General features: G+C 68.7%; 49 protein-coding genes and 1 pseudogene (1 of these 50 running past the window's edge). 26 read left to right on the top strand and 24 right to left on the bottom strand.

Annotation, left to right across the window (positions count from 1 at the left end):
- On the top strand, positions 1 to 469 hold the 3' portion of the coding sequence (locus ABB55_RS05475; protein WP_152981930.1) for a hypothetical protein. 125 nt of this gene lie to the left of the window's left edge; the window shows 469 of its 594 coding nt (coding positions 126-594); its start codon lies off the left edge, out of view; it ends in the stop codon at positions 467 to 469.
- 296 nt (positions 470 to 765) lie between these two features.
- On the opposite strand, the gene ABB55_RS05470 is transcribed toward ABB55_RS05475, so the two are convergent.
- The 3 genes and pseudogenes from ABB55_RS05470 to ABB55_RS05460 form a co-directional block, all read right to left on the bottom strand.
- Entirely contained in the window at positions 766 to 1,050 is a 285-nt protein-coding gene (locus tag ABB55_RS05470; RefSeq protein ID WP_054357908.1) for a GIY-YIG nuclease family protein, read from the bottom strand.
- An 890-nt stretch (positions 1,051 to 1,940) separates the two neighbouring features.
- Positions 1,941 to 2,983 (bottom strand): annotated as a pseudogene (locus tag ABB55_RS05465) (IS110 family RNA-guided transposase).
- Positions 2,984 to 3,297: 314 nt separating this feature from the next.
- Entirely contained in the window at positions 3,298 to 4,143 is an 846-nt protein-coding gene (locus tag ABB55_RS05460; RefSeq protein WP_054357907.1) for an AAA family ATPase, read from the bottom strand.
- A gap of 295 nt (positions 4,144 to 4,438) precedes the next feature.
- On the opposite strand from ABB55_RS05460, the gene ABB55_RS05455 reads away from it, so the two are divergent.
- The 4 genes from ABB55_RS05455 to ABB55_RS05440 all read left to right on the top strand — a co-directional run bounded on the left by ABB55_RS05455 (position 4,439) and on the right by ABB55_RS05440 (position 10,617).
- Entirely contained in the window at positions 4,439 to 6,157 is a 1,719-nt protein-coding gene (locus tag ABB55_RS05455; protein ID WP_054357906.1) for a flagellar hook protein FlgE, read from the top strand.
- A gap of 29 nt (positions 6,158 to 6,186) precedes the next feature.
- Positions 6,187 to 8,055, top strand: a complete 1,869-nt coding sequence (gene flgK, locus ABB55_RS05450) for a flagellar hook-associated protein FlgK (RefSeq protein ID WP_054357905.1) — start codon at positions 6,187 to 6,189, stop codon at positions 8,053 to 8,055.
- 8 nt (positions 8,056 to 8,063) lie between these two features.
- Positions 8,064 to 9,572 (top strand): hypothetical protein, encoded by a 1,509-nt coding sequence (locus ABB55_RS05445; RefSeq protein WP_054357904.1) that lies wholly within the window; start codon positions 8,064 to 8,066, stop codon positions 9,570 to 9,572.
- 154 nt (positions 9,573 to 9,726) lie between these two features.
- Entirely contained in the window at positions 9,727 to 10,617 is an 891-nt protein-coding gene (locus tag ABB55_RS05440; RefSeq protein ID WP_054357903.1) for a LysR family transcriptional regulator, read from the top strand.
- Positions 10,618 to 10,718: 101 nt separating this feature from the next.
- Here the strand turns inward: ABB55_RS05440 and ABB55_RS05435 are convergent, their stop codons facing one another.
- The 13 genes from ABB55_RS05435 to ABB55_RS05375 form a co-directional block, all read right to left on the bottom strand.
- Positions 10,719 to 11,972 carry an aspartate aminotransferase family protein gene (locus tag ABB55_RS05435; RefSeq protein ID WP_244471973.1) on the bottom strand — a complete coding sequence of 418 codons (1,254 nt, stop codon included), beginning with the start codon at positions 11,970 to 11,972 and terminating at the stop codon, positions 10,719 to 10,721.
- Positions 11,969 to 13,258: a TRAP transporter large permease gene (locus ABB55_RS05430; protein ID WP_054361859.1), complete on the bottom strand. Its 1,290-nt coding sequence runs from the start codon at positions 13,256 to 13,258 to the stop codon at positions 11,969 to 11,971. Before ABB55_RS05430 ends, ABB55_RS05435 begins: the two co-directional genes overlap by 4 nt.
- Complete coding sequence (locus ABB55_RS05425) at positions 13,255 to 13,758, bottom strand: TRAP transporter small permease (protein WP_054357901.1); 504 nt, start codon at positions 13,756 to 13,758, stop codon at positions 13,255 to 13,257. The genes ABB55_RS05430 and ABB55_RS05425 overlap by 4 nt, the downstream gene beginning before the upstream one ends.
- 140 nt (positions 13,759 to 13,898) lie before the next feature.
- Positions 13,899 to 14,870 (bottom strand): TRAP transporter substrate-binding protein, encoded by a 972-nt coding sequence (locus ABB55_RS05420; protein ID WP_054357900.1) that lies wholly within the window; start codon positions 14,868 to 14,870, stop codon positions 13,899 to 13,901.
- 236 nt (positions 14,871 to 15,106) lie between these two features.
- Complete coding sequence (flaF, locus tag ABB55_RS05415) at positions 15,107 to 15,505, bottom strand: flagellar biosynthesis regulator FlaF (protein ID WP_054357899.1); 399 nt, start codon at positions 15,503 to 15,505, stop codon at positions 15,107 to 15,109.
- Positions 15,447 to 15,881, bottom strand: coding sequence for a flagellar biosynthesis repressor FlbT (gene flbT / locus ABB55_RS05410; RefSeq protein WP_054357898.1), 435 nt, complete (start codon positions 15,879 to 15,881; stop codon positions 15,447 to 15,449). The genes flaF and flbT overlap by 59 nt, the downstream gene beginning before the upstream one ends.
- Positions 15,882 to 16,070: 189 nt before the next feature.
- Positions 16,071 to 18,269, bottom strand: coding sequence for a flagellin N-terminal helical domain-containing protein (locus ABB55_RS05405; RefSeq protein ID WP_054357897.1), 2,199 nt, complete (start codon positions 18,267 to 18,269; stop codon positions 16,071 to 16,073).
- A 174-nt stretch (positions 18,270 to 18,443) separates the two neighbouring features.
- Positions 18,444 to 20,639, bottom strand: coding sequence for a flagellin N-terminal helical domain-containing protein (locus tag ABB55_RS05400; protein WP_054357896.1), 2,196 nt, complete (start codon positions 20,637 to 20,639; stop codon positions 18,444 to 18,446).
- 207 nt (positions 20,640 to 20,846) lie between these two features.
- Entirely contained in the window at positions 20,847 to 22,727 is a 1,881-nt protein-coding gene (locus ABB55_RS31105) for a flagellin N-terminal helical domain-containing protein (protein ID WP_054357895.1), read from the bottom strand.
- A gap of 269 nt (positions 22,728 to 22,996) precedes the next feature.
- Positions 22,997 to 23,380 carry a hypothetical protein gene (locus ABB55_RS05390; protein ID WP_054357894.1) on the bottom strand — a complete coding sequence of 128 codons (384 nt, stop codon included), beginning with the start codon at positions 23,378 to 23,380 and terminating at the stop codon, positions 22,997 to 22,999.
- Positions 23,381 to 23,640: 260 nt separating this feature from the next.
- The gene (locus ABB55_RS05385) at positions 23,641 to 24,129 is read right to left on the bottom strand and encodes a hypothetical protein (protein WP_054357893.1); all 489 of its coding nucleotides are present in this window, start codon (positions 24,127 to 24,129) and stop codon (positions 23,641 to 23,643) included.
- Positions 24,126 to 24,437 (bottom strand): rod-binding protein, encoded by a 312-nt coding sequence (locus tag ABB55_RS05380; RefSeq protein ID WP_210168249.1) that lies wholly within the window; start codon positions 24,435 to 24,437, stop codon positions 24,126 to 24,128. Before ABB55_RS05380 ends, ABB55_RS05385 begins: the two co-directional genes overlap by 4 nt.
- 5 nt (positions 24,438 to 24,442) lie before the next feature.
- The gene (locus ABB55_RS05375) at positions 24,443 to 25,570 is read right to left on the bottom strand and encodes a flagellar basal body P-ring protein FlgI (RefSeq protein ID WP_054357891.1); all 1,128 of its coding nucleotides are present in this window, start codon (positions 25,568 to 25,570) and stop codon (positions 24,443 to 24,445) included.
- A 277-nt stretch (positions 25,571 to 25,847) separates the two neighbouring features.
- Between ABB55_RS05375 and ABB55_RS05370 the strand changes: the two genes are divergently transcribed.
- The 5 genes from ABB55_RS05370 to ABB55_RS05350 all read left to right on the top strand — a co-directional run bounded on the left by ABB55_RS05370 (position 25,848) and on the right by ABB55_RS05350 (position 29,973).
- Complete coding sequence (locus tag ABB55_RS05370) at positions 25,848 to 26,261, top strand: flagellar assembly protein FliX (protein WP_054357890.1); 414 nt, start codon at positions 25,848 to 25,850, stop codon at positions 26,259 to 26,261.
- Between the two features lie 229 nt (positions 26,262 to 26,490).
- Positions 26,491 to 26,910, top strand: coding sequence for an RNA polymerase-binding protein DksA (dksA, locus tag ABB55_RS05365; RefSeq protein ID WP_276557212.1), 420 nt, complete (start codon positions 26,491 to 26,493; stop codon positions 26,908 to 26,910).
- 364 nt (positions 26,911 to 27,274) lie between these two features.
- Complete coding sequence (locus tag ABB55_RS05360) at positions 27,275 to 28,303, top strand: ABC transporter substrate-binding protein (protein WP_054357889.1); 1,029 nt, start codon at positions 27,275 to 27,277, stop codon at positions 28,301 to 28,303.
- 43 nt (positions 28,304 to 28,346) lie between these two features.
- On the top strand, positions 28,347 to 29,114 hold the full coding sequence (locus tag ABB55_RS05355; protein WP_054357888.1) for an ABC transporter ATP-binding protein: 768 nt from the start codon (positions 28,347 to 28,349) through the stop codon (positions 29,112 to 29,114).
- On the top strand, positions 29,107 to 29,973 hold the full coding sequence (locus ABB55_RS05350) for an ABC transporter permease (RefSeq protein WP_083463372.1): 867 nt from the start codon (positions 29,107 to 29,109) through the stop codon (positions 29,971 to 29,973). The genes ABB55_RS05355 and ABB55_RS05350 overlap by 8 nt, the downstream gene beginning before the upstream one ends.
- Before the next feature lie 9 nt (positions 29,974 to 29,982).
- Here the strand turns inward: ABB55_RS05350 and ABB55_RS05345 are convergent, their stop codons facing one another.
- Positions 29,983 to 30,885, bottom strand: a complete 903-nt coding sequence (locus tag ABB55_RS05345) for a LysR family transcriptional regulator (protein WP_054357887.1) — start codon at positions 30,883 to 30,885, stop codon at positions 29,983 to 29,985.
- Positions 30,886 to 31,046: 161 nt separating this feature from the next.
- Between ABB55_RS05345 and ABB55_RS05340 the strand changes: the two genes are divergently transcribed.
- Together ABB55_RS05340 and ABB55_RS05335 are read left to right on the top strand one after the other, a co-directional pair.
- Positions 31,047 to 31,262, top strand: coding sequence for a hypothetical protein (locus ABB55_RS05340; protein WP_054357886.1), 216 nt, complete (start codon positions 31,047 to 31,049; stop codon positions 31,260 to 31,262).
- Positions 31,262 to 31,648 (top strand): tautomerase family protein, encoded by a 387-nt coding sequence (locus ABB55_RS05335; protein WP_054357885.1) that lies wholly within the window; start codon positions 31,262 to 31,264, stop codon positions 31,646 to 31,648. Before ABB55_RS05340 ends, ABB55_RS05335 begins: the two co-directional genes overlap by 1 nt.
- A 219-nt stretch (positions 31,649 to 31,867) precedes the next feature.
- Here ABB55_RS05335 and flgH read toward each other — a convergent pair whose 3' ends face one another.
- The 4 genes from flgH to flgF are packed head-to-tail and all read right to left on the bottom strand — an operon-like array spanning position 31,868 to position 35,140.
- A complete protein-coding gene (flgH, locus tag ABB55_RS05330) occupies positions 31,868 to 32,611 on the bottom strand; it encodes a flagellar basal body L-ring protein FlgH (RefSeq protein WP_054357884.1) in 744 nt (247 codons plus the stop codon).
- Positions 32,608 to 33,594, bottom strand: a complete 987-nt coding sequence (gene flgA, locus ABB55_RS31100) for a flagellar basal body P-ring formation chaperone FlgA (RefSeq protein WP_054357883.1) — start codon at positions 33,592 to 33,594, stop codon at positions 32,608 to 32,610. Before flgA ends, flgH begins: the two co-directional genes overlap by 4 nt.
- Positions 33,595 to 33,605: 11 nt before the next feature.
- On the bottom strand, positions 33,606 to 34,391 hold the full coding sequence (flgG, locus tag ABB55_RS05320) for a flagellar basal-body rod protein FlgG (RefSeq protein ID WP_054357882.1): 786 nt from the start codon (positions 34,389 to 34,391) through the stop codon (positions 33,606 to 33,608).
- A gap of 14 nt (positions 34,392 to 34,405) precedes the next feature.
- Positions 34,406 to 35,140, bottom strand: a complete 735-nt coding sequence (gene flgF / locus ABB55_RS05315; protein WP_054357881.1) for a flagellar basal-body rod protein FlgF — start codon at positions 35,138 to 35,140, stop codon at positions 34,406 to 34,408.
- A gap of 431 nt (positions 35,141 to 35,571) precedes the next feature.
- Between flgF and ABB55_RS05310 the strand changes: the two genes are divergently transcribed.
- The 5 genes from ABB55_RS05310 to ABB55_RS30210 all read left to right on the top strand — a co-directional run bounded on the left by ABB55_RS05310 (position 35,572) and on the right by ABB55_RS30210 (position 42,502).
- Positions 35,572 to 36,093, top strand: coding sequence for a flagellar basal body-associated FliL family protein (locus tag ABB55_RS05310; RefSeq protein WP_054357880.1), 522 nt, complete (start codon positions 35,572 to 35,574; stop codon positions 36,091 to 36,093).
- 6 nt (positions 36,094 to 36,099) lie between these two features.
- On the top strand, positions 36,100 to 37,329 hold the full coding sequence (gene fliM / locus ABB55_RS05305; protein WP_054357879.1) for a flagellar motor switch protein FliM: 1,230 nt from the start codon (positions 36,100 to 36,102) through the stop codon (positions 37,327 to 37,329).
- Positions 37,326 to 37,853, top strand: coding sequence for a DUF6468 domain-containing protein (locus ABB55_RS30220; RefSeq protein ID WP_054357878.1), 528 nt, complete (start codon positions 37,326 to 37,328; stop codon positions 37,851 to 37,853). The genes fliM and ABB55_RS30220 overlap by 4 nt, the downstream gene beginning before the upstream one ends.
- Complete coding sequence (locus ABB55_RS30215) at positions 37,850 to 38,626, top strand: MotE family protein (RefSeq protein ID WP_054357877.1); 777 nt, start codon at positions 37,850 to 37,852, stop codon at positions 38,624 to 38,626. Before ABB55_RS30220 ends, ABB55_RS30215 begins: the two co-directional genes overlap by 4 nt.
- A 78-nt stretch (positions 38,627 to 38,704) precedes the next feature.
- Positions 38,705 to 42,502, top strand: coding sequence for a tetratricopeptide repeat protein (locus ABB55_RS30210; protein ID WP_054357876.1), 3,798 nt, complete (start codon positions 38,705 to 38,707; stop codon positions 42,500 to 42,502).
- A 30-nt stretch (positions 42,503 to 42,532) separates the two neighbouring features.
- On the opposite strand, the gene fliP is transcribed toward ABB55_RS30210, so the two are convergent.
- Both fliP and ABB55_RS05280 read right to left on the bottom strand, forming a co-directional pair.
- Positions 42,533 to 43,306, bottom strand: a complete 774-nt coding sequence (gene fliP / locus ABB55_RS05285; RefSeq protein ID WP_083463371.1) for a flagellar type III secretion system pore protein FliP — start codon at positions 43,304 to 43,306, stop codon at positions 42,533 to 42,535.
- A 100-nt stretch (positions 43,307 to 43,406) separates the two neighbouring features.
- A complete protein-coding gene (locus ABB55_RS05280; protein ID WP_054357875.1) occupies positions 43,407 to 44,981 on the bottom strand; it encodes a prolipoprotein diacylglyceryl transferase in 1,575 nt (524 codons plus the stop codon).
- Between the two features lie 280 nt (positions 44,982 to 45,261).
- Between ABB55_RS05280 and flgB the strand changes: the two genes are divergently transcribed.
- The 9 genes from flgB to ABB55_RS28705 all read left to right on the top strand — a co-directional run bounded on the left by flgB (position 45,262) and on the right by ABB55_RS28705 (position 53,916).
- Positions 45,262 to 45,672: a flagellar basal body rod protein FlgB gene (gene flgB / locus ABB55_RS05275; protein WP_054357874.1), complete on the top strand. Its 411-nt coding sequence runs from the start codon at positions 45,262 to 45,264 to the stop codon at positions 45,670 to 45,672.
- 9 nt (positions 45,673 to 45,681) lie between these two features.
- Entirely contained in the window at positions 45,682 to 46,092 is a 411-nt protein-coding gene (gene flgC, locus ABB55_RS05270; RefSeq protein ID WP_054361855.1) for a flagellar basal body rod protein FlgC, read from the top strand.
- A 12-nt stretch (positions 46,093 to 46,104) separates the two neighbouring features.
- Entirely contained in the window at positions 46,105 to 46,425 is a 321-nt protein-coding gene (fliE, locus tag ABB55_RS05265) for a flagellar hook-basal body complex protein FliE (protein ID WP_054361854.1), read from the top strand.
- A gap of 45 nt (positions 46,426 to 46,470) precedes the next feature.
- Positions 46,471 to 46,734: a flagellar biosynthesis protein FliQ gene (fliQ, locus tag ABB55_RS05260; protein ID WP_054357873.1), complete on the top strand. Its 264-nt coding sequence runs from the start codon at positions 46,471 to 46,473 to the stop codon at positions 46,732 to 46,734.
- Between the two features lie 6 nt (positions 46,735 to 46,740).
- Positions 46,741 to 47,511 (top strand): flagellar biosynthetic protein FliR, encoded by a 771-nt coding sequence (fliR, locus tag ABB55_RS05255; protein WP_083463369.1) that lies wholly within the window; start codon positions 46,741 to 46,743, stop codon positions 47,509 to 47,511.
- A gap of 4 nt (positions 47,512 to 47,515) precedes the next feature.
- The gene (flhB, locus tag ABB55_RS05250; protein WP_054357872.1) at positions 47,516 to 48,598 is read left to right on the top strand and encodes a flagellar biosynthesis protein FlhB; all 1,083 of its coding nucleotides are present in this window, start codon (positions 47,516 to 47,518) and stop codon (positions 48,596 to 48,598) included.
- Between the two features lie 94 nt (positions 48,599 to 48,692).
- A complete protein-coding gene (locus tag ABB55_RS05245) occupies positions 48,693 to 49,622 on the top strand; it encodes a class I SAM-dependent methyltransferase (protein ID WP_054357871.1) in 930 nt (309 codons plus the stop codon).
- On the top strand, positions 49,619 to 51,400 hold the full coding sequence (locus tag ABB55_RS05240; RefSeq protein ID WP_054357870.1) for a CgeB family protein: 1,782 nt from the start codon (positions 49,619 to 49,621) through the stop codon (positions 51,398 to 51,400). Before ABB55_RS05245 ends, ABB55_RS05240 begins: the two co-directional genes overlap by 4 nt.
- Positions 51,400 to 53,916: a TylF/MycF/NovP-related O-methyltransferase gene (locus tag ABB55_RS28705; RefSeq protein ID WP_083463368.1), complete on the top strand. Its 2,517-nt coding sequence runs from the start codon at positions 51,400 to 51,402 to the stop codon at positions 53,914 to 53,916. Before ABB55_RS05240 ends, ABB55_RS28705 begins: the two co-directional genes overlap by 1 nt.
- Before the next feature lie 28 nt (positions 53,917 to 53,944).
- On the opposite strand, the gene ABB55_RS05230 is transcribed toward ABB55_RS28705, so the two are convergent.
- Positions 53,945 to 55,186 carry an MFS transporter gene (locus ABB55_RS05230; protein ID WP_054357869.1) on the bottom strand — a complete coding sequence of 414 codons (1,242 nt, stop codon included), beginning with the start codon at positions 55,184 to 55,186 and terminating at the stop codon, positions 53,945 to 53,947.
- Between the last annotated feature and the right edge of the window lie 1,712 nt (positions 55,187 to 56,898).

The following is a 56,898-nucleotide window of genomic DNA, read 5'->3' as shown; positions in this document are numbered from 1 at the left end:
CCGCCTGCGCGCCGCCGTCGCCGCGCCGGCCGCCATCGCCCCCAAGCCCGAGGGCGTCCGCCTGGACGTGGTCCATGCCCGCATCGGCGGCGCGGACAAGATTTCCCTTTCACTCGCGCTCGAGGCGATCCCGGCAACCGCCGACGGCCTCGGCCGCACCCCGCGCGCCCGCGCCGGTTCGGCGCTGCACCTGTTCCGCCTGCCGCCCAAGGAGATCGAACGCCTGCGCGCCTTCCGCGAGACGGTGGCGACCCGCAACGGGCGTGAACCCGGCGCCTGGGCCGGCAACCTGACCATCACGGCCGCCGGCTGCCTCCTCTCCGACCGCCTGCCGGACGGCCCGCTCCTGCTCGACACCTGGATCAAGACCGAACAGACGCCGGACTACACGCCCCTGATCCAGGGCTACGACTTCCGCCCCGATCTCGCCGGCAAGCCCGCCGCCGAAGCCCTCGGCACCTGCGGATAGGGTCCGTTCTCGGATGCCGTGACGCTGGGTCTCGTCCGGCGCATTCCCGGCCGGAGCGCCAGCGGAGAGCCGGGACCTACTCTGCTTGCAACGCATTGATAGATAACACGCTTTCTGTGAACGTCGCGGCAAGTTGCGAAGTGAATAGGCCCCGGATCGGCGGCCCTTCGGGCCTTGTCCGGGGATGCGGCCGGGAGATCGAGATGGTTCTTCGTACGTTCCGGAAGCAGCGTTAATATAAGATATGCTTGTCGTTATTGTCTGATTGACTCGAGGCGGTGCAACAAGCCAGAGCGCTAAAGAAGATTGGCGGACAAATCATGCCAATCCGGATTTTCCTTTTCTATCATCTGGATTTTCCAGGCGCGGCGCCAGCGCTTGATTCTGTACTCGAATTCAAGGGCTTCCGAAATGGTGCCGAACTCGGAGACCCAAACCAATCGGGTCACGCCGTAGCGCTCGGTAAATCCCTTGTTGATGCGTTCCTGGTGTTCCCACATGCGGCCTGCGAGATCGGTTGTCGCTCCAACATAGAGCGTGCCCTGCTTCCGGCTGGCAAGGATGTAGACCCAGGCGGACATACGGAAATCCGAGATCGAAGTGAGGCACAGGAAATTGGCTGAGTTCAATTGAGATGGCGACAATTTTGATTGCGCTTGAAATCATTACAACCAAAATCAGCGTGTCCGTACGATCTTTCCGCGCATCCCCGGCCGGAGCGTCAGCGGAGAGCCGGGGCCCACTCTGCTTGCGGTTTTCCACAAGGTCCTGTTTGAGGATGGAATTCTGCGCCGTTTCGATGCGAGTAGGCCCCGGATCGGCGGCGCGTGCGGGCCTTGTCCGGGGATGCGTTGCGAGAATGAGGCAGGGAGGCCAGCGTCTAGCGCTCCTTCGCCTGGCGCCCACTCCCTACCCACCGGAACGGTGCCCCGTAAGGGCCGCATTCCCGGCCGGAGCGCGAGCGGAGAGCCGGGACCTACTCTGCTGGAGATGTGCCGCAAGGCTTTGATTCGAATTGCGATATTCAAGCCCGCTGGGATGCGAGTGGGCCCCGGATCGGCGGCCCTTCGGGCCTTGTCCGGGGATGCGACCGAGAGATCGGGGACGTCCGCGGGAGAGATCCGGGGGCGCGTGAGTGGAAGAGATCGGAGCGCGTCCGCAGATCCGGGAGTGGATGCGCCATCTCGCAGCGCATGTGTGGATGGCTGCCGTTTGGCAAGGTGTATTTTCGAGGTTTGCGCAGGTTGGTCGGGTGCAGGCATGTGTACGGCCTTGACGTTGTGGTCCTTGGGACCACGGCCCAGATGAAGTCCGCTGATCCGGTCCCGAACATTCCCATGCTCTCGAAGGAGCGATGCGTGCGGCGGGTTTTCCGGATTGCGGGTCGACCGCGTGCTTTCACCTCTTCGGTTCACCCTCGCCAATCGTTGCCGCCCCTTGCGGGTCGGGTCTGCGTGGCGGCCGGTTCGTGTCAGGCTGCCCCGGCCGCCGCCTCCAGGCGCCGGGGGTCGAAGGGCTCACCCCGCGCCATCACCACCCAGGCGATGCGCGCCAGCTTGTTGGCGAGCGCGATCGCGACCACCTTCGGCGGGCGGCGCGCCAGCAGCGCTCGGACCCAGCGCCCCAGGGCGCTGTCCGATGTCTTCAGGCTTCTGATGAGCGAGGTCGCGCCGAGCATCAGGAGCCGGCGCAGGAGCGCGTCGCCTGCCTTGGTGATCCTGCCGAGCCGGGTCCTGCCGCCGGTCGAATCCTGGCGCGGCGTCAGTCCCACCCAGGCGGCGAGGTCGCGGCCGTTGCGGAACAGGCCGGGATCGACGACCCTGACGGCCAGCGCGGTCGCAGTCATCAGCCCGATGCCGGGGATCTCCGCCAGCCGCCGGCTGACCTCGTTGCCGCGATGCCAGGCCTTCAGCTCCGCCTCCAGGCCGGCGATCTCCTCGTCCAGCCGGTGGATGCCGCCGAGCAGCGCCCGCAGGCTCGAGCGCGCGATCTCCGGCAGCGCATCGGCCGGCGTCTCCTCCACCAGCGCCGCCAGAACCGGCAGCTTCTCGATCCCCTTGGCCGCGATCAGCCCGAACTCGGCGAGATGACCGCGCAAGGCGTTGACCTGCATCGTCCGCATCTTCACCATCAGCTGGCGCGTGCCGTGCAGCATCCCGACCGCCTGGGCCTCGGCCGACTTGACCGGAACGAAGCGCATGCTCGCCCGCCCGCCCGCCTCGCAGATCGCCTCCGCGTCGATGGCGTCGTTCTTGTTGCGCTTGACGTAGGGCTCACATAGGCCGCCGGCACCAGTCGGACCTCGTGACCGAGCGCCGCGATCCGGCGTGCCCAGTGGTGAGCCGAACCGCAGGCCTCCATCACCACCAGGCATGGCGGCAGCTGCGCCAGGAACCCGATGAACTGCGCCCGCTTCACCTGCCGCCGCAGCAGCGCCCGATCCGCCGCGTCGACACCGTGCATCTGGAAAACCAGCTTGGCCAAGTCGACCCCAATTCTGATAATCTCGCTCATGGATGGCTCCTATCCATCGTGTCCGTTGCAAGACACACTCTGGCACTCAGATGCCGCAGGAGGGAGCCATCCACATCAACATTCCCGGCCGGAGCGATAGCGGAGAGCCGGGACCTACTCTGCCGGCGATGTGCGCAAGACTCTGATTTGATTTACGATCTCAACGCCCGCTGCGATGCGAGTGGCCCCCGGATCGGCGGCCCTTCGGGCCTTGTCCGGGGATGCGGCCGGGAGGCCGGGCTTTGTGTGCCGAACGGGGGGCGGCCGCGCGGTCGGTAGGGGCCTTCGCGCGGCGACCCGGAGGGCGGGGCCGGTCAGCGGCCGTCGCGGCGGGCGATGAAGGCGAGGCGTTCGAACAGGTGGACGTCCTGCTCGTTCTTGAGCAGGGCGCCGTGCAGGGGCGGGATGATCTTCTTCGGATCGCGCTCGCGCAGGGTGGTCTCGTCGATATCCTCGTTGAGCAGCAACTTGATCCAGTCGAGCAGTTCGGAGGTCGAAGGCTTCTTCTTCAGCCCGGGCACGTCGCGGATCTCGAAGAAGATGCGCAACGCCTCGTCGAGCAGGCGCTTCTTCAGGCCGGGGAAATGCACGTCGACGATCGCCTGCATGGTCTCGGCGTCGGGAAAGCGGATGTAGTGGAAGAAGCAGCGGCGCAGGAAGGCGTCCGGCAGCTCCTTTTCATTGTTGGAGGTGATGATCACCACCGGCCGCCGCCGCGCCCGGACCGTCTCGCCGGTCTCGTAGACGTAGAATTCCATCCGATCGAGTTCGAGCAGCAGGTCGTTCGGGAACTCGATGTCGGCCTTGTCGATCTCGTCGATCAGCAGGACCGGGCGGACATCGGCCTCGAACGAATCCCACAGCTTGCCGCGGCGGATGTAGTTGCGGATGTCGCGCACCCGCTCGTCGCCGAGCTGGCTGTCGCGCAGACGCGAGACGGCGTCATATTCGTAGAGACCCTGCTGGGCCTTGGTGGTCGACTTGACGTGCCATTCGATCAGCGGCAGGCCGAGGCTGCGGGCGACCTCCCGGGCGAGCACGGTCTTGCCGGTGCCCGGCTCGCCCTTGACCAGGAGCGGGCGCTCCAGGGTGATCGCCGCATTGACGGCGATCCGCAGATCCTCGGTCGCCACATAGTCGCTGGTGCCTTCGAAGCGCATGTCCGTCCTCTCGAAATTCGGCCAGGACGATAATGCATCGCCGCGCTGCGGCAAACCGGCCCTTTGGAATGGCGGCCCGGCGCGGGACCTGCCCGGCAGGTCCGGCCCGCCAGCGGCCCCCGCGCCCGGCAAAAGCTGCAGGCCCCGGCGGAAACTGCCGCCCGAAAGGATTGGTAAACGAAGGTAAAATCATTGCCTGGAATGAGGAATCCGCGTTTTTCGCGCTGGCACGCGGCGTGCTCCGAGACCTCGAGCCGGGTCGATGCCCGGATCCTCGCGTTGGAGGGGGCACCCCATGGGTATTTTCGGCGCCATGACGACCGCTGTTGCCGGTCTGCAGGCACAATCCTTTGCGCTGGAGAACATCTCCGGCAACATCTCGAACTCGCAGACCACAGCCTTCAAGCGGGTCGACACCTCCTTTGCCGACATCGTCATGAGCATGGGGCAGTCGTCCAGCCGGCAGAGCTCCGGCTCGGTGCTGGCCTCGGCGCGCGCGACCAACACGCTGCAGGGGCCGGTCTCCGCCTCCTCGATCGACACCCATATGGCGATCACCGGCGACGGCTATTTCCAGATCCAGCGCAAGGTCGGCGAAAGCGACGGGGAGGCGCAGTTCTCGGGCGCCAATCTCTATACCCGGCGCGGCGACTTCGTGATGGACAAGGAAGGCTACCTGGTCAACGGCGCCGGCGGCTACCTGATGGGCATCCCGATCGACCCGGGGACCGGCAACCCGGTCGGCGACGTGGCGCAGCTCATGAAGCTGTCCACCGGCCTGATCGAGGCCCGCGCCTCGACCAAGATCGACTATGCCGCCAACCTGCCGAAGCAACCGCGCACGGGGCTGCTGGACATCACCGACTACACCCAGAATCCGGCGCTGAATGCCGCCAGTCCGGCGACCGCGCCGAGCCTGACCGGAAGCCTCGCCTATACCGACATCGACCTTTCGGCCAGCGCCACCGACAGCTTCACCTTCGACGTCAACGGCACCACCGTGACGCTCGGTCCGAGCGACGGCACCGCCGGCGTGATCAGCATCGGCGAGGCCGTGACGGCGATTTCCGCGCAGCTCCCGGCCGGCATCTCGGTCGCCCAGGGCACCGGCGCCGATGCCGGCAAGCTGGTCTTCTCCTCGACCTCGACCGGATCGTCGGCCAGCATCACGGTCGACAACATCGTCGCGACCGGCACCAATACGGTCGCGGCCGATCTGGGCTTCGGCACCTCGGCGACGGCGAGCGGCACGGATGCGGTGCCGGCCGGCACGGGCGTCGTGATCGCGTCCGACTTCGCGACCTTCCAGTCGCAGTCGCGCGAGGGCGGCTCGACCACCGTCTACGACGCCGCCGGCACGCCGGCCGACGTGCAGTTCCGCTGGGCCAAGATGGACGACTCCCCGGCGACCTGGAACCTGTTCTACCAGTCGAATTCCGAGGCCACCGGCAGCCAGACGATGTGGACCAATGTCGGCACCGACTTCGTCTTCAATTCGACCGGCAAGCTGACCTCGCCGACCACCGGCGAAGTGACCATCCCCAACATGTCGATCAACGGCAACAGCATGGGGTCGATCACCTTCGATTTCGGGACCAACGGGCTGACCCAATACGCCTCGTCGCAGGGCGATGTCGACGTGACCCTGACCGACCAGGACGGCTATGCGTCGGGCTCGCTGATCTCGGTCGGCGTCGGCGACAACGGCCGCATTACCGCCAACTACACCAACGGCCAGCAGATCGACGTGGCCGAGGTGCCGCTCTACCAGTTCAACGGCGATTCCGCGCTGAAGCGGGAGGACGGCGGCGCCTTCTCGGTCACGCGCGAATCCGGGTCGCCGGTCAAGATGAACGAGGTCTCGATCACCGGTCAGGCGCTGGAAGGGTCGAACACCGACATCGCGGAGGAGTTCTCCAAGATGATCATCACCCAGCAGGCCTATTCGGCCAACAGCCGGATCATCACCACCGCCAACGACATGATGCAGGACGTGCTCAACATCGTCCGCTGACCGCGGACACGTGAAGCAGGAGGTGCGTCATGGCGATCAGTTCGGCCCTGTCGATCGCGGTCAGCGGTCTCGCGTCAACACAACGCGAGACCGACACCGTCGCGCTCAACATCGCCCACGCCCAGCAGCCGGGCTATGTCCGGCGCGAGATGACCGTTGCCGACTATGTCGGCACCAACGGCACGATCGGGCTCCGGGGCACCGTTCAGCGGCAGATCGACACCGAACTGCAGCGCCAGCTCAACCTGGCGACCCCGCAGACCACCTTCGCCGACGTCCAGAACCGGTTCGCCGGGCGTCTCGACCAGCTGATGGGCACGCCCGGCACGTCGAATTCCCTGTCGGGCGTCTTCGCCGCCATGAACGAGAAGCTGCAGGCGCTTTCGGCAAGCCCCGACAGCCTGACGGCGCGCATCGACGCGGTCAACGCGGCCAAGCGCGTGGCGCTCAATCTCAACCAGTATTCGGCCGACATCCAGGACATGCGCACCGAGGCCGAACAGGCGATCGCCGAGGGCGTCGGGCGCGTCAACACGCTGCTGCAGAATATCGAGACCCTGAACGAGAAGATCGTCGCCCAGAAGGCCGCCAAGCAGGACTGCGCCTCGCTGGAGGATGCGCGCGACCTCTCGGTCAAGGAACTCGCCACCTGGGTCGACGTGCAGACGCGCGAGAACGGCGCCGGCCAGATGACGGTGTTCACCCGCTCCGGCCTGACCCTGGTCGACAGTTCCGCCATCACCCTGGGTTTCGACAAGCAGGGCACGCTGTCGCCCGATACGCTGTGGAACGCCGATGCCAATCTGCGCGGCGTCGGCACCATCACGGTCGAGACCAACGGCGCGCCGAGCGTCGACCTCCTCGCCGGCGGCCTGATCCGTTCCGGCAAGCTCGCCGCCTATGTGGATGTGCGCGACCGGATGCTGGTCACCGCCCAGAACCAGATGGACGCGCTCGCCGCCTCGCTGGCCGACGCCATGCAGGGCAAGGATGTCGCCGGCACGGCGGTGACGTCCGGCGCGCAGGCCGGCTTCGATCTCGATCTGTCGGCGCTGCAGTCGGGCAATCCGATCACGCTCGAAACCCTCGACATCGCGACCGGCAAGACCAAGACCGTCACCTTCCTGCGCGTCGACAGCGCCGCGAGCCTGCCGCTGTCCGACGACGCCACCGCCAAGGCCGGCGACACGGTCCACGGCATCGACTTCTCCGGCGGCATGGCCTCCGTGGCCAGCCAGATCCAGGCCGCGCTCGGCAGCGCCTACACGGTGTCCAATCCGTCCGGCTCGACGCTTCGGATCCTGGACGACGGCGCGGCCGGCACGATCGACATCAAGTCGCTGACCGCGCGGGTGACGACGACGGCGGCGACCGACGGCGATCTCGGCTTTCCGCTGTTCACCGACGGCACGGGCGGCACGCTGTTCACCGACCGTGTCGACGGCGGCCTGCAGCGGCGCGGCTTCTCCGCCCGCATCGCCGTCAACGACGCCATCCTGCAGGATCCCTCGCGCCTGGTGCAGTGGCAGACCAGCCCGGCGACGCTCGCCGGCGATCCGGCGCGGCCGAACGAACTCCTCAGCCGGCTCGCCAATACCAGCTTCGCCTTCGGTCCCGACACCGGCGTCGTCTCCGGGCAGACGGCCTTCACGGCGACCATCGACGGCTTCGCCAATGCGGTCGTGTCGCATTGGGGCATGACGGTCTCGGACACCCAGGCCGCCAAGGACAGTCAGGACCTGATCCAGAACAATCTGGAGACCCGGATGACGGAGTCCTCCTCGGTCAATATCGACCAGGAGATGGCTCGGTTGATCCAGTTGCAGTCCGCCTACGCGGCCAATGCGCGGGTGTTGCAGGTGGCGCGCGAAATGCTCGATGCGCTGATGAGGAGCTGAGGCGAACCATGGTCAATCTCACCAGCCCTCCCGGCTATTCCGCCTCGGTCGTCGCGCAGCTGATGACCATGCGCTCGCAGATGGAGGATCTGAGCCGGCAGCTCGGCACCGGCATGAAGGCCACCACCTATGGCGGCCTCGGCACCGAGCGGTCGGTCGCGGTCTCGTTGCGCAGCAAGCTGGAGAATACCGGCGCGTTCCAGCAGACGATCGGGTTGATGGACATCCGCCTGAAGACGACATCGACCACGCTGACGCACATGCAGAACGTGATCGACGAGACCCGCAAGGCCTTCGATCCGAACCAGTTCAACCTCCTGTCCGACGGCGTCACCGGCCAGCAGAAGAACGCCTACAACGCGCTCAACGAGTTTCTCGGCCTGATGAATTCCGAGACGGCCGGGCGCTACATGTTCGGCGGCCGGCAGACCGACAAGCCGCCGGCCGAGACGATCGACCGGATCATGGACGGGTTCGGCACGCAGGCCGGCTTCAAGCAGGTCATGGCCGAGCGCCGCCTGGCCGATATCGGCACCGGCAACGGCCGGCTCAGCCTGACCGCGGCCGCCGGCGTGGTGACGCTCGCCGAGGACGGCAGCCATCCGTTCGGCTTCAAGCTGAACGCGGTCACCTCCTCGCTCGCCAATGCGACGGTCGCGGCGCCGAGCGGCAGCCCGCAGACCACCAGCGTCACCTTCACGGGCCAGCCGGCGGTCGGCCAGAGCCTTACCGTCACGCTCGACATGCCCGACGGCACGTCGACCAGCGTCACCGTCAAGGTCGGCGAGACGACCGAACCCGACAAGGGCCTGTTCGCGCTCGGCGCCACGCCGGACGACACGGCGGCCAATCTCCAGAGCGTCTTGGCCAACCGGCTCGCCTTCGCGGCCGGCACCGATCTGACCGCCGCCTCGGCCGTTGCGGCTTCGGGCAACTTCTTCGACACTTTCGGCGGCCAGGCGCCGCAGCGCGTCGACGGCCCGCCCTTCGATACCGCGACCGCGCTGGTCGATGGGACGGTCGCCAACACGATGCAATGGTACAAGGGCGAGAACGGCGCGCTCGCGCCGGGGGCCTCGCCGCGCAATCAGGTCCAGGCCCAGGTCGACACCAATGTGTCGATCTCCTACGGCATGCGCGGCAACGAGGAGGCCTTCACCTGGAACATGCGCCAGTTCGCCGTGATGGCGGCCGTCGACATGAGCGCCGGCGGCACCACCGAGAAGGCGCTGCAATCCTCGCTCGCCAGCAAGCTGAAGGCCAATCTGGCCTCGCCGCCCGGTACCCAGACGCTGACCTCGGTCGCCATGGAGATCGCGCTCGCCCAGCAGGGCAACAAGCAGGCCGGCGAACGCCACACCCAGACGGCCGGCACCGTGCAGACCTTCCTGGACGGGATCGAGCAGTCCGACAAGAACGAGGTCGGCGTGAAGATGCTGGCCCTGCAGACCAGCATGCAGGCGAGCTACCAGGCGACCTCGATCCTCTACAAGCTCAGCCTGACCAACTACATGTGAGGACCGGCCGGGGTCGGGCGGCGGCGACCCGAGCGGTCGTTTGACCGGCTGGTGACCGGGCGGTATCGTCTTGCAGTCGTCGGGACTGCCCGCATGCGGCTCCGCAGAGACCCGGCGGCCCCCTCCTTCAATCGACGGCCGCCGAAGACAGACCGTGCAGCATTTCGATCTCGACACCCTCGCTACCTTTCTTGCGATCGTCGATACCGGCAGCTTCACGCAGGCGGGCGAGCGGGTCGGCAAGAGTCAGGCGGCGGTCTCGACCGCCATGGCGCGGCTGGAGGACAGGCTCGGCGTCAGGCTTCTGAACCGGACGGCCCGGACGGTCTCTTTGACCCCGGCCGGCGATCTCCTGTGCGGGCGGGCGCGCGAGCTCCTGGAGATCGAGCGCCGCATCGTCGAGGAGCTGGGTGGACTTGGCGAGCGTCGTCAGGTCCGTCTCGGCATGCCGGACGACTATCTGGGCCTGTTCGGCACCTGCGTCATGGAGAAATTCTCCACGCGCCATCGCGACATTTCGGTCCAGGTGGTCTGCGAATTCTCCCAGGACCTGGAGCAGCTGGTCGCGCGCGGCGACATCGACCTCGCGATCGTGACCCGGCGCGACGGCGACCGGCAGGGGGAATTGCTGAAGCGGGAAAAGCAGATCTGGTGCGCGTCGGTGCATGCCCGCCCCGAGACGGCGGCGGAACTGCCGCTCGCCCTGTTCCCGGAGAATTGCCGGGCCCGGCCGCATATCCTGCGCGCGTTGGAGACGGCCCATCGGCCCTGGCGCATCGTCTGGGTGTCGTCGCACATGCAGTCGGTGCAGTCCGCCGTGATGATGGGCTTCGGCGTGACGGCGCTGCCGCAATCGGCGCTGACCTTCGAGCATCGCGTGCTGACCGAAGCCGATGGGCTGCCGCCGCTGCCGGATCTCGAACTCGCCCTGATGACGGCCCCGGGCATCAGCCTCGCCGGTCGCAAACTGGCGGCCTTCCTGCGCGCGGAATTCGGCGAAGGCGCCGTGGCTGCGCCGCGCGCCGTCGAGGCCGGCATCGGATAGCCGAAGGCGGCGTGGCGGATGCGCGCCGGCCTTCGCGGCGGACGGCCCGTTGAGCCGCCCGCGCGGCGTCGTGCGGAGGGTGGGGGCGGCCGGTCGGTCGGCTACCGATCCGGCGCCCGGTGCCCGGCGAGCGTGCGTACCGCGCGCCGGATCGCCTCCACCATGGCGTCGATCACCGCCTCGTCATGCGCGAAGCTCAGATAGATCCGGCCGAAGGCCTGCGGCATGGTCATGACGCCTTCCCGGCGCAGGGCGAAATGCCAGTCGAGCGACAGGGCCTGTCGGGCGAGGGCGGCTGCCGTCTCGTAGGTGGCGGGCGGTTCGGGCGCGAACCACGGCGTGAAGACCATGCCGAGCCCTGCGGTCGACGCCGGGATGCCCTCCGCCGCAAAGGCTGTCGAGAGAGCGGCCCGAAGCCGGTCGCCGCGCGCGGCGAGGGCCGTATAGTCGGCCTTCGACAGGATATCGAGCGTGGCCGAGACGGCGGCGGTGGCGACCGGATTGCCGCAATAGGTCCCGGCCCGGACCGCGCGGCCGTCCGCCGCCGCCGCCATCAGGTCGGGCCGGCCGACCACCGCGGCTACCGCGAAGCCGTTGCCGATCGCCTTGCCGACCGTGGCCAGGTCCGGATCCAGCCCCATGCCGTGGCTGGCCAGCCCGCAACGGGTCCGGAAGCCCATCAGGACTTCGTCCGCGATCGTCAGGATGCCGTGCCGGCGCGCCATCTGCTGCAGGGCTTCCAGATAGCCCGGAGCCGCCGCGATGCAGCCGGCATTGGCCAGGAGCGGTTCGAAGATGATGGCGGCAATGTCGTCGCGCTCGGCGAACAGCCGCTCCGCATCGCCGAGGTCGTTGAAGCGCAGCAGTGCGACGCCGTCGCGGACCGGGCGTGCGCTGTTGCCGATGCGCGCCTCCGGGGAGCCGGCATTGCCGAAGGCCATCGGATCGAACCAGCCGTCGAAGCCTGCCGCCATCTTGACGATGGTCGGCCGCCCGGTCGCGGCCCGCACGATCCGGCAGGCCAGATGCACGGCTTCGCTGCCGGAATTGAGGAAGATCGCCTGGGAGAGCGGACCGCAGGCGGCCGTCAGGGCCGCCGCGGCTGTCTCCTCGCCATGGTGGGCGAAGGCCGGCATCGAGCCGCGTGCCATGGCCTGGTGCACCGCTTCGTTGACGCCCGGATCGGCATGCCCGATCAGGACGGCGCCGAAGCCGAGCGCGGTATCGATATAGCGGCGACCGTCATCGGCCCACAGATGCGGTCCCTGGGCGCGGTCGACATAGAAGGACTGCGGGCCGAGCGGCGGGACGGCCCGCCCGGCACTCGAGATCCCACCGACAAGATGTTGCATCATCGGCTTCCATAAAGGCCCGGCAGCCATTCGGAGAGGCCGGGGAACAGAACCAGCAGGACGATCACGACGAGGCTCGCGATCCAGAACGGCACCAGCTCCCGCGTGACCGCGCCGATGCTGACCCGGCCGATATTGCAGACGACGAAGAGATTGGTGCCGACCGGCGGCGTGTAGAGCCCGACGCCCAGCGCGACGGTGAAGAGCACGCCGATCTGCAGCGGGGCGAGCCCGGCCTCTCTCAGGATCGGCGTCAGGATCGGGGCGAGCACGATCATCGCCGGACCGAGATCCAGCCACGTGCCGATGAAGAGCAGGAACAGGACGACCAGCGCCACGGTGCCGAGCGGGCCGGCATCGGCGTGGTGGATGAGGAGCGAGGCGGCCTGCGGCGCCTGTTCGACGGTCAGGATCCAGGCGAAGGGCGTTGCGACGGCCACGATCAGCATGACCGCTCCGGTGCCCGAAATGGTCTCGACCATCGCCTTGCCGATCTCGGCGAAGGTCAGTTCGCGATAGACGAGACTGCCGGCGGCCAGGGCGTAGACGACCGAGAAGGCAGCCGCCTCGGTGGTGGTCGCCAGTCCGGACAGGATCGTGCCGAGAATGAAGACGGGCATGAACAGCGCCGGCAGCGCCATGACCAGATCGCGCAGGAACTGCCCCGTCGAGGGGGGCGGCAGCGTCTCGCCATAGCCGCGTCGTTTCGCGATGAACCAGGTCGTGGCCATGAAGGCGAGGGCGATCAGCACGCCCGGAATGACGCCGGCCAGGAACAGGCCCCCGATCGACGTGTTGGTCAGCACGCCGTAGAGGATGAAGACGACGCTCGGCGGCACGATGATGCCGAGCGTGCCGGAGGCGGCCGTGATCGCGGCCGCATGGCTCGCCGGGTAGCCCCGGCTGGCCATGGCCGGGATCATCAGCTTGGCGACCGCGCTGGTATCGGCCGTGGACGACCCACTGATGCCGCCATAGACGAAGGCGGTCGCGACGTTGACGAGGCCGAGCCCGCCCGTCAGGCGGCCGAAGACGAATTCCGCGACCGCGATCAGCCGACGGGTCAGGCCGCCGCGATTCATCAACTCGCCGCTGAACAGAAACAGCGGGATCGAGGCGAGGTAGATGGAATCCGCACCGCGCAGGATCTGCTGGGCCAGCCAGGCCGGCGGCATGGAGAGCGGTCCGAACGCCAGGGCCGCGATGGTGGATATGCCCATCGCCCAGAGGATCGGAAGACCGCCCAGGAGGCAGACCGCGAAGGCCAGGAACAGGATCAGAATGGTCATCGGCGAGCGGCCCCGCGCCAATCTTGGACGATGCGGACGAGGACAGTCACCCCGATCCCGGCGGCGAACAGAATCAGCGGCAGGATCATGACCAGACGCGGCCAGCGCAGCAGCGGCGTCGGCGACAGACCGTTGCGGGACGCGAAGGCCAGGCCGCTGACCAGGAGATGGCCGGCGAAATAGAGGGTCGCGAAGGCCCCGGCGAGGCCGACCAGGCGGGCGGCCCGGCCGCTGAGGCGATCGACCAGGACGGTCATCGCGACATTCTCACGCTTGATCTCGGCCAGGACGGCGCCGAAGAAGCTCGTCCAGATGAACAGGATGGCGGTGATCTCGAAGGTCCATTCGAAGCCGGGCAGGGCCAGATAGCGGGCGGCGGCCCCCAGCAGCGTCGTCATGGTCATGCCCATGAAGGCGATGACGCCGGTCGCCGTCACCCACTGGCCGAGATGGCGGAGAACGGCCGGATCGGCCTCGGGCGAGGATGGGTTTGGTTGCATCGCGTCCGCGTGGTCGCAGGGGGACAGGGCTCGGGGGAGGCCCCCATGCGGGGCGCATGGGCATCCTCCCCGTCCCGGACGGGCTTCGTCGATGGCGCCTGGTAGTCAGCCATCATGCTGCCCAACGGTGGCCGACGGGGCTATTTCGCGCTGGCGGCCGCCCGGACCTTGGCGACGAGATCGTCGCCCCATTCCTTGCCGAACTGTGCATAGACGGGACCGACCAGGGTCCGGAACGGTGCCTGGTCGGGCGTGTTGAAGGTCACACCCTTCGATTCCAGGGTCTTCTGGACGCTGGCATAGGTGGCGGCGAGCTGACCGCGATACCAGGCGGTCGTCTCGGTCACGGCGGCATCGACGGCCGCCTTGTCTTTGGCGCTCAGGGCATCGTAGCGGCGCGCGTTGATGAACCAGTAGTTCGGCGTCCAGACATAGTTGGCGATCGACATGTATTTGGTCGATTCGTACCATTTCTGGTCGGCGAAATCGCGCATCTCCGGCTCGACGCCGTCGACGATGCCGGATTGCAGCGCCGTATAGACTTCGCCGAAGGGGATCGACTGCGGCAGGGCGCCGAGCGCCTTCATGGTCGCGAGCAGAACCGGATTGTCGGGCACGCGCACCTTGACGCCGCGCATGTCGCCCGGGCCGGCGATCGGCCCCTTCTTGAAGGCAAACTGACGGAAGCCCGAGTCGAGTGCCCCGAGCATGCGGAACCCGTTCTTGCCGCCGGTCGCGAAGACCTCCTTGCCGACCGGGCCGTCCAGGAAGGCATGCACGGCCGCCAGATCCTTGAACAGGAACGGCAGGGTGACGACGTTCAGCTTCGGGTCGATCGGATCGGCCACGCCGCCGAGCCCGATATCGATCGAGCCGCTGCCGACCCCGTCGACGATGGCGGCCTCGTCGCCGAGCTGGCCGTCCGGAAAGATCTGGATCTTGAGCGCGCCGCCGCTTTTCTCGCCGACCTTGTTGGCGAACAGCGTCACGGCTTGATGAATGAGGCTCGATGATGAGGATTCGTGAGCCAGTCTCAAGGTCTCGGCACCGGCGGGGCCGGTGATCAACAGGACGATGAGCGAGGCAGAACCGATTTCATAGCCGAACTTCATGACGAACCCCTCTTGCAGCGGCTTGATTGATATCAAGTCTGCAGAGGCGCGTCTCGAACCGGGCGATGACGGACAATTCAAAGAAATGATGGAGTCATCGGTTCCGGTTATTCATCGCCCGGCTGCCCCGTCATGCGCCCGGATCGGATAGATCGGCGACGGACCCATCCGCCGCCCGCGCGAAAGCCGGCCCGCCCGCAGCGGGCGGCCGGCGTGGCAGGCAGGCAGGCAGGATTTCAGGCGGGGATGTCGGTCCGCTCCGGCATGGCGGTCGGCACCGAGCGCAGGCCCTCGGCGATGCGGCGGTTGATGGTCACCAGGATCGGCACGGCGTTGGCGTCGGGTTCGAGTTCGACGGCGCGCGTGTGGCTGACCTGGAACAGGGCCAGATTGGCCATGTTCTGGCGGGTCTCCTGCGGCAGCGGATTGGTCGGCTCGGTCAGGGAGGCGAGCAGGATGGTCCACAGGCGACGATTGTAGCGAAGCGATTCCTGGACCTGTTCGGGATCGGTGGTCGTTCCGTCGACGATCATCTGCAACTTTGCAGCGGCCTTGAGCAGAAGCTGCGCTTCGAGCTCACGCGGGCTGGCCGTCTTCTGAGCTGTCTTCGCGTAGACCGAACTTGCGTTGTGCATGATCGAGCAGTCCTTCTTCGAATTCGATCAGTGCTTTTGCAGCCTTGATAGATTTATAGAGATTCCCGGTTAACATCTCCTTCTCGATCTCCTGAATGATCGGGAGAGCGGAGGGGGCGGCATCCAGGAATTCAGACTTCAGGATTTGGTATTCAACCCAGTATTTCTCGTGATTGCGCGCCAGGTACATAAGTTGAATGGCAAGATAGATGCGCTTGGCACCCGTCGTTGCCGTCTTTGGCGGAAGCACGTCTTTTTCGCGGAGGATCGGCGCGTCGCCTTCGATGAACAAGCGGGTCCGCTGATTGTCGTTCGTGATGACGCAATCGCCGATGATGATCCGCTCGCCCGGCTTCAGTTCGACCTTCAACGCCATGGCGGTTTCCCTTCTGGAAGAGCCTAGGTGCGGCGGGCCAAGAATTCGTAAACAATCGTTTCGCAATCCGACCGGACAAGAAAATGCGGCGGGTCATCCCCGCCGCCCATCCTGGCCCGGAGTCGTTGTGCGGATGCGAAAGCCGACGCCCGCCCGATCCGGCTGCGTCGGCTTTTACGCGAAACGATCTTAGCCGAACAGTCGCAGCACGCCCTGGTCGGCCTGATTGGCCAGCGACAGAGCCGTCTGGGACAGCTGCTGGCGCGTCTGCAGCGACAGGAGGTTGGCGGCTTCCTCGTTCATGTCGGCCAGCGTCAGGTTGTCGGCGCCGGTCTGCAGGGTATTGATCGTGCTCTTGGTGAAGTCCTGGCGGTTCTGCACGATCGACAGGTTCGAGCCGAAGGACGAGGACTGCGAGCGGATCGTATCGAGCGCGGTCTTCAGGCCGTCGAGGCGGCTGTCGAGCGCGGTGTCATCCTCGAACTCCGCATTGGTGGCGGCATCGATGCCGAGCTTGGTGTTCGAGATCTCGCGGACGTTGCCGGCCGTGTCCTTCGCCTGGACCTCGATGGTCGAGGTCGAATTCTCGTTCAGGAACAGCTTGAGCTTGTCGCCCTTCAGGAGGTTGATGCCGTTGAAGGAGGCGTCGTCGGAGAACTTGTCGAGCTGGTTGCGCAGGTCGTTGAACTGCGTCACCAGGTTCTTGCGGACATCGTTCGGACCGATCGCATCGGTGGTCGTGGTGCCGGTGCCGGTGACGGCGCCGCTGGCGATGCCGGAGATGTCGAGCGCGTCGGTCGACAGGTTCTCGATGCGCAGCTTGCCGTTGTCGGCGGAGGCGCGAACCTTGTCGGTCAGGCTGGTGTTGCTGTTGATCGCCGCGACCAGTTCGTCGACGGTCTTGACCGAGCCGCCCGTTGCGGCCGTGCCGGCCGTCGTGGTGGGGCTGGCACCGAACACGGCGGTCGCACCGGCGCCCGAGAGGGTCAGATTGTTGGTGCCCGCCACCGCACCGGAGAGCGTCAACGTGCCGGCATTGTTGGTCACCGTGCCGGTGATGCCGGCGGAGGTCAACTGGGAGTTGATGTAGCTCGCGGCGGTGGCGGCGTCGGCGGCATTGGCCGAGGTCAGCGTGATGTTGGCGGTGTTGGTGCCGTCCGAGATCGAGATGACCCGGTCGACGGCGGCGGTGCCGGCGGTGGTGGTGGCACCCGCGCCGAACACGGCAGAGGCACCGGCGCCGCCGATGGTCAGGCTGTTCGAGCCGTTCGCGGCACCGGCCAGCGACAGGGTGCCGGAGCTGTTGGTCGCCGTGCCGGTGATGCCGGCGGAGGTCAGCTGCGCGTTGATGTAGGACGCCGCGGTGGCGGCATCGCCGGCATTGGCGGCGGTCAGCGTGATGTTGGCGGTGTTGGTGCCGTCCGAGATCGTGATCACCCGGTCGACGGCGGCGACCGCAGCAGTGCCGGCGGTGCCGGTGGCGCCGGTGGTGCCGTCGAAGCCGGTCGAATTGGTCGGCGTGTCGGTGGTGCCGTCGTTGATGTTGACGCCGATGACGCTGACGTTGGACGACGTGCCGGTCGACGACGAGGTCAGGGCGAGGTCGCCGGAGCTGTTCGAGGCGGTCGCGCCGGTCAGCTTGGAATTGATGACCGTGGCGAGTTCGTCGACAGTGGCGATGGTGCCGCCGCCGCCGCCGAGCGCGGTGATGACTTCGGCCTGGGTGAAGGTCAGGTTCTGGGTCGTGCCGTCGACGGACACGTCGAACTTCAGCGTATCGGACGCGCCGAGCGAGAAGGACGCGAAGGTGCCGGGAGCGGTGACGCCGCCCGAGGTCGCGGCGACCGCTGCGGTCGGGGCCTGATAGGCGGCCGAGCCGGCGACGGTGCTCTGCACCGCTGCGGTCGGCGCCGTGTAGGCGGCCGAACCGACGATGGTGTTCTGGACGGCCGCTGCGGCGGTGGTGTTCAGCGCCACATTGACCGCGGTCGAACCGACGGCGCCGCCGGAGAACGAGATGTTCTTCAGCGCCGAGGTGCCGATCGTCGTGGTGTCGAGCGAGTAGGTCTGCGACTTGAAGGTCTTGTCCTGGCGCGCCTGACGGACCGTGGACTGAAGTGATTCGATCGTCCGCGTGATCGCCTTGAGACCGTTGTCGGCGGCTTCCAGCACCTTGATGCCGCTCGACAAGCCGTCGAGCAGGTTGGTCAGGTCCTTCGCCCGGCTGGTCAGCGACGCGGCGGTGAAGAAGTTCGTCGGATTGTCGAGTGCCGAATTGACCTTCTTGCCGGTCGACAACCGCCCCTGCGTCAGGGCGACCTTGTCCGCTGTATTCTGCAACTGGAGCAGATTGTTGCGGATGCCTTTGGAAAGGACGATATCGGACATCTTTGGCTTCCCTCGCAGGGCCTCGACGCAGAGTCGATTACTGTTCGGGGCATTAAGCACTCATTAGGGTTAATGAAGTGTTTACAAGCTGTGCCGCGATTCATCCGGACCAACGCGAAAAGGGCGGCGGGGAGAACCCCGCCGCCGATGGCGTCCGAACAGTCTTCGCAGCGATCAGAACAGTCGCAGCACGCCCTGGTCGGCCTGGTTGGCCAGCGACAGAGCCGTCTGGGACAGCTGCTGGCGGGTCTGCAGCGACAGGAGGTTGGCGGCTTCCTCGTTGGCATCGGCCAGGACGAGGTTGTCGGAACCGGTCTGCAGCGTGTTGATCATGTTCTTGGTGAAGTCCTGGCGATTCTGCACGATCGACAGGTTCGAACCGAAGGACGACGACTGCGAACGGATCGTGTCGAGCGATTCCTTCAGGCTGTTCAGGCGGTCGTCGAGCTGCGCATCGTCCTCGAACTCGGCGTTGGTCGCGCCATCGATGCCGAGCTTCGAGTTCGTGATTTCGCGGACGTTGCCGGCCGTGTCCTTCGCCTGGATCTCGAGGGTGGAGGTCGAGTTCTCGTTGAAGTTCAGCTTCAGCTTGTCGCCCTTCAGCAGGTTGATGCCGTTGAAGGAGGCGTCGTCCGACAGCTTGTCGAGCTGGTTGCGCAGGTCGTTGAACTGCGTCACCAGGTTCTTGCGGATGTCGTTCGGGCCGATCGTGTTCGACGCCGAGCCCGCGCCGGTGACCGAACCGGTCGAGCTTACGCCGCCGACGGTCAGATCCGCGGTCGACAGGTTCTCGATGCGCAGCTTGCCGTTGTCGTTGGAGGCCTTGACCTTGCCCGACAGGGTCGAGTTGGCGTTGATCGCGTCGGCGATTTCGTCGACGGTCTTGGTCGCGCCGGTGACCGCCGCAGTCGCCGCCGTGGTGGTCGGGGACGCGCCGAACACCGAGGCGGAGCCCGCGCCCGAAACGGTCAGGGTATTGGAGCCGTTCGAGGCGCCGGTCAGCGTCAGCGTGCCGGAGCTGTTGCTGACCGTGCCGGTGATACCGGCGGAGGTCAGCTGCGAGGTGATGTAGGTCGCGGCCGTGGCGGCATCGCCGGCATTGGCCGAGGTCAGCGTGATGTTGGCGGTGTTGGTGCCGTCCGAGATCGAGATCACGCGGTCGACGGCAGCCGAGCCGGCGGTCGTCGTGGCGCTCGCGCCGAACACGGCAGAGGCGCCGGCGCCGCCGACGGTCAGGCTGTTCGAACCGTTCGCGGCACCGGCCAGCGACAGGGTGCCGGAGCTGTTGGTCGCGGTGCCGGTGATGCCGGCGGAGGTCAGCTGCGAGTTGATGTAGCTCGCGGCCGTGGCGGCGTCGCCGGCATTGGCCGAGGTCAGCGTGATGTTGGCGGTGTTGGTGCCGTCCGTGATCGAGATGACCCGATCGACGGCCGCCACGGCGGCGGCGCCGGCGGTGCCGGTCTGGCCGGCGGTGCCGTCGAAGCCGGTCGAGTTGGTCGCCGTGGTGCTCGAACCGTCGTTGATGCCGACGGAGGTGACGCTGACGTTGGACGAGGTGCCGGTGCTCGACGAGGTCAGGGCGAGGTCGCCGGACGAATTCGAGGCGGTCGCGCCGGTCAGCTTGGAATTGATGACCGTGGCGAGTTCGTCGACAGTGGCGATCGTGCCGCCGCCGCCGCCGAGCGCGGAGATCACTTCAGCCTGGGAGAAGGTCAGGGCCTGGGCGGAGCCGTCAACGGTGACGTTGAACTCGAGCGAGTCGGAGGCGCCGAGCGAGAAGGACGCAAAGGTGCCCGAGGCGGTGACGCCGCCCGAGGTCGCCGCGGAACCGGCGGTCGGGGCCTGATAGGCGGCCGAGCCGGCGACGGTGCTCTGCACCGCTGCGGTCGGGGCCGTATAGGCGGCCGAGCCGGCGATCGAATTCGCGACGGCTGCGGACGAGGTGGTGTTCAGCGCGATGTTGACCGCGGTCGAACCGACGGCGCCGCCGGAGAACGAGATGTTCTTCGCCGTCGCGGTGCCGATCGTCGCGGTGTCGAGGGTGTAGGATTCGGTCTTGTTGGACTTGTCCTGGCGCGCCTGACGGACGGTCGACTGCAGCGATTCGACGGTCTTGGTGATCGCCTTGAGGCCGTTGTCGGCGGCTTCCAGCACCTTGATGCCGTTGGAGAGGCCGTCGAGCAGGTTCGACAGGTCGCTGGCGCGGCTGGAGAGCGAGGAGGAGGTGAAGAAGTTGGCCGGGTTGTCGAGGGCCGAGTTCACCTTCTTGCCGGTGGCGAGGCGACCCTGGGTCAGCGCGACGTTGGCGGCGGTATTCTGGAGCTGCATCAGGTTCGACCTGATGCCCTTCGAAAGGACGATATCACTCATAGTACTGGCTCCCATCCTGGGTGCTATTGACGCCTCTCATCCTGAGAGATGCGCCATGACACCATGGGGGTCTTGCCAGGTCGTTAATTCGATGCCGGAGATTCGGCCCTTTCTCGAAGGGGACGCGAAGGAATTTCGGGAATTCGGTGCGGCGGGACGCAAACCCCGCCGCACCGTTAACGATGCGTTACCGGAAAGCCCGAGGGCTCAGAACAGTCGCAGCACGCCCTGGTCGGCCTGGCTGGCCAGCGACAGGGCGGTCTGGGACAGCTGCTGGCGGGTCTGCAGCGACAAGAGGTTGGCGGCTTCCTCGTTGGCGTCGGCCAGGACGAGGTTGTCGGAACCGGTCTGCAGCGTGTTGATCATGTTCTTGGTGAAGTCCTGCCGGTTCTGCACGATCGACAGGTTCGAACCGAAGGACGACGACTGCGAACGGATCGTGTCGAGCGACGACCGCAGGCTCTCGACGCGGCTGTCGAGCGAGGCGTCGCTCTCGAACTCGGCATTGGTGGCGGCGGTGACGCCGAGCTTGGCGTTGGTGATCTCGCGGACGGCGCCGGCCGAGTCCTTCGCCTGGATCTCGAGGGTGGAGGTCGAGTTCTCGTTGAAGTTCAGCTTGAGCTTGTCGCCCTTGAGCAGGTTGACGCCGTTGAAGGAGGCGTCGTCGGACAGCTTGTCGAGCTGGCCGCGCAGGTCGTTGAACTGCGTCACCAGGTTCTTGCGCACCTCGTTGGCGCCGATGGTGTTGGTCACCGAGCCGGAGCCGGTGACCGAACCGGAGGAATTGGCGCCGGTGACGGTCAGATCCGACGTCGAGATGTTCTCGATGCGCAGCTTGCCGTTGTCGTTGGACGCCTTGATCTTGCCGGTCAGCGAGGAGTTGCCGTTGATCGCCGTCACCAGCTCGTCGACCGACTTGACCGCGCCGGTCACCGCGGCGGTGCCGGCCGTGGTGGTGGCACTCGCGCCGAACACCGCGGAGGCGCCGGCACCGGAGACGGTGAGGCTGTTGGTGCCGTTCGAGGCGCCGGCGAGCGTCAGCGTGCCGGAGCTGTTGCTGACCGTGCCGGTGATGCCGGCGGAGGTCAGCTGCGAGTTGATGTAGGTCGCCGCGGTGGCGGCGTCGCCGGCATTGGCCGAGGTCAGCGTGATGTTGGCGGTGTTGGTGCCGTCCGAGATCGAAATGACCCGGTCGACGGCCGCCACGGCGGCGGCGCCGGCGGTGCCGGTCTGGCCGGCGGTACCGTCGAAGCCGGTCGAGTTGGTCGCCGTGTCGGAGGAGCCGTCATTGATGGCGACGGAGGTGACGCTGACGTTGGACGAGGTGCCGGTGCTCGACGAGGTCAGGCGGAGATCGCCGGACGAATTCGAGGCGGTCGCGCCGGTCAGCTTGGAATTGATGACCGTGGCGAGGTCGTCGACCGAGCCGATCGTGCCGGTGCTGCCGCCGAGCGCGGTATCGACTTCCGCCTTGGTGAAGGTCAGGGCCTGGGCGCTGCCGTCGACCGAGACGTTGAACTTCAGCGTGTCGGAGGCGCCGAGCGTGATCGACGCGAAGGTGCCCGAAGCGGTGACGCCGCCCGAGGTCGCGGCAGATCCGGCGGTCGGGGCCTGATAGGCGGCCGAGCCGGCGACCGTGCTCTGCACGGCGGCAGACGAGGTCGCGTTCAGCGCGACGTTGACCGCGGTCGAACCGACGGCGCCGCCGGAGAACGAGATGTTCTTGACCGAGGACGTGCCGATCGCCGTGGCGTCGAGCGTGAAGGACTCCGTCTTGTTGGACTTGTCCTGGCGTGCCTGCAGCACGGTCGACTGCAGCGACTCGACGGTCTTGGTGATCGCCTTCAGGCCGTTGTCGGCGGCTTCCAGCACCTTGATGCCGTTGGACAGGCCGTCGAGCAGGTTCGACAGGTCGTTGGCGCGGCTGGACAGAGACTGCGAGGTGAAGAAGTTGGCCGGATTGTCGAGAGCCGAGTTCACCTTCTTGCCGGTGGCGAGGCGACCCTGGGTCAGCGCGACGTTGGCGGCGGTATTCTGGAGCTGCATCAGGTTCGACCTGATGCCCTTCGAGAGAACGATATCGCTCATTGATTAGATCCCGTCCTGGGGGGTTAGTCCACGTCTCCTTCTGAAGACGCCGCACCCTGGCCGGGTTTTCCTTTCTGCCAAATCAAGAATAGAAACCCGTTTTGGGTCTTTTGTTGCTTTGGCTATCAGAGTCTGAATCGTCTTTAGCCTGACTTACGGAGGATTCACGGTGAATCATCAGTTTACGGGCGTCGCCGACTGACCGCCAACGCCAAAAGCCGCCGGCCCGTGCGGGCGGCGGTGTTCAGCCGGCCGGCGACAGCGCCCTTTCAGGCGCTGTACTGCGCGGCGTGGCTCTGGTTCATGTCCGATTCGAGAAGCACGTTGAGCGCGTTCTTCATGCGCAGATAGGCATCCGCCGGCACCTGGTCGACGACCTGGCCGGAATTCTCCTCGATATACTTCATCACGATCATGCCGGTCGCGGCGTCGTTCTCGATCTCGCGGCGGCGCAGGCTGGGCAGTTGGATGCCGGCGCGAGCCGCCTGGCTCTCCGCTTGGGCATCGCGTCCGCGCGCCTCTCCGGACGCGGTCGCCTGCGTCACGGTGGCTTCGATCGGCAATTCCGTCTTGGTCGCGGCCGAGAGCTCCGGCGGTCGGGCAGGAGCCACTGGCTGCGGGCTCGCGACCGTTCTGGTCAACCCGGTGTCCATGGCTATCTCCTGGGTCCTCCTGGACCCGCACTGACTAACGGGACCACGCTAGGCCGTCGGATTGAATCGTTCGTTAATTCATCATCTCGAATTTCCAGGTATCGGCCGATTGAGCCGAGTCTTCGCGATCGAATTCGACGCTCCCGCAGGGTGTTGGGCAAAGCATCCTGTGCAATATCCGGAGAGTTTAAATCGAATGCGTGAATTCGGGGACTTCCGCCGTTAACCTTCCGCAACGGGACGGGACTCGCCGGCGGCGGTCAGAGACTCCGATCGAGCGCGATCCCGCGGGCGCCGACCTGCGCGGCGGGGCGTACGGTCGAGCCCGGCCCGTAGGTGCGCGGACCGGTCTGCCGCCCGACCGATTCCGACACGTTGCGCAGGATGTCCTCGGCCACCTCCCGGGCGGTGGCGAGCACGGCGAGATTGATCTTCAGCAGGTCCGCGAACTCGGCGTGGCGCCGGCGCAGCGCCTCGGCCGCCGCCGGGGCGTGGCGGGCCAGCGCGACCGAGTTCGCCTTGACGCGGCTGCGGATGCGCACATAGGCGGCGGCCAGCCGGGACTTCTCCGGCTCGATCTCGCTCGCCTTGATCAGCGCTCCGGCGCGGACGAGGCGCGTCTCCTCTTCGATCGCCCCGATCAGGCCCTCCATGGTGGCGGCGAGCTCCGCGAGGATCGATTCCGCCGCGGCGGGCGTCATCACCAGGATTTCGGGGTTCTCGTCGGAGGGCACGAACACGTCGTTCACGACCGGGCTCCTTCCTGGACCTTCATCAGTTCGCGATAGACGGCGTCGGCGATGCCGATGCCGCCGGCCTTGGTGATCGACTTGCCGTACTGGTCGACCAGCATGCCGCGCCAGGTCTCCTCGGCGGAGCCGCCGTGAAACGGGCTCTTGGCATCGATCTCGGGCATCATCTGCTTGAGCATGCTGGACAGGAACACGGACTCGTATTCCTGCGCGACGGCGCGCATCCGGCTGGCGCGGTCGCCGGACTTGTCGGCGGTCGGCACGCTGTGCAGGGCCGACGGCGGCATGGCGATGTCGGCGGTCATGCGCATCAGATCACCTCGATTTCGGCCTGGAGGGCGCCGGCGGCCTTGATCGCATGCAGAATCGAGATCAGGTCGCGCGGACCGACCCCGAGGGCGTTGAGCCCGTCGACCAGTTCGCGCAGCGAGACGCTTTCCCGCACGATGCCGAGCCGGCGCTTGTCGTCGGTATTGACGGTGACCTGGGTGCGCGGGGTGACCACGGTCTGGCCCTGCGAGAAGGGGTTCGGCTGGCTGACCTGGGCATCCTCGGTGACCGTGACGGTCAGGTTGCCCTGCGCGATGGCGACGGTGGAGACGCGCACGTCCTGGCCCATCACGATGATGCCGGAGGCCTCGTCGACCACCACCTTGGCCGGCAGGTCGGGCTGCACGGCGAGCTGCTCGATGTCGGTGATCAGGTCGACGATGTTGCCGTTGAACTTCTGCGGCAGCGTGATGCGCACGTTGGACGGATCGGTCGGCTCGGCGACGGGCTGGCCGAGCAGGTCGTTGACCGCCTGCGCGATGCGCCGGGCTGTGGTGAAGTCCGGATTGCGCAGCGACAGGCGGACCGAGTTCATGGTCGCGAGCTTGAATTCGATCTCGCGCTCGACGATCGCCCCGGAGGCGATCCGGGCCGTGGTCGGGACGCCGCGGGTGACGCTGGCGCCGTCGCCCTTGGCGACGAAGCCGGAGACGGCGAGGGGCCCCTGTGCGATCGCGTAGACCTCGCCGTCGGCGCCGAGCAGCGGGGTGACCAGCAGTGTGCCGCCCTGCAGGCTCTTGGCGTCGCCGAGCGCGGACACGTTCACGTCGATGCGGCTGCCCTGGGTGGCGAAGGGCTGCAGGTTGGCGGTGACCATCACGGCGGCGACATTGGCGGTACGCAGGTTGGCGCCGCGTGTGTTCATGCCCAACCGTTCCAGCATGGCCTGCAGGGATTGCCGGGTGAAGGGCGCATTGTTGAGGCTGTCACCGGTGCCGTTGAGCCCGACCACCAGGCCGTAGCCGACCAACTGGTTCTCGCGCACGCCCTCGATCGAGGCCAGATCTTTGATTCGCGATGCCGCCGCCGCGGGCGCCGCGCCGCCCGGCAGGACGACCAGGCCGCACAGCAGGACGGCGGCAAGGCGCTTCAGGACGGTTCGCGGCATCGGACGAGGTCTCCCAGAGATTTCGCCCGAACACCTTGCGAGGTCCGTGCCAGACCGGCGGGGAGACGAAAACGTCCGTCTTTTCATGGATATGTCGCGCCCGAGCCATCGATCGAGGGCTCGCGGGACCGCTTCGTCACCGGCAGGAAGCGTCGCGGCCCGGCAAGTTCTGCCGGGTCGTTAAGCCTTCGTTAACCATGCCGGCGAATCCTCCGACCGGAGACGTCCGGACCGTGCAGGAATCGGATCTGCCGGATGCCGGCGATGGGGTGAGACGATGCGGATCGAGGGGCCGAACCGGACGGGGCTTGCGGCGGGGCCGGGCGCCTCCCGGAAGACCGGGGCGGGGACCGGCTTCGTGCTGCCCGAGGCGCAGACCCAGCGCGCCACCACGACGGCAGCGGCGACTGGCATCTACGATGTCGCCGCCCTGATGGCCCTGCAGGCGGTCGAGGTGCCGAACGAACGTCGGCGCAAGGCGGTCAAGCGCGGCTTCGCCATGCTCGACATCCTGGACGACATCCGCGTCGATCTCCTGTCCGGCGACATCGCGCCGGAGCGGCTGGAACGGCTTGCCGGCGTGCTCGGCGACCGGGCCGAGGCGGGCGAGGCCGAGGTCGATGCGCTGCTCGACGAGATCGAGCTGCGCGCCCGCGTGGAACTGGCCAAGCGCGGCCGTTTCCCGGAATAGGCCCGCGCGGGGCGATCCGGATCCCTGGCGGCAACGGCTGCCGACCGCAGCGCGGACCCGGCTTCATCACCGGCCATCTCGACAAAAGCTCCTAAGTCCGTGGATCGCCTTATTTTTGGGCGGTGGCGAATGTTCATGCGCGCGTCGTCGATGCGGCGTTGTATCCGGTCCGTACCGTGTCTATATTCCGCCCGCCTCGCGAGGGGGATCAATGGGAGACGCAAGACATATGGTGTCGATCGAGCTCGATGAGGATTACCGCCCGTCGGACGACGAGGCCTTCATGAACGATCGTCAGCGCGAGTATTTCCGCAAGAAGCTTAACGCCTGGAAGGATGATATCCTGAAGGAGTCCAAAGAGACTCTGCAGCATCTGGCCGATGAAAGCCAGAATCATCCCGACCTCGCCGACCGGGCCTCTTCGGAAACCGATCGTGCCATCGAACTGCGCGCCCGCGACCGGCAGCGCAAGCTGATCGCCAAGATTGACGCCGCGCTGAAGCGGCTCGACGACGGGACCTACGGCTATTGCGAGGAGACCGGCGAGCCGATCTCCCTGAAACGGCTCGATGCGCGCCCGATCGCGACACTGTCGATCGAGGCGCAGGAACGCCACGAACGGCGCGAGCGGGTCTACCGCGACGATTGATGCGATAGGGCTTCCGGGATCGGGATGCCGGGAGCCGAGAGACGTGAGACGCGAGACGGGGGCCGCGCCGAGGCGCCGGCAGCGTCCGCGCCCCGTGCGGGGCGGGCGGACGCAAGGCGCGCCGCCATGGGCGCGGCGGCGATTTCGCCGGCGGTCGGCCTGCGCTAGACTTGCCGCGGCCGCGTCGCCCCGGCGTGCCGGCCGCGGGCGGATGCTCGGCTCATGCGGCCGTCGCCGGTCGACGGCATTACCGCCGCCATGGCGGCACGGGTCGGCCCCGGTGGCGGCGCCGAGACAATCGCGGCCCGGCCAGTCTTTCGGCGGTCGGCCGAAATCAAGAACGAATATCGTGCGGGAGGCAGACATGGGCGGGATTTCGCGGCGCGGCTTCGCAGGACTGGGAGCCGCAGGGCTCGCCGCCATGGTGCTGCCCGGGCGGGCCGCGGCGGCCGACAAGGTTGCGGTCGGCGTGCTGCGCTTCGTCTCGTCGGGCGGCCTGTTCATCGCCAAGGAGCGCGGCTATTTCGCCGCCGAGGGCATCGAACCCGACCTGCAGTTCTTCGAGGCCGCGCAGCCGATCGCCGTCGCCATCGCGTCGGGCGATCTCCAGTTCGGGCTGACGGCGCTGACCGCCGGCACCTTCAATCTTGCCGCCAAGGGCGCGCTCAAGGTCGTCGCCTCGCAGGGCATGGAGAAGAAGGGCGTCAAGGGCAACGCGCTGATCGCCTCCAACGACGCCTATGCCAAGGGCTTCAACGCCTTCGAGAAGCTGCCCGGCACCACGATCGCGATCACCCAGGTCGGCTCCTCGTTCCACTACCAGATGGGCCAGATCGCCGCCGCCAAGGGCTTCGATCTCGCCAAGGTCGAGATGAAGCCGCTGCAGACCCTGCCCAACATGATGGCGGCGGTGAAGTCCAGCCAGGTCGACGGCGCGCTGATCGCCCCGCATCTCGCCCGCGGCATGATCGATCGCGGCGAGGCCAAGCTGATCGGCTGGTTCTCCGATTTGGCCCAATACCAGTTCGGCGCCCTGTTCGTGGCCACCAAGGTGGCGACCGGCAATCGCGACCTGACCGAACGCTTCGTGCGCGCCTACCAGAAGGGCATGGCCGACTATGCCGCCGCCTTCATGCGCGTCGACGCTGCCGGCGAACGCATCTTCGACGATGCCGCCAAGGCGACGGCGGCGTTGGTCGCCAAGCATGTCTATCCGTCCGAAGCCGCCGAAACGGCGGCCCCGAAGGTGTTCGCCTCCGCGGTCGCGGTCGACGAGCGGGCGCGGGTCGATCTCGCCGATCTGGAGCGGCAGGTCGCCTGGATGAAGACCGAGAAGCTGGTCGGCGCCGACGTGGACGCGAAGGGCTTCGTCGACATCTCCTTCGCCAAGTGAGGCGGGCCGGGTCAGGGCGCAGGGGCACGGGGCGGGCGGACCGATGGATCTGATCGCGACCGGCCTCGGCCATGCCTATGACGGCCTGACCGTGCTCGACGACATCTCGCTGACGGTGGCGAGCGGCGAGATCGTCGCCCTGCTCGGCCCGTCCGGCTGCGGGAAGTCGACGCTGCTCAGGATGCTCGGCGGGCTCGAGCGACCCGCGACCGGCCGCGTCGAGATGCGGGGTGCGCCGCCGGCCGCCTCGCTCAATCCGCTCACCTACGTGTTCCAGGATTTCGCGCTGGTGCCCTGGCGCACCGTCGCCGGCAATGTGGCGCTGCCGCTCGAACATCACCGGCTCGGTGCCGACGAGCGCGCGCGGCGGGTCGCCGAGGCCCTGGCGCGGGTCGGATTGTCCGATTTCGCAGGAGCCTATCCGCGCCAGCTGTCCGGCGGCATGAAGCAGCGCACCGCCATCGCGCGCGCCTTCGCGGTCGAGCCGGCGGTGCTCCTGATGGACGAGCCGCTGTCCGCGCTCGACGCCCAGACGCGCGACCTGCTGATCGAGGACCTGGTCCGGCTGTGGACCGAGACCCGCTTCACCGCCGTCTACGTCACCCACAATGTCGCCGAGGCCGTGCGGCTCGGCCACCGGGTGGTGGTCCTGTCGCGCCGGCCGGGCCGTATCCGCGCCATCGTCGAGATCGCCGAGCCGCTCGACCGGCGCCGCGAGGGTTCGCCGGCGCTCGGCGCGGCACGCGAACAGATCTGGGATCTGGTGCGCGGCGAGGCCGCGGCGGCCGACCGGGAGATGGTCCATGGCTGAGCCGGCCGTCCCGCCCGCCGAAGGCACGACCGATCGGGCCTATCCCCCGGCTACGGCGTCCCCGTCCGGCGCGCCGATCCGGCCGGTGCCGTTCCGCGGCGGCGGCTTCGCGCCGCGCAGCCTGCGCTTCGGCGCGCCGGCGACCTTTCTCGGCCTGCTCGGCCTGTGGTGGGCGGCGACGCAGTATGGCTGGGTCAGCCCGCTGGCGCTGCCGAAGCCCGAGGAGGTCGGCCGCGCCTTCCTGGATCTCGCGACGTCCGGGCTGCTCTGGCAGCATCTGGCCGCCTCGCTGTGGCGGCTCGGCCTCGGCTGGGTGATCGGCGCGGCGGCCGGCACGGTGGTCGGCTTCGCCATCGGACTGTCGTCGCTCGCCCGCTCGACGGCGCTGCCGATGGTCTCGGCCATGTTCCCGGTGCCGAAGATCGCGCTGTTGCCGCTGTTCATCCTCTGGCTCGGCATCGGCGAGGTGTCCAAGGTCGCCACCATCGCCTTCGGGGTGTTCTCGCCGATGGCCATCGCGGCCTTCGGCGGCGTCGACGGGGTCGACCGCAACCTCGTCCGCATGGCGCAGAGCTTCGGCATGCCGACCCGCGCCATCGTGCTCAAGATCGTGCTGCCCGGCGCCATGCCGGCGCTGCTCTCCGGCGCGCGCATCTCCGCCTCGATCGGCATCATCCTGCTGACCGCCGCCGAGATGATCGGCGCGCGCTACGGCATCGGCGCGCTGGTCCTCTCCGCCGGCAACCTGATGGCGACCGACCAGCTCGTCGCCGGCGTCCTGGTGCTCTCGGCCATGGGACTGACGGTCTCGAAGGGGATCGCGGCGATCGAGAAGCGGGTCCTGCGCTGGCGCGCGTGAGCCGCGGCTTCAGGTCCGGGCATCGAGGCGGGCGGCGAGGAAGTCGACCAGCGCGCGCACGCGCGGCAGGGATTGCCGGCCGGGCGGCATCAGGGCGGTGATCGGCACCGGCTCCGGGACATGGTGCTCGACCAGCAGCGGCACCAGCCGGCCGGCGGCGAGGTCGTCCTCGATCATGAAGGCGGCCAGCCGGGCGATGCCGAGGCCGGCGAGCACCATGTCGCGCAGCACGTCGGCGCTGTCGCAGGTGATCGCGCCGGAGACCTTCAGCGGCACGATGCGGCCGTCGATGCGCATCGGCCATTCGGCCAGCCGGGCATAGCCGGTCAGCCGCAGGCAGATATGGGCGGCGAGCTCGGCCGGCACTACGGGCGCACCGTGCCGGGCGAGATAGGCCGGCGCGGCGCAGACGACGCGGGTCGAGGTCGCCAGCGTGCGGGCGATCAGGCTGGAATCGCCGAGCGGGCCGGTGCGGATGGCGACATCGATCTGCTCGCCGATGATGTCGACGCGACGGTCGGCGACGGCGAGATCGAGTGCGATCTCGGGATAGAGCGCGTGGAAATCGGGGAGCAGCGGCACCAGCCGGTGCTTGGCGAAGGCCGTGCCGGTGGTCACCCGGACGAGGCCGCGCGGACGGCCGCGCGCCGCCATCACTTCGGCTTCGGCGGCGGCGACCGCGGCGACGATGTCGCGACCGCGCGCCAGCAGGGTCTCGCCCTCCGGCGTCAGCACGAGCCGGCGCGTGGTGCGCTCGATCAGGCGCACGCCGAGCCGGTCCTCCAGCCGCGACACGATCTTGGACACAGCCGAGGCGGTCAGCCCGCGATCGGCCGCCGCGGCGGCGAAGCTGCCGAGGTCGATGACCCGCACGAAGGTGGCCAGTTCGTCGGTCGGCGTGCCCTTATTCATGAATTTCCGTCAGCAGAGATGGCGCCTGATCGCGAATTATACGCCGTTCAGGATCGAATAGCATCCTGCCATTCCGGCCCGCGCCGGCGGGACCGCACATCCGGTGCAGTCCGGGCGCCCGGCCGAGGGCGTTGCGGCGCCGGCTGTTGCGGAGAACCACCATGCACGATGCGATTCACAATGCCTTCGAGCCGCCGGCGGCGACGCCGGCCGACTATCCGCGGCTCCGGCGGCAGGCGGAGGCCGAGCGGGCGGCCGCGATCGGGGCCGCGTTCGGCGGTCTCCTGCGGCGCCTCGCCGGTCCGCGGCAGACCCGCCGGCCGCGCCCGGCGCGGGACCGCGGCCTCGAAATCTCGCTGACGGCCGGGAGGCTCTGATGCCGCTCGTCCGCATCGACGTGCCGGAAGCGCTCGCGGCCGGGCGCGTCCGGGGCTTGGCCGATGCCGTCCATCAGGCGCTGGTCGCCACCGCCGGGGTGCCGGAGGCCGATCGGTTTCACGTCGTCGCCCGCCACGCCGCCGATGGCCTGACGATCGATCCGACCTATCTCGGCGTCGAACGCAGCGCCGAGGCCGCGATCGTCACGATCACGTTCCGGCGCGGCCGGACCGACGACCAGAAACGCGCGCTCTACCGCGCCATCGCGGACGGTGCCGCGGAACGCGCCGGCCTGCGGCCGCAGGACGTGATGGTGGTCGTCATCGAGAACGGCCCCGCCGACTGGTCCTTCGGCGACGGCCTCGCCCAGTATGCGCCCGGCTGAGGCCGGCGAAGTCCGGCGACCGGGACCTCCGGTGCGGGACGGGATGGCGGAGACGAGACGGGAGGCGCGGGTCCCGGGGCGGACCCGCGCCTCGTTGGCACGCCGGCCGGGTGGGGAGTCCCGGGGGGATCCGGCGCGTTCGGGGGGGACGGCCGCTGGCGGGGCCGTCCCATTGCTGTCTGGGGAGACGGGGCCGGCTGCGTGCCGGCCGGGGTCGCGTCAGAAGGGCAGCAGGATGTCCATCACCTGATTGCCGAGGCGCGGCTGCTGCACGTCGGTGATCTGGCCGCGGCCGCCATAGGCGATGCGGGCTTCGGCGATCTTGGTGGAATCGATCGTGTTGTCGGCGGCGATGTCCTCCGGCCGGATGATCCCGGCGACGATCAGCTCGCGCACCTCGAAATTGACCCGCACCTCCTGCTTGCCCTCGATGACCATGTTGCCGTTCGGCAGGACCTGGGTGACGACGGTGGCGACATTGGTGGCCAGCGTCTCGGAGCGGTTGACCGAGCCCTTGCCGTCGGACGCGGAGCTCGACGTGTCGCCGACCAGGGCGGCGGGCGTGGTCGTGCTGTTGCTCGGAATGACCTTCTGGATCGCATCCGCCGGCAGGCCGGTCAGGCCGACATTCTCGCTATGCGTGCGCGAGCGCTTGGTCTCGTTGTCGATCTCGGCCTTGTCGCCGATGGTCACCTTGACGGTCAGGATATCGCCGACGCGGGCGGCGCGCTGATCCTTGAAGAAGGCGCGCGAGCCGGAGCGCCAGAGCGAATTCGGCGCATAGGCGGCGACCTGCGGCTCCGGCATCGGCATGCTGACCGGCTTGTAGCCGGTCGCCGCGGTCGGGTCCTTGATCGCGCTGAGCTTCGGCTGCTCACCGACATTGGCGAGCCGGTCGACGGTCGAGCAGCCGGCCAGCAGCGTCGTGCCGAGGAGCAGGATGGCGAGCGGGGACGTGTTCACGGCTTGGGACCTCCGGCGAGACTGGCGACCGGCGTGCGGCCGCCGATGGTGACCCGGCCCTGTCCGGTGACGACGCCGATCACGCTACGCTTGGACTGCTGATTGAGCACGCTGACGGTCTGGCCGAGGGCGCCGGGCTCCAGCGCCTGGCCGCGCGCGGTCAGGATCAGGCCTGGGCTCTCGAACACGATCGCGACGGTCTCGCCGCGCTGGACGAGGACCGGCTTGGTGAAGTCGGAGGCGACGATCGGCTGCCCGGCCCGCAACTGGCGGCGGGCGGCGAGGCCGGCGATCTCCTCCGGGGCGATCGGCCTGACCGCACCGGCCTGGCGCTTCGGCACCCGGTCGACGATCAGATCGTCGGCGGTGACGACCTCGCCGCGCACCACGGGCCGGGCGAGCGTCAGGATGTCGACCACCTCCACGGCGGCGCCGCGCAGCCGGATGCGGTCCTGGCTGCCGCCGCGGTCGAGCAGCAGCAGCGCCTCGAACCGGTCCTGGCCGGGCAGCAGGCTGATGCTGGCGACGCGGATCGGGGTTGCGGAGCGCTGGTCGGCGAGCCGCGGCTCGAGCGGGGCGTCGAAGGTGATCTGGAGGCTGTCGACACCGGCAACGTTCATCTGGCGGGCGACCGCCGCACCGACCAGGCGCTGGATCTCGCCGGCCCCGATCTCGCGGGCGCTGCGGGTGACCGAGATCTCGACCAGATTGCCCTCGGTGGCGTCGGTCAGCCCGGCGGCGCGCGCTTCCGCGATGACCCGCCAGGCCGGCACGGTGCCGGTGGTGCCGAGGTCGGGCGCCCGGAAGATGGCCCGGTCGGCGAGCGCGCCGGCATCGTCGAAGAAGTCGCCGATGGTGACGAGGTCGGCGCCGACGGTGACGCTCGCGCGCAGCACCGGCCGGGCGTCGGCGCCGGTCGCCACAAGCGCGAGCGCGAGTGCGGCCGCGGCGCGGGACTTGAGGAAGGCGGGGCGGGCGGTCATGGCTCAGCCTGTCACTTGAACTGGATGGTGGCCGACATCATTTCGTCGGCCGCACGGATGACGCGCGAATTCATCTCGTAGGCGCGCTGCGCGGCGATCAGGTCGGAGATCTCCGAGACCGGATTGACGTTGGCGATTTCGAGATGGTTCTGGAGCAGCTGCCCGTAGGCCTCGTCGCCCGGATTGGCGAGCTGGGCGGCACCGGAGGAGGCGGTTTCCAGATAGAGGTTGTCGCCGATCGCCTCGAGGCCGGTCTTGTTGACGAAGCGGGCGATCTGGATCTGGCCGAGCACCGTCGCAGTGGTGGCGGTGCCGACGACGGCCGAGACCGCGCCCTGCGGGCTGATGGTCAGGCCGGTGGCGTTGACCGGCACGGTGATCGCCGGATCGAGCGTGTAGCCGTTGGCGGTGACGATCTGCCCGGTCGCATCGCGCTCGAAGGAACCGTCGCGGGTATAGGCGGTGCGGCCGTCCGGCAGCAGGATGCGGAAGAACCCTTCGCCGCGGATGGCGATGTCGAGTTCCTTCTCGGTCGATTCGACCGTGCCCTGGGACATGATGCGCGGGGTCGCGGCGGTGCGCACGCCCGAGCCGATCTGTACGCCGGTCGGCAGCACGTTGCCGGCGTCGGAGGCCTGCGAGCCGACTTGGCGCAGGTTCTGGTAGAGCAGATCCTGGAAGTCGGCCCGCTGGCGCTTGAAGCCGGTCGTGCGCATGTTGGCGATGTTGTTCGAGATGAGCTCGACGTTGAGCTCCTGCGCCATCATGCCGGAGGCTGCGATATGGAGAGCCTTCATGGGTCAGACCCTCCTCAGTTGACGGTGGCGAGCTTTTCGATCGCGTTGCGGCGCAGGTCGTTGGCGTCCTGCATCCACTTCGCGACCGACTCGTAGGCGCGGCCGACCGCGATCATCCGCGTCAGCTCGACGACCGCGCGGACGTTGGATTTCTCGATCTGTCCCTGGACCACGCGCGGCAGCGTCGCCGGCTGGGGATTCTGGCCCTCGAACAGCGTCTCGCCGATCTTCTTGAGCTCGCCCGGATTGGCGAAGTCGACCACGCGCAGCTTGCCGCGGACGCCCTGGTTGGTGGAGATCGTGCCGTCGGCGGCGATCGTCGGGGTCTGCTCGTTCGGAGCGAGCGTCAGCGGCCCGGCATCGGTCAGCACGGTGTCGCCGTCGCGGGTGACGAGCCGGCCCTCGTTGTTGATGGCGAAGGAACCGTTGCGGGTGAAGCGCTCGCCCTGGGCGGTCTGGACGACGAACCAGCCCTTGCCGTCGAGGGCGAGGTCGGTCGGATTGCCGGTCTGCATCATCTGGCCGGGCTGGAAGTCGTAGAGATTGGCGTCGTCGATGACGAAGCTGATCGGCCGGTCGGGCGTCAGGAAGCTGTCGGCGCTGGCCTGGGGCTGACGGGTCTCCTCCAAGAGCAGGGTCTGCGCCTTGAAGCCGTTGGTGTTGACGTTGGCGATGTTGTTGGCGATCAGGTCGAGCTGCCGCTGCAGCGTGGCCTGACGCGCCAGCCCGACGAGCTGCGCATTTTCCATTTCGGTCTTCCCCGGCGACCGCTCCCCGGCTCCCCAGCCTGGGCGGTCGGCATGGTTAATGCGAAGACCGTGCCAGACACGGAACCCAATGAAATCAGAGCGTTGAGATTGGGGCGCCGGGCCGCGGGCAGTTTCTGCCGGGCCAGGCCCCGTCGACCGAGAAGAGTTTGCCGCTGCGGTTCGGCGTCCCTCGCGCGGGCGCGCGCAGGCGACGCGGCGCGCGGGGATCTCTTGCCAAACCGTTAATCTTTACGACCCGTTAACCATTCCTAAGCAAGAGTTGACGGTGCAGGATCGATGGGCATTCCCGCCCATAGAGCCGCATGCGTGCCGGTTTTGGGCCGATGCGCGGGCGGCCCGACACGCAAAGGTGGGGCGTGGCCGGCAGGCGTCCGTTCGGACGCAGGGCGGGCACTTCCCGAGGAGCCCTGATGGCCAAGAAGCCGACGCAGAAGGACGAGGCGGAAAAGCCCGCCGACGGCGATGCCGCCAAGGCCAAGAAGAAGAAAATGATCCTGATCGGCGCGGTCGGCGCGGTGGTGCTGGTCGGCGGCGGTGGGGCCGGGGCCTATTTCATGGGGATGTTCGGCGGCAAGGGCGGCGGTGGCGCCCATGGCGACGCCGGCGGCCATGGCGCGCCGCAGAAGGACGTGATGTTCGTCGAACTGCCGGAGATGACCGTCAATCTCTCGACGGTCGACCAGCGCGCCACCTATCTCAAGGTCCGGATCGCGCTCGAGGTCACCGACAAGACGGTCGCCGGCAAGATCCAGCCGGTGCTGCCGCGCGTGCTCGACGCCTTCCAGGTGTACTTGCGCGAACTCAGGACCTCCGATCTCGACGGCTCGGCCGGGCTCTTCCGCGTCAAGGAGGAACTCGCCAAGCGCGTCAACGTGGCGATCTATCCCTCCAAGATCGACGCCGTCCTGTTCAAGGAAATCATCATCCAGTAGGGCGCCATGGCGGGACCGGAAGAAGACGATCTCGACGATATCGACGCCGCCTGGGGGGCGGCGCTCGCCGAGCAGAAGGGCGAGGACGGCGGCGACGATCTCGCGGCCGAATGGGGCGCCGCGCTCGCCGAGCAGGGCGTCGAGGGCGCCGACGACATGGCCGCCCACTGGGGCGCGCTGCTCGACGACGGAGACGCCGACCTCGACCAGGCGACCCGCGGCGGCGACCGCATCCTGAACCAGGAGGAGATCGACAACCTCCTCGGCTTCAACCTGGACGGCCAGATCGCGGGCGACCAGTCGGGCATCCGCGCGCTGATCAACTCGGCGATGGTCTCCTACGAGCGTCTGCCGATGCTCGAAATCGTGTTCGACCGGCTGGTCCGGCTGACCACGACCTCGCTGCGCAACTTCACGTCCGACAATGTCGAAGTCTCGCTCGACAGCATCACCTCGGTCCGCTTCGGCGACTACCTGAACTCGATCCCGCTGCCGGCGATCCTGGGCGTGTTCAAGGCCGAGGAATGGGACAATTTCGGCCTGGTGACGGTCGATTCCAGCCTGATCTACTCGATCATCGACGTCCTCCTCGGCGGCGGGCGCGGCACGACGCCGATCCGGATCGAGGGCCGGCCCTATACGACGATCGAGACCAACCTTGTCCGGCGCATGATCGAGATCGTGCTGTCCGACGCCGAGGCGGCCTTCGCGCCCTTGTCGCCGGTGCGCTTCAACCTGGAGCGGCTGGAGACCAACCCGCGCTTCGCGGCCGTGTCGCGGCCGGCCAATGCGGCGATCCTGGCCGAGTTCCGGATCGACATGGAGGACCGCGGCGGCAAGATCGAGGTGCTGATCCCCTACGCCACCCTGGAGCCGATCCGCGAACTTCTGCTCCAGATGTTCATGGGCGAGAAGTTCGGCCGCGATCCGATCTGGGAGGGCCATCTCGCCACCGAGATCTATGCCGCCGACATCGCGGTCGACGCGGTGCTGTTCGAACGCGATCTCCCGCTCCGACAGGTGCTCGATCTCGAAGTCGGCCAGACGCTGGTCTTCGACGTGGGACCGCAGGACCCGGTCACCATCACCTGCGGCGGCGTCGTCCTGACCGAAGGCCAGATGGGCCGGGTCGGCGAGAACATCTCGGTCCGCGTCGCGCGCAATCTGAAACGCCCCAAAATGACCCTGGCCGCCTTCGAGAAGGCCGCCTCGCAGAAGGACATGCAGCCATCATGACCGGCAGCTGGATCAGTATCGCCATCGAAGTCGTGGTCGCGGTTCTGCTTTCGATCACGATCGGCTATTGCGTTCTGCTCAACACCCGCCTCAAGCGGCTGCGGGCCGACGAGACGCAGCTCAGGGCCACCATCGGCGAACTGGTGCGGGTCACCGAGGTCGCCGAGCGGGCGATCGGGGGCCTGCGCGAGGCCGCGACCGAATGCGACCGCACGCTCGCCAAGCGCGTGCGCGAGGCCGAGTATTTCTCGGTCGAGATCGCGCGCGAGATCGGCGAGGGCAGTCAGGTGCTCGAGCGCATCATGCAGATCACCCGCACCGCGCGCGCGACCGCCGCCGCCGAGCCGGCGCCGCCCTCCGGCGGAACGGCCCTGCCCGAGGCACAGGCGCCCGACGTGGCGCCGCCGTCGGCTGCCGATGCCGCCGCCGCGCGCCCGCGCATGTCCGAGCTCAAGGCCAAGTTCGCCCAGTCCGCAGAACGGCTGGCGAGCCTGCGCCGCGACATGGACGGTCGGGCGGCATGAACCAGCCCCGCCTCATCCCCCTGGTGGTCTTCGCCGCCGCGGTCCTGCTGGCGCTGAAGGGGATCCACCTCGCCAGCGCCGGCGGTCCGCAGCCGGCGAAGCCGCCGGCGTCCCGGAACCTGCCCAGTGCGGCGGAACTGTTCAAGGACGTGACGCCGGACCCGATCATCACAGGATCGGGTTCGGGCGGCGGGCATGGCGGGGGCGACGGTCCGCCGGAACTGCAGACGCCGCTCTCCAAGGCGGCCGAAACCGCGCGCTCGCGCGTCGAGATCACCACCGAACGCCCGCCCGAGGCCAAGCCCATCGGCGGCAGCGAGCTCCTGTCCGAGATCACCATCCTGGAGAAGCTCGCCGAGCGGCGGAAGCTCCTGGAACAGCGCGAGCGCGAACTCGAGGCGCGCGAGAACCTGCTCAAGGCGACCGAGGGCAAGATCGAGAAGCGGATCGACGATCTGAAGACCATCGAGGAGAAGGTCGGTGCCGGCGCCGCCGCCAAGGAGGACGAGAAGGGCAAGGAGATCACCGATCTGGTCAAGATGTACGAGTCCATGAAGGCCAAGGACGCCGCACGGGTCTTCGACCGGCTCGACACCAAACTGCTCGTCGATATCGCCCGCCAGATGAATCCGAAGAAGCTCGGCGACGTGGTCTCCAAGATGAGCCCCGATGCGGCCGAGAAGCTGACCGTGGAACTCGCCAACCGCAAGGGCCGCGATCCGGGGCCGTCGCCGGCCCGGGAACTGCCGAAAATCGAGGGCAAGGGCGGCTGAGTCGGAGATTGACTTAAACATCCCTTCATCGCGCAGGGTTACCCTCGGCAACGGTGTTCTTCTTGCCGATGGGTTCCCGTGTCTGCGTCCCCCTCATGGCCGGCCCTCGGCCGTCTTGTCCTGCTTTTCGCCGGCCTGCTGCTGGCCGCGTTCGGCGTCGCGTCGCCCTCTGCCGCGGCCGGGGCCAAGGCGGAGATCGCCGCCACCCTGGAGAAGGGGTTCGGCCGCATCGTCATCACCTTCAAGGACCGCTCGCTGCTGCCGCAGTTCACCAGCCGGGTGAACAACGGCGTTCTGGTGATCCAGTTCGCCGAGCCGGTGCAGATGGAGGTGGAGCGGCTGCCGACCCAGCTTGCTCCCTATGTCACCATCGCCCGGCGCGATCCCGACGGCCAGGCGATCCGCCTCGGGCTGACGCGCCAGGTCCGCATCAACACCATGGAGGCCGGCGAGCGCCTGTTCGTCGACCTGCTGCCGGCGACCTGGGCCGGTCCGCCGCCGACGCTCCCGGAAAGCGTGGTCCTGGAACTCGCCAAGCGGGCCGAGACGGCACTCAAGGCCCAGCGCGAGGCCGAGAAGCAGCGCTTCGGCGTCAAGGTTCTGGCCAAGCTCGATTTTCGCGTCGGCCGCAACCCGACCTTCACGCGCTTCTCGTTCGGCTGGAACGTCCCCTTCGACACCCAGATGGCGCGCGATGCCGACAAGGTCACGCTGACCTTCAACCGGCTGGCCGAGATCGACTTCGCGCCCGTGATCGCCGATCCGCCGCCGACCTTGCGCGAGATCCGCGCCGAACCGGACGGCGAGAAGCTCAGGGTCGTGATGACCATCGCGCCGGAGGCCGACGTACGCGCCTTCCGCGAGGAGCAGACCTATGTGGTCGACCTCTCGCATCCGGCCAAGCCCGGCAATCCGGCCGAAGCCGCGATCCGCAAGGTGCTCGACCCGGAAGCCGACAAGCAGCGCACCGTCGTCAACGCGCCCGGGACGGCGCGCCCGCCCGAGGCCGGCAAGACGCCCGAGGCCGGCAAGGTCCCGGTGGCGGGCAAGGCCGGGATGGCCCCGGAAGCCAAGCCGGCCGGCCCGTCTGCGGCCGGCCCGTCTGCGGCCGGCGCCGCGCGGCCGCCGGTCGCCGCTGCGGGGGCGGATCCGGCCGTCAAGACCAGCCTGATCGACCTGCCGCCGGAGCCCGATCCGACGCCGCCGCCGAAGCCGGCCGCTGCGGTCGAGAAGGCGGCCGCGGCTCCAAGCGCCGACGAGGAGGCCGGCGACGATGCCGGCGCCAACGGCGAGGCCCGTCCGGAGGTCCGCTCGGGGCGCTCCAACACGGTCAAGATCGTCCGCGTCGAAGCCAAGCGGATCGGCAGCGTGGTGCGGGTCGCCTTTCCGTTTCCCGGCAAGGTCGCCAGCGCCGCGGTCAAGCGCGGCGACAATCTCTGGATCGTGTTCGACACGCAGATGTCCATGGACCTGCGCGCCATCGCGGCCGTGCTCGGCACCACCGCGGCGGATGTGACCGTGAACCGGACCGAACGCGGCCAGGTGCTGCGCATCCGGCTGACCGAGCCGATGCTGACCACGCTCGGTCTCGACGGCAATTCCTGGATCCTGTCGATCGGCGAGATGGTGCTGGAGCCGGCCCGCCCGCTCGCCCTGAAGCGCGAGTTCCGGTCGGAAGGGCAGGGGCTGATCCGGGTTGCGCTGCCCGATGCCGGCAGCGTGCACGAGATCAACGACGCCTCGACCGGCGACATGTTCTACGTCGTCACCGCCTTCGGTCCGCCGCGCGGTCTCCTCAAGCCCTACAGCTTCCCGGAGCTGGAGACCCTCGCCTCCGCCCATGGCGTTGCGGTGGTGCCGCGGACCGACGACCTGAAGGTCGGCATCGAGTTCGACTCCGTGGTCATGACCCGCGAGCGCGGCCTGACCATCTCGACCGGCGCGCTCGGCTCGCCGTCCTACGAACTGCCGAAGCCGGTGCGCAAGGCAGCGCGGCGGGTGGTCGATCCGTCGACCTTCGCGGTCAAGGACCCGGCCGAATTCACCGAGCGGGTGCGCGGGCTGATCGACCAGATCGCGGAGGCCGGCGAGCAGCAGAAGGCGCCGCTGCGCTTTCAGCTGGCCGAATTCTACGTCGCGCATCGCTTCGCCCCCGAGGCGCTCGGCATCCTGCGCCTGCTCGCCGCCGACGAGCCCGGCATCGAGCGCGACCCGGGCTTCATCGTCCTGTTCGGTGCCGCCCAGACCATGGCCGGACGCACGGCGCCGGCACTGCGGGCGCTCTCGCGCACCGAGGTCGCCGACAATCCCGACGCCGCCCTGTGGCGCACGATCGCGGCCGCCGCCGAGCAGAAGTGGGACGAGGCCCGCGACGCGGCCCAGAAGGGGGCCGGAGCCGTCGGCGGCTATCCGATCGACATCCAGGCCGCCTATGTGCTGGCCGGGGCGGAGGCCGCGGTCGAACTGAACGATTTCCGCGCCGCGCAATCCCGGCTCGCCGAGATCCTGCCGGAGGAGATCGCCCCCGATCTCCGGGCGCGCTACGAAATGCTGCAGGCCCGCATCGCCGATGCCGCCGGCCGGCCCGAGGACGCCATGGAGCGCCTCGACCGTCTCGCCGCCTCAACCGATCGCAAGGCTGCGGCGGAGGCGGAATATCGCCGGCTGCGCGTTCTGGTGCGCGACCAGAAGATCGAGGCGGCCGAGGCGATCGAGCGGCTGAAATCGCTCGTCTTCGGCTGGCGCGGCGACGAGATCGAGCTGAAGTCGCTGCGCTTCATGGCGCAGTTGCAGGCCCAGCACGGTCTCTATCGCGAGGCCTTCCAGAACATGCGCAACGCGCTGCAGGTCGCCCCCCAGTCGGAAACCGCCAAGCTGCTGCAGGACGACATGGGGCGGGAATTCGTCTCGCTCTATCTCGACGGCAATGCCGACCGGCTGAAGCCGGTCGAGGCGCTGGCGCTCTACTACGATTTCCGCGAACTGACCCCGGTCGGCCGGCTCGGCGACGAGATCGTGCGCCGGCTGGCCGACCGCCTGGTCGGCGTCGACCTGCTCGATCAGGCGTCCGAACTGCTCGCCTACCAGATCGACCAGCGCCTGCGCGGGGCCGCCAAGGCGCAGATCGCCGCCGATCTCGCCATGATCCACCTGATCGACCGCAAGCCCGACAAGGCGCTGGCGGTGCTCAACAAGACCCGGCAGTCGCAGCTTCCGGTCTCGGTCGAGCGGCAGCGGCGCGTGGTCGAGGCGCGCGCCCTGTCGGAGACCGGCCGTGCCGATGTGGCGCTCGAACTGCTGTCCGCGCTCGGCGGGGCGGATGTCGATCGCCTGCGCGCCGACATCATGTGGCGCGCCAAGCGCTGGCACGAGGCCGGCGAAAGGCTCGAGACCATGCTGGGCGGCCGCTGGAACGAGCCGACGCCGCTCGACGACCAGGAGCGCCAGGACGTAATCCGCGCCGCGGTCGCCTATGCGCTGGCCAGCGACGATCTGGCGCTCGGACGCCTGCGCAGCAAGTTCGCCGACCGGATGAAGGACAGCCCGAGCGCCGCCACCTTCGACGTGGTGACCGCGCCGATCCAGAGCCAGGGCACCGAATTCCGCAACATCGCCAAGGAGATCGCCGCCATCGACACGATGCGCGGCTTCCTCGACGAATATCGCAGCCAGTACATGAAGGGACCGGCGGACGCCAAGCCGACCGAGCCGCAGCCCGGCAAGCCGCCGGCGGCGCCGGGCCCGGCCGCCGCCAATGGGGCGGACCGGAAGGCGCCGGAGAAGACCGCCTCGATCCCCCGGCCGGGCGCCGGCAACGGTCCGGGCACCAAGCTCGCCCAGGCCGATTCCGCGCCGGACGCCGCCAAGAAGCGTTGATGCCTGCGGCCTGCGCCGGCGCGCCGGTCGCTATCCGAAGCTCTTGACCAGGCTGCCGGCGATCAGGTTCCAGCCGTCGACCAGCACGAAGAAGATCAGCTTGAACGGCAGCGAAATGGTCACCGGCGGCAGCATCATCATGCCCATCGACATCAGCACCGAGGCGACGACCAGGTCGATGATCAGGAAGGGCAGGTAGAGCAGGAAGCCGATCTCGAAGGCGCGGCGCAGTTCCGAGATCATGAAAGCCGGGATCAGCACCCGGTAGGGGATCGCCTCCGCACTGGCCGGCCGCGGCTCGCGCGCCAATTCGACGAACAGCTCGAGATCCTTCTCCCGGACATGCTCGCGCATGAAGACGTGGAACGGCTGCGCCGCCCGCTCGATCGCCTGATCGAGCTCGATGGTCTGCTCGGTCAGCGGTTTGATGCCCTCGTCATAGGCCTGATTGAAGACCGGTCCCATCACGAAGGCGGACAGGAACAGGGCGAGGCTGATCATCACCGAGTTGGGCGGTGCGGTCTGCAGGCCGATGGCCGAACGCAGCACCGACAGCACCACGACGATGCGGGTGAAGCTGGTCACCATGACGACGATCGAGGGCGCCAGCGACAGGACGGTGATCACCGCGACCAGCTGGACCGCGCGCTCGGTGACCGTGCCGCCCTGCCCGAAATTGATCGAAATGTCCTGCGCGGCCGCGCCGGACGCGACGGCGACCAGCAGGACGAGCGCGCCCAGGGCGGAGAACGCCGCCCTGCCGATCCCGCCTGCCCGTCGTGCCTCGTTCGGATACCGATCCATCACGCGCCCCGCTGCCGGTCGCCGGCCGGCGGATGAAGGCGGACCCCGGTCCATCGCGCGCACGGCCCGGCGGACCGGAGCCCGCCGGCCGATGCGCCGCTCATCGGCTGGGCGGGCCGGACAGCTCCGACAGGAGCTTGGCCATCTCGGCCTCCAATTCGTCGGACGGCCCCTTCGGGGCGGCCGGTGCGGCCGCCGGCGAGGGGGCAGGCGGCGGCGCCGTCGGGGCCGCGGCGACGGGGGCAGGCGCCGGGGCCGGTGCCGGGGCCGGGGCCACGGCTTCCGGCATCGCGGGCGCCGGTGCGGGCGGCGGCATGGGTGCCGGCGGCGGCGCGACCGCCTCGGGTTCCGGCGGGCGGACGGCAGGCTGCGCCACGGCCGGCCGCGGCTGCGGCGCGGGCGGCCGCGAGGGCACGGCGGGGCGCGGCACGGGCGCACCCGGCGGGCGCGAACCGGGCCTCGGCTCGGACTTGGCCGGAATGATCGCCGTCGCGAGATCCGCCAGCGCCCGTTCGATCTCGCCGACCACCGCCTCGTGGCTGCCGTCCGGCTCGGCCTCGGCCGGGGCCGGACGGGCCGGCGTGCCCGGAAGCGTCATCACGGGTCGCGGCGGGCGCGCCTCGGCGGCCGGTGCCGACGGGGCGGGGGATGGCGGTGCGGGCGGCGGCGGTGCGGCGGGCCGTTCGGGCTGGGGCCGCGAGCCCGTCGGGACCACCATGGTCGGCTCTTCGCCCTGGAAGTCGCTCTCGACCGGCATCGAGGCCGTCGACATCGCGGCCGGCCGGGGAGCCGGACCGCGCGTCGCCTCGGTGCGGGCCGGTTCCGGCGGACGCGTCGGTTCGGTCGGACGCGGCGGCTCGGGCCTGGTCATCTCGGGCCGGGTCATCTCAGGACGAGGCAATTCGGCCCGGGGCGGCTCGGCCCGGCTTTCGGCGCGCGGCGGCTCGGGGCGGGTCGTCTCGGGGCGGGTCGTCTCCGGCCGGGTCGTTTCGTGCCGGGTCGCTTCGGAGCGGGCGACTTCGGCCCGTGCCATGTCCGGACGGCCGCCGTCGCCGCGCGGCGGTTCCATGCGGGGCGGCTGGCGCGGTGGCGGGGGCTCGGCCGCGTCGTCGGCGGCCTGCTGCCGGTCGTTGGCGGCAGCCGCTGCGGCCGCCGCGGCCGCGGCCTCCGCGATGCGTCGGCGCTGGTCGCCCAGGGCGGCCTTCAGATCCGCCGCCACGGCGCTGCCCTTGGCGGGCGACGTCGGGCCGGCCGGCAGTTCCGTCCGCTGCACGATCGCCTGCGTCGGGGTCGGCCCGGTGACCGGTTGCGCCACGGCCGGCGGTTCGACGCGGCCGGCCTGCGGCTGCCGGACGACGGTGCCGGCCGTGCCGCGCACGATCCGGCTTTCCACCAGCACGTCGTTCGGGCCGCCGATCATGACGAGATGCTCGACATCGTCGCGGCGCAGCAGAATCAGACGGCGCCGTCCGTCCAGATTGGCGCTGTCGACGACGGCCAGCCGGGCACGCTCGCGCCCCTGGCCCCGGAACAGACCGCTCTCCGAACCGCCGGAGAAGCGCCGGATCAGCCACGCCACAAACACAATGAGAATGACGACCAGAATCAACGCGATGATGATCTGCGCCGCTCGTCCGCCATCCACCCCGAACAGGGAATTCAACCAGTCCCGCATACGGGTCCACTCCATACGCACGCCCGCACTGCCGAATCTAGGGCGCCGGCGAATTCTAACTGACCCGGCAGACTTTGCCGTGCCTAATACCGCGTCGTAAACCGAACCTTCACGGAATTCGGTCGAAAGTCCGGTCGCCGTCGGGATTCGGTCCCGAAGCGATGCAGCCGGTTAACCGGCCGTTAACCATATACCGGGACTATTTTGCCCGGTAGCCGGCGCGTGCCGGGTGCCTGCGCGGCCGCTTCGGCGCCGGCATATGGGAAACGGGGACGGCATCATGGCAATCGGCAACCTGCCGCTGGTCGACGCCTTGAAGACCAAGATGCGCTGGAACCAGGCGCGTCAGTCGGTGCTGTCGGCCAATGTCGCCAATGCGGATACGCCGCGCTATCGCGCCGTCGACCTGAAGCAGCCCGCGCTTGGCGGCGCCGGCGGCGCGCTCGCGCCTGCCCCGGTCGCCGTCCGGGTCGCGACCACCGAGGCCGGCCACATCCAGGGCCGGGCGATGGGCTCCAGCTTCCGCACGGATGGGCAGAAGCCGTTCGAGACCACTCCCAACGGCAACGCCGTCAATCTGGAGGAGGAAATGCTGAAGGCGGCCGACAACCAGATCGACTTCCAGATGGTCACGTCGCTCTACCAGCGCTCCATCGGCATCATCAAGACCGCGATCGGCAAGAAGGCCTGAGCCATGGCGATGGATTTCAACCAGTCCCTGAAGATCGCGGCGTCGGGCCTCAAGGCGCAGTCGGGCCGCATGCGCGTGATCGCCGAGAACCTGGCCAACGCCGAATCGACCGCCCGGGCGCCCGGCCAGGACCCCTACCGGCGCAAGGTCGTGACCTTCGCGTCGAAATTCGATCGCGAGCTGCAGGCCCAGACCGTGCAGGTCGGCAAGGTCGAGCGCGACAAGACCGACTTCAAGAGCCGCTACGAGCCGGGGCATCCGGCGGCCGATCCGAGCGGCTACGTCAAGTATCCCAATGTCGACACGCTGGTCGAGACGGCGGACATGCGCGAGGCGCAACGGTCCTACGAGGCCAACCTCAACGTCGTCACCGCCACCCGGCGGATGATCCTGAAGACCCTGGAAATCCTCAGAGCCTGATTGGAGCGCCTGATGGCCACCATTCCCGCCAACTTCGCCGCCAATGCCTACAAGGTTGCGCAGGGGCTCGCGAATCGTCCCGATCAGGGGCACTCTCCGCTCGCCGACCGGACCCGTCCGGACTTCGCCGGCATGGTCCGCGACGCCATGGGCGATGTCGTGCAGCAGGGGCGGAGCGCGGAAGCCAAGACGCTGGCCTATGCCAAGGGCAAGGCCGACGTGATCGACGTGGTCACGGCGGTGGCGGAGACGGAAGTGGCGCTGGAGACCATGGTGTCGCTGCGCGACAAGGTCATCGCCGCCTACGAGGAAATCATGCGCATGCCCGTCTGACCGGCCGGATGCCGGACGGGCGGGTCGCGCGCGGCGGGAGAAGCCATGAACGGCGCCGAAGTGCTCGACATCGCCCGCGACGGCATGTGGACCCTGGTGGTCGTCGCCGCGCCGGTGATGCTGGTCGGGCTCCTGGTCGGGGTGATCATCGGCCTCCTGCAGGCGTTGACCCAGATCCAGGAGGCGACGCTCGTCTACGTGCCGAAAATCCTCGCCATCTTCGTCGCGCTGGTGGTCGCCTTCCCGTTCATGGGCTCGACCCTCAACGGCTACATGGTGCGCATCATGACGCGGATCGTGGGGAGCTGAGCGGCCTTGAACGTCTCGATCCTGCCCGACATCGCGATCGTGTTCCTGCTCATGTTCGGGCGGCTCGGCTCGATGATGATGCTGATGCCGGCGATCGGGGAGACGAACATTCCGGCCCGCATCCGTCTGGTCTTCGCCGTGCTGGTGACCATGCTGGTCTATCCGGTGGCGAGCGGGCTCTATCCGGCCGGTCTTGCCGCGACGCCGGCGCGGCTCGGCTTTCTGCTCGCCGCCGAGATCGGCGTCGGGCTGTTCATCGGCATGGCGACGCGGCTGGTCATGGCCGCCGCCCAAGTCGCCGGCACGACCATCGCCAACCAGCTCGGCCTCGGCTTCGCCATGGCGGTCGACCCGACCCAGGGCCAGCAGGGCGTGATCTTCGGCAACTTCCTGGCGCTCGCCGCGGTGACGCTGGTCTTCACGCTCGATCTGCACCATCTCGCCGTCGCCGGCCTGACCGGCAGCTTCGGCCTGTTCCGCCCCGGCGACCTGATGCCGGTCGGCGACTTCGCCGAGGCCGCGCTGAAGCTGACCGCCGACACCTTCCGGATCGGGGTGCAGATCTCCGCGCCGTTCCTGGCCTTCGGGCTGGTCTTCAACCTCGGCCTCGGCCTGCTCTCCAAGCTGATGCCGCAGCTGCAGATCTTCTTCATCGCCACGCCGCTCAACATCGGCGCCGGGCTCGCGCTGTTCGCGCTGGTCTTCGGCCCGATCATGCTCTGGTACATGGAGCATGTCCGCGACGGGCTCGGCCGCTTCGTCGAACCGGTGAGGTGAGGCGATGGCCGAGGGCGGCGACGATGAGGAAGAAAGGACAGAAGAACCATCTCAAAAGAAGCTCGACGACGCGCTGCAACGCGGCGACGTGGTCAAGAGCCAGGAGGTGCCGGCCTTCTTCGTGCTGTCGGCCTGCATGGTGCTGGTCGCCTTCCTGTCGACCCCGATGGCGCGCGACCTGGCCCGGCCGCTGGCCGGCTATCTCGGCCACCTGCACGAGATCCCGGTCGACCGGCGCGGTCTGATCGCGGTCTATCTGGAGGCCGGCAAGATCCTCGCCACCGTGCTGGCCCTGCCGGCGCTCGCCTTCGTGATCGCCGGCGTCGCCGGCAACATGATCCAGCACCGCATGGTCTGGAGCGGCGAATCGCTGATCCCGAAGCTCTCCAAGATCTCGCCGATGGCGGGCCTGAAGCGCATCTTCTCGGCCGAGAGCCTGGCGACCTTCATCAAGGGGATCATCAAGATCGCCGTGGTCGGCATCGGCATGTGGATGGCGGTCAGCCCCGAACTGCCGCGCCTGGAAAGCATCGTCGCCACCGATGCGATCGGCCTGCTGGCGATCACCCAGTCGCTCGCCATCCGGCTTCTGACCGCGGTGCTGATCGTGATGGGCTTCGTCGCCGGGCTCGACTATCTGTTCCAGCGCCATCGCTGGATGGCGCGCCAGCGCATGACCAAGCAGGAATTGAAGGAGGAGTACAAGCAGCAGGAAGGCAATCCGGAGATCAAGGCCAAGATCCGCCAGATCCGGCAGGCCCGATCGCGCAAGCGCATGATGGCCGCCGTGCCGAGCGCCACCGTCGTGGTCACCAACCCGACCCACTATGCCGTGGCGCTGAAATACGACGAATCGACCGCGGCGCCGATCTGCGTCGCCAAGGGGGTCGACGAGATCGCGTTGAAGATCCGCGAGGTCGCCAAGGGCGCCGACGTGCCGGTGATCGAGAATCCGCCGCTCGCCCGCGCGCTCTATGCCAGCGTCGACCTCGACAAGCAGATCCCCGAGGAACACTACCGCGCCGTCGCCGAAGTGATCGGCTACGTCATGCGCCTGAAGCAGGGCCGCAAGGGCTGGCGGCCGTAGGGTATGGAGCGAGTGAAGGGGCATCGCCCTTGACTCCGGTCGGGCCGAACGGCGAAAACGACCATCGGAATTGTTGAATGTTCAGGAAAGACAGATGGTTGGCGTTCAGCCGCTCTCGGACACGGCCATTGGCCGGGTGCAGGACTTCTACCGGGTCCAGGGCGGGCGCGAGGCGTGGCCGTGGCGGCATTGGAACGCACAACCGACCGTCGCGCGGGCGATCAACCGGCGCATCTCGGGCTCGCCGCGCCGTTCCCTGCATGAGGTGCTCGGCGAGGTCCTGCCCGATCTCGGACTGTCGCTGCCGGCCGCGCGCGCGGTGTCGCTCGGCTGCGGCCGGGGCGGCCAGGACCGCAGCCTGTTCCGGCACGGCATCGTCAAGACGCTGGTCGGCTACGATCTCTCGCCCGATTCGATCGAGGCCGCCGCCGGATGGGCGCGCGCGGCCGGGATCGAGGGGTTCGACTATCGCCTCGGCGACCTGAACAGCCTCGATCTGGATGAGGGAGCCTACGATCTGGTCGTCGCGACCATGTCGCTGCACCATGCCGCCGAACTGGAACGGCTCTACGACGTGGCCGCGCGTGCGCTCAGGCCGGGTGGACTGATGGTCATCGACGAATATGCCGGCCCGTCGCGGTTCCGCTGGACCGAGGCGCAGATGCGGGCGGTCAACGGACTTCTGACGATTCTCTCGCCGGCGATGCGCACCACCCCGGACGGGATCCTCAAGCCGTTGATCGAACATCAGCCGGAAGCCTTCTTCGAAGCCGTCGACCCGTCCGAGGCGATCCGCTCCGGCGAGGTGCTGGCCTGCCTGGAGGCGCGCTTCGACGTGCTCTGGCGGCGCCCCTATGGCGGCACCATCCTGCATCCCATGCTGCACGACATCGCCTGCAATTTCCGCGAAGGCGACCTCTTCGCCGAGACGTTTCTCGGCGCAGCCATCGCGCTCGAGGACACCATGATGGCGACCGGCGAACTGCAGTCCGACTTCGTGGCGCTGGTGGCCAGACCGAAATGATCGATCCTCCTGACGGCGCGGCCGTGCCGGATGCGGACGCGCACGGCGATCCCCGGCTCGAAACCGACGACCCGATCGCGGAAATCCGGGCCTCGGGTCTGTTCGACGCCGACTGGTATCGTGCGGCCCATCCGGAGGCGGATGCCGGCGATCCGCTCGAGCATTTCGTCGAGATCGGCCTCGACGCCGGCCACGATCCCGGACCCGGCTTCGATGGTGCCTTCTATCTGGCCGGCAATCCGGACGTGGCCGAGGCCGGGATTTCGCCGCTGCTGCACTATCTCCGCCATGGTCGCGCCGAGGGCCGCCAGCCCGTGCCGGCGGCGGGCCCGCCCGCACCCGGGCCGGCGGTCGTGCCGGCCGATGCCGAGATCGAGCGGCAGGCCGCCGAACTCCTCGCCTCCGGCCTGTTCGATGCCGCCTGGTACGGGGAAGTCCATCCCGAGGTGCCCGCCGACGACAGGCTGATGCACTTCCTGCGCGACGGCTGGCGCGCCGGCCACGATCCCGGCCCCGGTTTCGACGGCGCCTACTATCTCGGCTCCTATCCGGACGTGTCCGAGGCCGGGTTCAATCCGGTCCTGCACTACCTGCGCTACGGGCGGGCCGAGGGGCGCCAGCCCGTCAGGCCGCCCGAACCGGAGCGCGACCCCTTCGCCGAACAGATCGGCCCGCTGCTGGCGCGGTTCCAGCGCGACGCGCAAGCCGCGCTGGCCGCGATCGACGCCCATCGGAACCCGCAGGCCTGGCCGCGTCTGGCGCCCGGCACGGCGGTCGCCGTCTGCGTCCATGCCGGCGGCAACATCTTCATGCGCGAGATCGCCGAACTCGTCGCCGCCGGGTTCTCGGCCGCGGGCTACGACGGCCGCCTGCATGACGAGACCTATGCGCTCGCCGAGGCGGGCGCGGATCCGGCGGCCCGCGTCGTGGTGGCGCCGCACGAATTCTTCCACCTGCCCTCGAACGGCCGCTTCGTGCCGGTCGAATGGGCGGACGGAGCGATCCTGGTCAATGTCGAGCAACTGCACATGCGCTGGTTCCGCGAGGGGCTGCCGGCGCTCCGGCGCGCCGCGGCGGTGCTCGACATCAACCTGCCCTCGGCCGCCGTGCTGGCCACGCTCGGCCTGCCGGCCGCCTATCTGCCGCTCGGCCATGTCGACGGCGTCGCCCGCTTCGCGCTGCAGCCGACGCTGCCCGACCTGCCGGCGCTGCGTACCCTCGAAGCGAGCGTCCGCGAGACCTGCCCGGCGCCCGATGCACCGCTCGCCGGGCGGCCGATCGACCTCTTCTTCATCGGCCACCTGTCGCCGCGCCGCGCGGGCATCTTCGAGCGGATGGCCGAACGGCTGGCGCGCTGGCGCTGCCACTTCGTGCTGACCGACGCCGACCGGCCCCAGGTCAGCGGGCTCAATGCGGTCCTGGAGAGCGAGGCGACGATCGGGCTCGCCCAGCGCGCCAAGATCATCCTCAACCTGCATCAGTCCGACGAACTGTTCTTCGAATGGCACCGGGTGGTCCTGCAGGGCATCTGGCAGCGCACGCTGGTCGTCTCGGAGGCGCTGGCGGCCCAGACCAGCTTCGTCGCCGGCGCGCATTTCCTTGAGGCGCCGACCGAGGAACTGCCCGACCTGATCGACTGGCTGCTCGGCACCGAGGCCGGCGCAGCCGTCGCCGAACGCGTCCGGACGCGCGCCCATGCGCAACTGACCGCGAAGGTCCGTCTCGACGCGACCCTGCGCACCCTGTTCGGGGCGGACGGCGCCGGGGGCCGCGGGTGATGAACCGGTTCGGACTGCCGGTCGCGCTGGAGACACCGCACCGGATCGCATTCCGCCACGAGACGGACCGGATGCCGGAGGCGACCGTGATCGTGCCGGTCCGCAACGGCGCGCGCTTCCTGGACGAATGCTGCGCCAGCGTCCGCGCGCAGGCGGGCGTCGCGATCGAGCTGATCGTCGTCGACGACGGCTCGACCGACGAAAGCGGCGCGCTCGCCTGCCGGCTGATCGCCGACGATCCCGGGCCGCTCGCCCGTGCCCTGGTGGTGCGACACGAGCGCTGCGCCGGGCCGGCCGCGGCCCGCAACACCGCCATGGCGCTGGCGACCACGCCGGCGGCGCTCATGTTCGATGTCGACAACATCCTCTATCCGCGCTGCGTCCGGCGCTGCCTGGAAGCGCTCGAAGCCGCCCAGGTCGCCTTCGTCTATCCCATCCTGCGTCTGATGGGGGCCCGCGGCGGCCTGCAGGGCATCCACCCGTTCGATCCCGAGCGGCTGGCGCGCGGCAACTATATCGACACGCTCGCCATGGTGCGCCGCGCGGCCTGGGCGGAGGTCGGTGGCTTCCCGGATCTGGACTATGGCCTGGAGGATTTCGCCTTCTGGCTGACCCTGGTCGGGCATGGCCTCGCCGGCGCGCAGTTGCCCGAGATTCTCGCCGCCTACCGCACGCACGAGGCCGGGCGGACCGCCGTGATGCTGCCCCGGGTCGATGCGATCCACGACCGGTTGGAGCGCGCCTTCCCGTGGATTCGCCTCGAGCGACGCCTACCCGCCGCGGGCGGGATCGTCGCGGTCCACGCCACCGCGGGCGGCATGGCGGCACCGGCGGCGGACGGACCGGCCGCGCTCTATGTCGACCTGATGATCCGCATCCTGGCCAATACCATCTACGAGGATCCGGCCATGACGCCGGGCCAGCCGAGGCTGTTCGATCCCGCCCTGCGCGCGGAAGGCCGGGACTGGCCCACGACCGCACACAGCATGGCCGGCACGGCGCGGCTCCGGAACCTGGCGGATCTGGTCGCGCGGACGCTCGCGGACCGCATTGCCGGCGACTATATCGAGGCCGGCGTCTGGCGCGGCGGCGCCTGCATCCTGATGCGGGCCGTGCTGGCGGCCCATGGCGAGCGCGACCGCCGGGTCTTCGTCGCCGATTCCTTCGAGGGCCTGCCACCGCCCAAGGCGGCGCTCTATCCCGCTGATGCCGGCGACGAGCACCACACCCGGCCGGAACTGGCGGTCTCGCAATCCGCGGTCGAGGCCAATTTCGCGCGCTACGGTCTGCTCGACGGGCAGGTCGTGTTCGTCAAGGGCACCTTCGACCGGACGCTGCCGGCGCTGGATGCCGGGCCCTTCGCGCTGATCCGCCTCGACGGCGACATGTATGAATCGACCCTCGTGGCGCTGGAGGCGCTCTATCCGCGGCTGTCGCCGGGCGGCTTCGTGATCGTCGACGATTTCGGCGCCGTCCCGGGCTGCCGCCGGGCGGTCGAGGACTACCGAAGCCGGCACGGCATCGCGGAACCGCTGCAGACGATCGACTGGACCGGCGTCTGGTGGCGCAAGCCGCCGCGACCGGCCGCGGCCGTGGCCCCGGAACCCGTTCCGCCGCCGGCCGCTGCGCCGTCCGCTCCTGGGGTCCCGACCGACATCCGCGCCGAGCATGCCGCGCTCGCCGCAGCCTTCGCGAAGCGCTGCGCCGATCTCGGCCTCCGGCCCGATCCGCTGCTGTTCTGGTACCACACGGTCGATCTCGGCGACGGGCTGGTCACGCCCGGCTCGTTCGACTACCGCGCCTCGATCGGCGCCTTCAGCCTGCCGGCCGCGATGACGGGGATGACGGCGCTCGATGTCGGCTCCGCGACCGGCTTCTTCGCCTTCGAGATGGAGCGACGGGGCGCGCAGGTCACGTCGGTCGAACTGCCGGCGCTGGCTGCATGGGACGTTTTTCCGGGCGAATCCCGGGCCGGCATCATCGCCAAGATCCGCGATCGCCTGCGCTATCACAGCCTCAGCGCGCCGGACGACATCGTCCGCATGGTCGATGGCTTGAGCGAGGCGGACCTGCACCGCGTGCTGCTCGACGGCCCGTTCCGCTTCTGCCACGAGCGGCTCGGCTCAAAGGTCGAGCGGGTCTACGCCTCGATCCACGATCTCGGTTCGGCCCTTTCCGGGCGCCGCTTCGACCTCGTCATGCTCGGCGACATCCTGGTCCACGTGGTCGATCCGCTCCACGCGCTCGCCTCGGCGGCCGGGGTCTGCGGCGGGGACCTGATCATCGCCGACGACATCATCGGCGCGGAGACCGATCCGCCGGCCCTGCGCTATGTCGGCGGTGCGGTGGCGGGCTCCGACATCGCCGAATGGTGGCGGCCGAATGTCGCCTGGTATCGGCAGGTGCTCGGGCGGCTCGGCTTCGGCACGGTCGAGATCGGCGCGCCCTTCTCCGGCATCGTCCGGCCGGGCGGCGAACGCCTGCGCAAGCGCGTCATCCGGGCGCGCCGCGGATAGGGGCCGGGCGGCCGCCGCCGGAGGGCGATCAGGCCGGAACCGCCTGCGGTCGCCGCCGGCCGCGCAGCAGGAGCCAGGCGCAGACGGCGATGTTGACCAGGTTCCAGGCGATCCCGTTCAGGAAGGCGGCGGCGTAGGATCCGGTCCAATCGTAGATCGCGCCCGACAGCCAGCCGCCGAAGGCCATGCCGACCAGCGTCGCCATCAGCACCACGCCGACGCGTGCGCCGGCCTCGCGGGCGGGGAAATACTCGCGCACGATGATCGCATAGCTCGGCACGATGCCGCCCTGGAACAGGCCGAACACGCCGGAGACGACATAGAGCGAGGTCAATCCGTCGGAGAAGACGTAGAGCACCAGCGCGACCGCCTGCATGACCGAGCCGATCATCAGCGTCGCCACGCCGCCGATCCGGTCGGCGACGAAGCCGGAAGCGATCCGGCTGACGATGCCGAGGCCGAGCATCAGCGACAGCATCTCGGCGCCGCGCGCCACGCCGTAGCCGAGATCGACGCAGTAGGCGACGATATGCACCTGCGGCATCGACATGGCGACGCAGCAGGAGATCCCGGCGGCGGCGAGCAGCCATTGCAGCGTCGCCGGCGACAGGCCGAGCGCGGAGAGCCGGCCTTCCGCCGAAACCGCCCCGGCGGCGCCGACCTGCGACGGCGGGCGCGGCTTCAGGAGCAGCGCCAGCGGCACCATGGCGACGATGCAGAAGAGGCCGATGCCGATCTGGGTCGCCCGCCAGCCGGCGGTGGTCATGAAATGCTGCACCACGCCCGGCCAGATGGTGCCGGCGACATAGTTGCCCGAGGCGCACAAGGCGACGGCGAGGCCGCGCCGCGCGCGGAAGAACATCGACACGTCGGCGAGCAGCGGCCCGAAGGTCGCCGAGGACCCGACGCCGATCATGAAGCCCTGGCAGATCGCGAAGACCCAGAGATTCGGCGCCAGGCCCGACAGGACATAGCCGGTCCCGAAGAGAATCGTGCCGCCGATCACCGGGCGGACGATGCCGAAGCGGTCGATCAGCCGGCCCATCATGACGCCGCCGAGCGCGAAGCCGGCCATGGTCAGCGTATAGGGGAAGGACGCCGCACCGCGCGCGACCGCGAACTCGGTCTGCACCATCGGCAGCACGACCACCACCGACCACATGCCGACCCCGCCGAGCGTGGTCAGCAGGATCGACAGGCCGAGCCGGAACCACGAATAGCCGCTGTCGAAGGCGATCTCGCGCCCGCTCTGCCCCGGTCCCGCTGGCATGAATATCCTCCCGGCGGGCCTCTGGCGGACGCGCTCGCCGCATCAATGCCAGGATGGCGGAGGGCCGGCAAGGCATGCCCGCCGTGCCGGCGACGCGGGTGCGATTATGGGGGGTGGGATGGGGTTGCGCGGCCTTCGAGGGTCCGCAACCGAACTCATGGCCCGCATCCCCGGCCGGAGCGCCAGCGCAGAGCCGGGGCCCACTCTGCGCGTGGCGGGTCGCAAGCGTATGTTTTCGCATGAGATCTTGACGCGGCTTGAAAGCGAGTGGGTCCCGGATCGGCGGCCCTTCGGGGCTTTGTCCGGGATTGCGGTTTCGGGGGGGCGGGCAACCGGGGATGGGGAACCTGGAACCGGGAAACTGGGTAACCGGGAAGCCGGGAAGCCGGGAAACCGTGGATGGGGAACAGGGAACCGGGGGATGGGGTGGAAGATCAAACACGCTGTGCGCAGCGGCCGAGATGTAGATGCTGCGGCGGATCCGACGGGACGGGCGGAACGGGTAGGTTGGCGGGAGGCGGGATGGCGTGACGGGCGTGAGGGGCAGAAAGGGCGGGCGTCGTCTGCATTCGATCCCGCGGTTCGCATCCCCGGCCGGAGCGCCAGCGCAGAGCCGGGGCCCACTCTGCGCGTGGCGGGTCGCAAGCGTATGTTTTCGCATGAGATCTTGACGCGGCTTGAAAGCGAGTGGGTCCCGGATCGGCGGCCCTTCGGGCCTTGTCCGGGATTGCGGTTTCGGGGGCGGGGGATGGGGGATGGGGAACGGGAGACCGGGGAGCGGGAAACTGGGGAACCGGGAAGCCGGGAGACCGGGGATAGGGCAGCAGATCAAACGCGCTGCGCGCAGCGGCCGAGCTGTCGATGCTGCGGCGGATCCGGTGGGAAGGCGTGACGGGCGGGATGGCAGGACGGGCGAGATGGCGAGACAGACGGGATGGCAGAACGGCCGGGCGTCGTCTGCATTCGATCCCGCGGTTCGCATCCCCGGCCGGAGCGCCAGCGCAGAGCCGGGGCCCACTCTGCGGGTGACGGGTCGCACGGGTATGTTTTCGCGTGAGATCTTGACGCGGCTTGAAGGCGAGTGGGTCCGGATCGGCGGCCCTTCGGGCCTTGTCCGGGATTGCGGCTTCGGGGGGCGGGCAACCGAGGATGGGGAACGGGAGACCGGGGAACGGGAGACCGGGGAGCGGGAAACTGGGGAACCGGGAAGCCGGGAGACCGAGGATAGGGCAGGAGATCAAACGCGCTGCGCGCAGCGGCCGAGCTGTCGATGCTGCGGCGGATCCGGTGGGAAGGCGTGACGGGCGGGATGGCGGGATGGGCAGGATGGCGTGACCGGCGGGATGGCAGAACGGGCGGGCGTCGTCTGCATTCGATCCCGCGGTTCGCATCCCCGGCCGGAGCGCCAGCGGAGAGCCGGGGCCCACTCTGCGGGTGGCGGGTCGCAAGGGCATGTTTTCGTATGGGATCTTGACGCGGCTTGAAGGCGAGTGGGTCCCTGTGTGTGCCGGGTGTGGCATTGTGGGTTGGCGGGCGGGAGATCGTTGGGTCCCTGGTCGTTGTCGACCGTGAGCCGGCTGTGATCCCCGCCCGCCTGCAAATACCCAGCCTGAACAGTTGATCGGGGCCGTTGGCGCGGACCCCGCAGCACAGGGGTAGGCGCCATGAAGATACACCCTGACGTGATCGGAATCGACGTCTCCAAGATGGTC

Origin of the sequence: Prosthecodimorpha hirschii (assembly GCF_001305515.1) — a bacterium.
GTDB classification, from domain to species: Bacteria; Pseudomonadota; Alphaproteobacteria; order Rhizobiales; family Ancalomicrobiaceae; genus Prosthecodimorpha; species Prosthecodimorpha hirschii.
The sequence above is the reverse complement of the archived record's forward strand: the minus strand, read 5'-3'. Positions and strand labels throughout refer to the sequence as shown.

Excerpts from the sequence above, each read along its gene's own strand:
- fliM (WP_054357879.1), top strand. The coding sequence starts at position 36,100 with ATGGCGGGACCGGAAGAAGACGATCTCGACGATATCGACGCCGCCTGG.
- flhB (WP_054357872.1), top strand. The coding sequence starts at position 47,516 with ATGGCCGAGGGCGGCGACGATGAGGAAGAAAGGACAGAAGAACCATCT.
- fliQ (WP_054357873.1), top strand. The coding sequence starts at position 46,471 with ATGAACGGCGCCGAAGTGCTCGACATCGCCCGCGACGGCATGTGGACC.
- flgG (WP_054357882.1), bottom strand. The coding sequence starts at position 34,391 with ATGAAGGCTCTCCATATCGCAGCCTCCGGCATGATGGCGCAGGAGCTC.
- ABB55_RS30215 (WP_054357877.1), top strand. The coding sequence starts at position 37,850 with ATGAACCAGCCCCGCCTCATCCCCCTGGTGGTCTTCGCCGCCGCGGTC.
- ABB55_RS05405 (WP_054357897.1), bottom strand. The coding sequence starts at position 18,269 with ATGTCCGATATCGTCCTTTCCAAAGGCATCCGCAACAATCTGCTCCAG.
- ABB55_RS05400 (WP_054357896.1), bottom strand. The coding sequence starts at position 20,639 with ATGAGTGATATCGTCCTTTCGAAGGGCATCAGGTCGAACCTGATGCAG.
- ABB55_RS05360 (WP_054357889.1), top strand. The coding sequence starts at position 27,275 with ATGGGCGGGATTTCGCGGCGCGGCTTCGCAGGACTGGGAGCCGCAGGG.
- flaF (WP_054357899.1), bottom strand. The coding sequence starts at position 15,505 with ATGCACAACGCAAGTTCGGTCTACGCGAAGACAGCTCAGAAGACGGCC.
- flgB (WP_054357874.1), top strand. The coding sequence starts at position 45,262 with ATGGCAATCGGCAACCTGCCGCTGGTCGACGCCTTGAAGACCAAGATG.
- fliE (WP_054361854.1), top strand. The coding sequence starts at position 46,105 with ATGGCCACCATTCCCGCCAACTTCGCCGCCAATGCCTACAAGGTTGCG.
- ABB55_RS05425 (WP_054357901.1), bottom strand. The coding sequence starts at position 13,758 with ATGCAACCAAACCCATCCTCGCCCGAGGCCGATCCGGCCGTTCTCCGC.
- ABB55_RS05355 (WP_054357888.1), top strand. The coding sequence starts at position 28,347 with ATGGATCTGATCGCGACCGGCCTCGGCCATGCCTATGACGGCCTGACC.
- ABB55_RS05470 (WP_054357908.1), bottom strand. The coding sequence starts at position 1,050 with ATGTCCGCCTGGGTCTACATCCTTGCCAGCCGGAAGCAGGGCACGCTC.
- ABB55_RS05245 (WP_054357871.1), top strand. The coding sequence starts at position 48,693 with ATGGTTGGCGTTCAGCCGCTCTCGGACACGGCCATTGGCCGGGTGCAG.
- ABB55_RS05455 (WP_054357906.1), top strand. The coding sequence starts at position 4,439 with ATGGGTATTTTCGGCGCCATGACGACCGCTGTTGCCGGTCTGCAGGCA.
- ABB55_RS05240 (WP_054357870.1), top strand. The coding sequence starts at position 49,619 with ATGATCGATCCTCCTGACGGCGCGGCCGTGCCGGATGCGGACGCGCAC.
- ABB55_RS05460 (WP_054357907.1), bottom strand. The coding sequence starts at position 4,143 with ATGCGCTTCGAAGGCACCAGCGACTATGTGGCGACCGAGGATCTGCGG.
- ABB55_RS05430 (WP_054361859.1), bottom strand. The coding sequence starts at position 13,258 with ATGACCATTCTGATCCTGTTCCTGGCCTTCGCGGTCTGCCTCCTGGGC.
- flgF (WP_054357881.1), bottom strand. The coding sequence starts at position 35,140 with ATGGAAAATGCGCAGCTCGTCGGGCTGGCGCGTCAGGCCACGCTGCAG.
- ABB55_RS05280 (WP_054357875.1), bottom strand. The coding sequence starts at position 44,981 with ATGCGGGACTGGTTGAATTCCCTGTTCGGGGTGGATGGCGGACGAGCG.
- fliP (WP_083463371.1), bottom strand. The coding sequence starts at position 43,306 with ATGGATCGGTATCCGAACGAGGCACGACGGGCAGGCGGGATCGGCAGG.
- ABB55_RS05435 (WP_244471973.1), bottom strand. The coding sequence starts at position 11,972 with ATGATGCAACATCTTGTCGGTGGGATCTCGAGTGCCGGGCGGGCCGTC.
- flgC (WP_054361855.1), top strand. The coding sequence starts at position 45,682 with ATGGATTTCAACCAGTCCCTGAAGATCGCGGCGTCGGGCCTCAAGGCG.
- ABB55_RS05445 (WP_054357904.1), top strand. The coding sequence starts at position 8,064 with ATGGTCAATCTCACCAGCCCTCCCGGCTATTCCGCCTCGGTCGTCGCG.
- ABB55_RS05335 (WP_054357885.1), top strand. The coding sequence starts at position 31,262 with ATGCCGCTCGTCCGCATCGACGTGCCGGAAGCGCTCGCGGCCGGGCGC.
- ABB55_RS05390 (WP_054357894.1), bottom strand. The coding sequence starts at position 23,380 with ATGGACACCGGGTTGACCAGAACGGTCGCGAGCCCGCAGCCAGTGGCT.
- ABB55_RS05230 (WP_054357869.1), bottom strand. The coding sequence starts at position 55,186 with ATGCCAGCGGGACCGGGGCAGAGCGGGCGCGAGATCGCCTTCGACAGC.
- ABB55_RS05370 (WP_054357890.1), top strand. The coding sequence starts at position 25,848 with ATGCGGATCGAGGGGCCGAACCGGACGGGGCTTGCGGCGGGGCCGGGC.
- ABB55_RS28705 (WP_083463368.1), top strand. The coding sequence starts at position 51,400 with ATGAACCGGTTCGGACTGCCGGTCGCGCTGGAGACACCGCACCGGATC.
- ABB55_RS05350 (WP_083463372.1), top strand. The coding sequence starts at position 29,107 with ATGGCTGAGCCGGCCGTCCCGCCCGCCGAAGGCACGACCGATCGGGCC.
- flbT (WP_054357898.1), bottom strand. The coding sequence starts at position 15,881 with ATGGCGTTGAAGGTCGAACTGAAGCCGGGCGAGCGGATCATCATCGGC.
- ABB55_RS05310 (WP_054357880.1), top strand. The coding sequence starts at position 35,572 with ATGGCCAAGAAGCCGACGCAGAAGGACGAGGCGGAAAAGCCCGCCGAC.
- flgK (WP_054357905.1), top strand. The coding sequence starts at position 6,187 with ATGGCGATCAGTTCGGCCCTGTCGATCGCGGTCAGCGGTCTCGCGTCA.
- ABB55_RS05420 (WP_054357900.1), bottom strand. The coding sequence starts at position 14,870 with ATGAAGTTCGGCTATGAAATCGGTTCTGCCTCGCTCATCGTCCTGTTG.
- flgA (WP_054357883.1), bottom strand. The coding sequence starts at position 33,594 with ATGACCGCCCGCCCCGCCTTCCTCAAGTCCCGCGCCGCGGCCGCACTC.
- ABB55_RS05340 (WP_054357886.1), top strand. The coding sequence starts at position 31,047 with ATGCACGATGCGATTCACAATGCCTTCGAGCCGCCGGCGGCGACGCCG.
- ABB55_RS31105 (WP_054357895.1), bottom strand. The coding sequence starts at position 22,727 with ATGAGCGATATCGTTCTCTCGAAGGGCATCAGGTCGAACCTGATGCAG.
- ABB55_RS30220 (WP_054357878.1), top strand. The coding sequence starts at position 37,326 with ATGACCGGCAGCTGGATCAGTATCGCCATCGAAGTCGTGGTCGCGGTT.
- ABB55_RS05375 (WP_054357891.1), bottom strand. The coding sequence starts at position 25,570 with ATGCCGCGAACCGTCCTGAAGCGCCTTGCCGCCGTCCTGCTGTGCGGC.
- dksA (WP_276557212.1), top strand. The coding sequence starts at position 26,491 with ATGGTGTCGATCGAGCTCGATGAGGATTACCGCCCGTCGGACGACGAG.
- ABB55_RS05380 (WP_210168249.1), bottom strand. The coding sequence starts at position 24,437 with ATGACCGCCGACATCGCCATGCCGCCGTCGGCCCTGCACAGCGTGCCG.
- ABB55_RS05345 (WP_054357887.1), bottom strand. The coding sequence starts at position 30,885 with ATGAATAAGGGCACGCCGACCGACGAACTGGCCACCTTCGTGCGGGTC.